Source organism: Actinoplanes sp. NPDC020271 (genome assembly GCF_044388125.1).
Classification (GTDB): Bacteria; Actinomycetota; Actinomycetes; order Mycobacteriales; family Micromonosporaceae; genus Actinoplanes.
Genome location: NZ_JBIRWQ010000004.1, coordinates 461,747 through 518,888 on the forward strand (window position 1 = coordinate 461,747; position 57,142 = coordinate 518,888).

Annotated in this window: 51 protein-coding genes (2 of these 51 cut by a window edge); 28 read left to right on the forward strand and 23 right to left on the reverse strand. The window is 70.5% G+C overall.

Annotation, left to right across the window (positions count from 1 at the left end; all coding sequences use genetic code 11):
- Window positions 1-653, forward strand: the 3' portion of a protein-coding gene (locus tag ACH442_RS12310; RefSeq protein ID WP_396338013.1) for a hypothetical protein. Its footprint begins 274 nt before the window's first position; only the last 653 of its 927 coding nucleotides appear in the window; the start codon falls outside the window, past its left edge; its stop codon occupies window positions 651-653.
- Here the strand turns inward: ACH442_RS12310 and ACH442_RS12315 are convergent.
- The 4 genes from ACH442_RS12315 to ACH442_RS12330 form a co-directional block, all read right to left on the reverse strand.
- Window positions 605-1,123, reverse strand: a complete 519-nt coding sequence (locus ACH442_RS12315) for a sigma-70 family RNA polymerase sigma factor (protein WP_396338014.1) — start codon at window positions 1,121-1,123, stop codon at window positions 605-607. The two genes, ACH442_RS12310 and ACH442_RS12315, sit on opposite strands and share 49 nt — an antisense overlap.
- Before the next feature lie 96 nt (window positions 1,124-1,219).
- Window positions 1,220-4,003, reverse strand: coding sequence for a BTAD domain-containing putative transcriptional regulator (locus ACH442_RS12320; RefSeq protein ID WP_396338015.1), 2,784 nt, complete (start codon window positions 4,001-4,003; stop codon window positions 1,220-1,222).
- 320 nt (window positions 4,004-4,323) lie between these two features.
- A complete protein-coding gene (locus ACH442_RS12325) occupies window positions 4,324-6,153 on the reverse strand; it encodes an arabinofuranosidase catalytic domain-containing protein (RefSeq protein WP_396338016.1) in 1,830 nt (609 codons plus the stop codon).
- Window positions 6,154-6,509: 356 nt separating this feature from the next.
- Window positions 6,510-11,426, reverse strand: coding sequence for an SCO7613 C-terminal domain-containing membrane protein (locus ACH442_RS12330; RefSeq protein WP_396338017.1), 4,917 nt, complete (start codon window positions 11,424-11,426; stop codon window positions 6,510-6,512).
- A 231-nt stretch (window positions 11,427-11,657) separates the two neighbouring features.
- On the opposite strand from ACH442_RS12330, the gene ACH442_RS12335 reads away from it, so the two are divergent.
- A complete protein-coding gene (locus ACH442_RS12335; protein WP_396338018.1) occupies window positions 11,658-12,809 on the forward strand; it encodes an acyl-CoA dehydrogenase family protein in 1,152 nt (383 codons plus the stop codon).
- 500 nt (window positions 12,810-13,309) lie between these two features.
- Here the strand turns inward: ACH442_RS12335 and ACH442_RS12340 are convergent, their stop codons facing one another.
- The 3 genes from ACH442_RS12340 to ACH442_RS12350 are packed head-to-tail and all read right to left on the reverse strand — an operon-like array spanning window position 13,310 to window position 17,114.
- Window positions 13,310-16,006 (reverse strand): hypothetical protein, encoded by a 2,697-nt coding sequence (locus ACH442_RS12340; protein ID WP_396338019.1) that lies wholly within the window; start codon window positions 16,004-16,006, stop codon window positions 13,310-13,312.
- A gap of 41 nt (window positions 16,007-16,047) precedes the next feature.
- Window positions 16,048-16,794: an SDR family NAD(P)-dependent oxidoreductase gene (locus ACH442_RS12345; RefSeq protein WP_396338020.1), complete on the reverse strand. Its 747-nt coding sequence runs from the start codon at window positions 16,792-16,794 to the stop codon at window positions 16,048-16,050.
- The gene (locus tag ACH442_RS12350) at window positions 16,773-17,114 is read right to left on the reverse strand and encodes a hypothetical protein (RefSeq protein ID WP_396338021.1); all 342 of its coding nucleotides are present in this window, start codon (window positions 17,112-17,114) and stop codon (window positions 16,773-16,775) included. The genes ACH442_RS12345 and ACH442_RS12350 overlap by 22 nt, the downstream gene beginning before the upstream one ends.
- 552 nt (window positions 17,115-17,666) lie before the next feature.
- Between ACH442_RS12350 and sigK the strand changes: the two genes are divergently transcribed.
- From sigK to ACH442_RS12375, 5 genes are all read left to right on the forward strand, one after another.
- Window positions 17,667-18,287, forward strand: a complete 621-nt coding sequence (gene sigK / locus ACH442_RS12355; protein WP_396338022.1) for an ECF RNA polymerase sigma factor SigK — start codon at window positions 17,667-17,669, stop codon at window positions 18,285-18,287.
- A complete protein-coding gene (locus ACH442_RS12360; protein WP_396338023.1) occupies window positions 18,284-19,009 on the forward strand; it encodes an anti-sigma factor in 726 nt (241 codons plus the stop codon). Before sigK ends, ACH442_RS12360 begins: the two co-directional genes overlap by 4 nt.
- A gap of 70 nt (window positions 19,010-19,079) precedes the next feature.
- Complete coding sequence (locus ACH442_RS12365) at window positions 19,080-19,730, forward strand: fasciclin domain-containing protein (protein WP_396338024.1); 651 nt, start codon at window positions 19,080-19,082, stop codon at window positions 19,728-19,730.
- Window positions 19,730-21,229, forward strand: coding sequence for a molybdopterin-dependent oxidoreductase (locus tag ACH442_RS12370; RefSeq protein WP_396338025.1), 1,500 nt, complete (start codon window positions 19,730-19,732; stop codon window positions 21,227-21,229). Before ACH442_RS12365 ends, ACH442_RS12370 begins: the two co-directional genes overlap by 1 nt.
- A 389-nt stretch (window positions 21,230-21,618) precedes the next feature.
- Complete coding sequence (locus ACH442_RS12375; protein ID WP_396338026.1) at window positions 21,619-23,421, forward strand: GAF domain-containing SpoIIE family protein phosphatase; 1,803 nt, start codon at window positions 21,619-21,621, stop codon at window positions 23,419-23,421.
- A gap of 228 nt (window positions 23,422-23,649) precedes the next feature.
- Here the strand turns inward: ACH442_RS12375 and purE are convergent, their stop codons facing one another.
- Both purE and ACH442_RS12385 read right to left on the reverse strand, forming a co-directional pair.
- Window positions 23,650-24,147, reverse strand: a complete 498-nt coding sequence (purE, locus tag ACH442_RS12380) for a 5-(carboxyamino)imidazole ribonucleotide mutase (RefSeq protein ID WP_396338134.1) — start codon at window positions 24,145-24,147, stop codon at window positions 23,650-23,652.
- On the reverse strand, window positions 24,147-25,289 hold the full coding sequence (locus ACH442_RS12385) for a 5-(carboxyamino)imidazole ribonucleotide synthase (RefSeq protein ID WP_396338027.1): 1,143 nt from the start codon (window positions 25,287-25,289) through the stop codon (window positions 24,147-24,149). The genes purE and ACH442_RS12385 overlap by 1 nt, the downstream gene beginning before the upstream one ends.
- Window positions 25,290-25,420: 131 nt before the next feature.
- Between ACH442_RS12385 and ACH442_RS12390 the strand changes: the two genes are divergently transcribed.
- A complete protein-coding gene (locus ACH442_RS12390) occupies window positions 25,421-25,981 on the forward strand; it encodes a Uma2 family endonuclease (protein ID WP_396338028.1) in 561 nt (186 codons plus the stop codon).
- A 6-nt stretch (window positions 25,982-25,987) separates the two neighbouring features.
- Here the strand turns inward: ACH442_RS12390 and ACH442_RS12395 are convergent, their stop codons facing one another.
- From ACH442_RS12395 to mca, 4 genes are all read right to left on the reverse strand, one after another.
- Window positions 25,988-27,979: a thioredoxin domain-containing protein gene (locus ACH442_RS12395; RefSeq protein WP_396338029.1), complete on the reverse strand. Its 1,992-nt coding sequence runs from the start codon at window positions 27,977-27,979 to the stop codon at window positions 25,988-25,990.
- Window positions 27,980-28,013: 34 nt separating this feature from the next.
- Complete coding sequence (locus ACH442_RS12400) at window positions 28,014-30,503, reverse strand: putative bifunctional diguanylate cyclase/phosphodiesterase (protein ID WP_396338030.1); 2,490 nt, start codon at window positions 30,501-30,503, stop codon at window positions 28,014-28,016.
- Between the two features lie 243 nt (window positions 30,504-30,746).
- A complete protein-coding gene (locus ACH442_RS12405; protein ID WP_396338031.1) occupies window positions 30,747-31,097 on the reverse strand; it encodes a hypothetical protein in 351 nt (116 codons plus the stop codon).
- 16 nt (window positions 31,098-31,113) lie between these two features.
- Window positions 31,114-31,998, reverse strand: a complete 885-nt coding sequence (gene mca, locus ACH442_RS12410) for a mycothiol conjugate amidase Mca (RefSeq protein ID WP_396338032.1) — start codon at window positions 31,996-31,998, stop codon at window positions 31,114-31,116.
- 55 nt (window positions 31,999-32,053) lie between these two features.
- On the opposite strand from mca, the gene ACH442_RS12415 reads away from it, so the two are divergent.
- Together ACH442_RS12415 and greA are read left to right on the forward strand one after the other, a co-directional pair.
- The gene (locus ACH442_RS12415) at window positions 32,054-32,530 is read left to right on the forward strand and encodes a DUF4307 domain-containing protein (RefSeq protein WP_396338033.1); all 477 of its coding nucleotides are present in this window, start codon (window positions 32,054-32,056) and stop codon (window positions 32,528-32,530) included.
- Window positions 32,531-32,670: 140 nt separating this feature from the next.
- Window positions 32,671-33,165 carry a transcription elongation factor GreA gene (greA, locus tag ACH442_RS12420; RefSeq protein WP_396338034.1) on the forward strand — a complete coding sequence of 165 codons (495 nt, stop codon included), beginning with the start codon at window positions 32,671-32,673 and terminating at the stop codon, window positions 33,163-33,165.
- A gap of 96 nt (window positions 33,166-33,261) precedes the next feature.
- Here the strand turns inward: greA and ACH442_RS12425 are convergent, their stop codons facing one another.
- From ACH442_RS12425 to ACH442_RS12440, 4 genes are read right to left on the reverse strand one after another with little or no spacing between them, the layout of a single operon-like run.
- A complete protein-coding gene (locus tag ACH442_RS12425; protein WP_396338035.1) occupies window positions 33,262-34,533 on the reverse strand; it encodes a M48 family metallopeptidase in 1,272 nt (423 codons plus the stop codon).
- Window positions 34,534-34,577: 44 nt separating this feature from the next.
- Window positions 34,578-35,813, reverse strand: a complete 1,236-nt coding sequence (ilvA, locus tag ACH442_RS12430; protein ID WP_396338135.1) for a threonine ammonia-lyase — start codon at window positions 35,811-35,813, stop codon at window positions 34,578-34,580.
- A gap of 37 nt (window positions 35,814-35,850) precedes the next feature.
- Entirely contained in the window at window positions 35,851-37,209 is a 1,359-nt protein-coding gene (locus ACH442_RS12435; protein WP_396338036.1) for an amidase, read from the reverse strand.
- Between the two features lie 28 nt (window positions 37,210-37,237).
- Window positions 37,238-38,389, reverse strand: coding sequence for a cystathionine gamma-synthase (locus ACH442_RS12440; protein ID WP_396338037.1), 1,152 nt, complete (start codon window positions 38,387-38,389; stop codon window positions 37,238-37,240).
- 24 nt (window positions 38,390-38,413) lie between these two features.
- On the opposite strand from ACH442_RS12440, the gene ACH442_RS12445 reads away from it, so the two are divergent.
- Window positions 38,414-38,860, forward strand: a complete 447-nt coding sequence (locus ACH442_RS12445) for an HIT family protein (protein WP_396338038.1) — start codon at window positions 38,414-38,416, stop codon at window positions 38,858-38,860.
- Window positions 38,861-38,862: 2 nt separating this feature from the next.
- Window positions 38,863-39,525: a peptide-methionine (S)-S-oxide reductase MsrA gene (gene msrA, locus ACH442_RS12450; protein ID WP_396338039.1), complete on the forward strand. Its 663-nt coding sequence runs from the start codon at window positions 38,863-38,865 to the stop codon at window positions 39,523-39,525.
- An 8-nt stretch (window positions 39,526-39,533) separates the two neighbouring features.
- Here msrA and ACH442_RS12455 read toward each other — a convergent pair whose 3' ends face one another.
- Window positions 39,534-39,734 carry a hypothetical protein gene (locus ACH442_RS12455; protein ID WP_396338040.1) on the reverse strand — a complete coding sequence of 67 codons (201 nt, stop codon included), beginning with the start codon at window positions 39,732-39,734 and terminating at the stop codon, window positions 39,534-39,536.
- Between the two features lie 51 nt (window positions 39,735-39,785).
- Here ACH442_RS12455 and ACH442_RS12460 point away from each other — a divergent pair, with 51 nt between their 5' ends.
- The 6 genes from ACH442_RS12460 (at window position 39,786) to ACH442_RS12485 (ending at window position 43,809) form a co-directional block, all read left to right on the forward strand.
- Window positions 39,786-40,127, forward strand: coding sequence for a hypothetical protein (locus tag ACH442_RS12460; RefSeq protein WP_396338041.1), 342 nt, complete (start codon window positions 39,786-39,788; stop codon window positions 40,125-40,127).
- 759 nt (window positions 40,128-40,886) lie between these two features.
- The gene (locus ACH442_RS12465; protein ID WP_396338042.1) at window positions 40,887-41,144 is read left to right on the forward strand and encodes a hypothetical protein; all 258 of its coding nucleotides are present in this window, start codon (window positions 40,887-40,889) and stop codon (window positions 41,142-41,144) included.
- Between the two features lie 149 nt (window positions 41,145-41,293).
- Window positions 41,294-41,626 (forward strand): MazG nucleotide pyrophosphohydrolase domain-containing protein, encoded by a 333-nt coding sequence (locus tag ACH442_RS12470; RefSeq protein WP_396338043.1) that lies wholly within the window; start codon window positions 41,294-41,296, stop codon window positions 41,624-41,626.
- Between the two features lie 24 nt (window positions 41,627-41,650).
- Window positions 41,651-42,289: a dTMP kinase gene (locus tag ACH442_RS12475; protein WP_396338044.1), complete on the forward strand. Its 639-nt coding sequence runs from the start codon at window positions 41,651-41,653 to the stop codon at window positions 42,287-42,289.
- Window positions 42,286-42,792, forward strand: coding sequence for a hypothetical protein (locus ACH442_RS12480; protein ID WP_396338045.1), 507 nt, complete (start codon window positions 42,286-42,288; stop codon window positions 42,790-42,792). The genes ACH442_RS12475 and ACH442_RS12480 overlap by 4 nt, the downstream gene beginning before the upstream one ends.
- A gap of 36 nt (window positions 42,793-42,828) precedes the next feature.
- Entirely contained in the window at window positions 42,829-43,809 is a 981-nt protein-coding gene (locus ACH442_RS12485) for a radical SAM protein (protein ID WP_396338046.1), read from the forward strand.
- Window positions 43,810-44,276: 467 nt separating this feature from the next.
- Here the strand turns inward: ACH442_RS12485 and ACH442_RS12490 are convergent, their stop codons facing one another.
- The gene (locus ACH442_RS12490; protein WP_396338047.1) at window positions 44,277-44,885 is read right to left on the reverse strand and encodes a hypothetical protein; all 609 of its coding nucleotides are present in this window, start codon (window positions 44,883-44,885) and stop codon (window positions 44,277-44,279) included.
- A gap of 135 nt (window positions 44,886-45,020) precedes the next feature.
- Here ACH442_RS12490 and ACH442_RS12495 point away from each other — a divergent pair, with 135 nt between their 5' ends.
- The gene (locus ACH442_RS12495; RefSeq protein ID WP_396338048.1) at window positions 45,021-45,392 is read left to right on the forward strand and encodes a hypothetical protein; all 372 of its coding nucleotides are present in this window, start codon (window positions 45,021-45,023) and stop codon (window positions 45,390-45,392) included.
- Window positions 45,393-45,519: 127 nt separating this feature from the next.
- On the opposite strand, the gene ACH442_RS12500 is transcribed toward ACH442_RS12495, so the two are convergent.
- Window positions 45,520-45,690, reverse strand: coding sequence for a hypothetical protein (locus ACH442_RS12500; RefSeq protein WP_396338049.1), 171 nt, complete (start codon window positions 45,688-45,690; stop codon window positions 45,520-45,522).
- Window positions 45,691-45,784: 94 nt separating this feature from the next.
- On the opposite strand from ACH442_RS12500, the gene ACH442_RS12505 reads away from it, so the two are divergent.
- From ACH442_RS12505 to ACH442_RS12520, 4 genes are all read left to right on the forward strand, one after another.
- Window positions 45,785-47,212 (forward strand): CHAD domain-containing protein, encoded by a 1,428-nt coding sequence (locus tag ACH442_RS12505; protein WP_396338050.1) that lies wholly within the window; start codon window positions 45,785-45,787, stop codon window positions 47,210-47,212.
- Between the two features lie 3 nt (window positions 47,213-47,215).
- Window positions 47,216-48,166, forward strand: a complete 951-nt coding sequence (ppk2, locus tag ACH442_RS12510; RefSeq protein ID WP_396338051.1) for a polyphosphate kinase 2 — start codon at window positions 47,216-47,218, stop codon at window positions 48,164-48,166.
- Between the two features lie 279 nt (window positions 48,167-48,445).
- The gene (locus ACH442_RS12515; RefSeq protein WP_396338052.1) at window positions 48,446-49,339 is read left to right on the forward strand and encodes a ribonuclease Z; all 894 of its coding nucleotides are present in this window, start codon (window positions 48,446-48,448) and stop codon (window positions 49,337-49,339) included.
- Between the two features lie 36 nt (window positions 49,340-49,375).
- Window positions 49,376-49,879, forward strand: a complete 504-nt coding sequence (locus ACH442_RS12520; RefSeq protein WP_396338053.1) for a GNAT family N-acetyltransferase — start codon at window positions 49,376-49,378, stop codon at window positions 49,877-49,879.
- Window positions 49,880-50,689: 810 nt separating this feature from the next.
- Here the strand turns inward: ACH442_RS12520 and ACH442_RS12525 are convergent.
- Window positions 50,690-50,974 carry a hypothetical protein gene (locus tag ACH442_RS12525; protein ID WP_396338054.1) on the reverse strand — a complete coding sequence of 95 codons (285 nt, stop codon included), beginning with the start codon at window positions 50,972-50,974 and terminating at the stop codon, window positions 50,690-50,692.
- Window positions 50,975-51,252: 278 nt separating this feature from the next.
- Between ACH442_RS12525 and ACH442_RS12530 the strand changes: the two genes are divergently transcribed.
- The gene (locus tag ACH442_RS12530; protein WP_396338055.1) at window positions 51,253-51,708 is read left to right on the forward strand and encodes a S1C family serine protease; all 456 of its coding nucleotides are present in this window, start codon (window positions 51,253-51,255) and stop codon (window positions 51,706-51,708) included.
- Here the strand turns inward: ACH442_RS12530 and ACH442_RS12535 are convergent.
- Window positions 51,701-53,062, reverse strand: coding sequence for a cystathionine beta-synthase (locus tag ACH442_RS12535; RefSeq protein ID WP_396338056.1), 1,362 nt, complete (start codon window positions 53,060-53,062; stop codon window positions 51,701-51,703). The two genes, ACH442_RS12530 and ACH442_RS12535, sit on opposite strands and share 8 nt — an antisense overlap.
- A gap of 3 nt (window positions 53,063-53,065) precedes the next feature.
- The gene (locus ACH442_RS12540) at window positions 53,066-53,410 is read right to left on the reverse strand and encodes a YkvA family protein (RefSeq protein ID WP_396338057.1); all 345 of its coding nucleotides are present in this window, start codon (window positions 53,408-53,410) and stop codon (window positions 53,066-53,068) included.
- Between the two features lie 246 nt (window positions 53,411-53,656).
- On the opposite strand from ACH442_RS12540, the gene ACH442_RS12545 reads away from it, so the two are divergent.
- The 4 genes from ACH442_RS12545 to ACH442_RS12560 form a co-directional block, all read left to right on the forward strand.
- Window positions 53,657-54,706, forward strand: a complete 1,050-nt coding sequence (locus ACH442_RS12545) for an SGNH/GDSL hydrolase family protein (RefSeq protein ID WP_396338058.1) — start codon at window positions 53,657-53,659, stop codon at window positions 54,704-54,706.
- Window positions 54,707-54,817: 111 nt separating this feature from the next.
- Window positions 54,818-55,606: an SGNH/GDSL hydrolase family protein gene (locus ACH442_RS12550; RefSeq protein ID WP_396338059.1), complete on the forward strand. Its 789-nt coding sequence runs from the start codon at window positions 54,818-54,820 to the stop codon at window positions 55,604-55,606.
- Window positions 55,607-55,660: 54 nt separating this feature from the next.
- Window positions 55,661-56,905 carry an acetyl-CoA C-acetyltransferase gene (locus ACH442_RS12555; protein ID WP_396338060.1) on the forward strand — a complete coding sequence of 415 codons (1,245 nt, stop codon included), beginning with the start codon at window positions 55,661-55,663 and terminating at the stop codon, window positions 56,903-56,905.
- Window positions 56,906-56,977: 72 nt separating this feature from the next.
- Window positions 56,978-57,142, forward strand: the 5' portion of a protein-coding gene (locus tag ACH442_RS12560) for a hypothetical protein (protein ID WP_396338061.1). It continues 141 nt past the right edge of the window; 165 of the gene's 306 nt are visible here — the first part of the coding sequence; the start codon lies at window positions 56,978-56,980; its stop codon lies beyond the right edge, outside the window.

A 57,142-nucleotide genomic window follows, 5' to 3' on the forward strand; every position in this document is an offset into this window, starting at 1 on the left:
CCGCGGTGTTCCTCGCCCTGATCACGGTCCTGATCGTGAGTCGTCGCCAGGTGACCGCTCTCGCCCGCCGGGTCGCCCGGGCGATCACCGAGCCGGGCCGGCGACGCCGTCGGCTGGCCGCCCGCCGCGCGCTCGGTGCGCGGTTCGCCGCGGACGGGGAGGCGCTGCTGGTCGATCTGAGCCGGCTCGACGGGGTGCTCAGCGTCACCGGCGATCGGGCGGTCGCGCGGGACGTCGTGCAGCACCTGCTCGGCGAGGTGGCCCGGCTGCGCCCCGGTACGCCGGTGCTGATGCTGCCGGCCACCGACGGGCCGGCGCCGCTGGTGCTTGCGGGTGGGCTCGAACACGTACCGCCGATGGTGACGCCTCCACCGCGGACCGCGAGTGAATCGCCGGGTCCGCTGCGCGGCGCCGCCGTGCGCGGGCCGGTCCGGGGCCTGATCGTGCTCGCCGGTGAGCCGGACGAGCAGCAGCGGGCCGCTCGGCGGGAGCGGCGGCGCCGGATGGACCGGCCTGGTCTGCGGCGACGCCGGGGAGAGCGCGCACTGGCGCCGGCACGCTGCCGCCGACGGTTCGCTGGAGATTCCCGTGCTCGGTGTGGCCCTCACCGTCCCCGCTTGACCCAGGCCTTCCGGAGGACGTTGAGGGCGTAGTGCTGTCGCGATTTGATCGTGCCGACCGGGACGCCGAGGATCGTCGCGGTCTCGGCCGCGGTGCGCCCGGCCATCGTCGTGTGCAGCAGGACCGTGCGGTGCTCGGTGGAGAGCCGGCGCAGCAGCGCGGTGACCTCGGCGGTCGCGACGATCGCGTCGGCGTGGTCCGGCACGGCCGGTTCGGCCGGGCGGTCCTCGACGGTGAGACTCTCCCGCCGGTTGCCGGCGCTGCGCATCCGGTCGATGGCCAGGTGGCGGGCGACGGTGAGCAGCCAGCCGCGGATCGAACCCTCGCCGGTGAACAGCCGCTCGCTGTGCCGCCACGCCCGGATCAGCGTCTCCTGCGTGAGGTCCTCGGCCAGGTAGTGGTCGCTGACCAGGGTCCGGACGTAGCTGAGCAGAGCCGGGCCGTGCTCGATGACGAGCGCGTCGAACTGCGCCTGCTGGTCGGTGACGGTGGTGGTGGCCATGGTGACGGGGTCCCTGTCTCGCGGCGACGGTCGGGCGCGACCGTAGGCAGAGGGAACTTCCGGAACTCTGACCAAGTTCTGACCGGGCGGTCAGAACTACGCGACGGCGCGCACCTCGCGGCGGCGCAGACGGGCCCGGATCTGCGGTGCGTCGGGGTGACCGAGGTCGTCGAGGATCGTCAGCGCCGCACGCCACGACGCCTCGGCCCGCGCCGCGTGACCGGCGGCGTCGTGCGTGTCACCGATGTGGACCAGCGTGTCCGCCTCCAGGTAACGGTCGTGCACCAGCCGATAGATGCGCACCGCGTGACCGAAGGAGATCAGGGCCTGCTCGTACGCCCCCAGGTGGTGCTCGGCGTACCCGACGCTGTCCCAGGCGGCGGCCTCACCGTTGAGGTCCCCGATCGCCCGGTGCTCCTCGACCGCCCGGCGGCACTCGGCCAGCGCCTGCGAGTAGTCCCCGAGCAGGATGTGCGTCCAGCCGGTCTCGTTGTGCACGTGCGCCAGCCCGGACCGCCGGCCGGACGCCCGGTACAACTCGGTCGCGGCCCGGTAGTGCGCGATCGCGTCGTCGTGCCGTTCCCGCTGGTTCAGCAGGAACGCCAGCAGCCGGTGGGCGCGGGCCGCCCCGTTGCCGTCGCCGATCTCGGCGAACAGTTCCAGGGAGTGCTCCAGGTACCGGTCCGCCTCGGCCCAGTGGCGCAGGCGGCCCTCGGCGAAACCGAGCGAGCGTTCGGTGCAGGCCAGCGCGTACCGGTCCACGGTGGCCAGCGCGGACGCCCGGGCCAGCGCCTGGATCTCGCGTTGGACCAGCCACGCCCCGGTGCGGTCCAGATACATGTCCAGCGCGCCGGCCAGCTGCCAGGCATACCCGTCCCGGACGGTGGCGTTCTGCTTGACCGCCGCGATCAGGACCGGCCGCTCGCTGTCGAACCAGGCGGCCGCCTCGCCCGCGTCCCGGAACGCCGTGACCAGGGTGCCCGGCGCCGGCGAACCCAGTGGCAGCCGCTCCCGCGCCGGGAACAGCAGCGCCGTCGCGTCGACCGCGGTGTGCAGGTAGTGGTCGAGCATCCGCTCACGGGCGCCGTCGTCGTCGCCGTCCAGTTCCCGCGCGTACGCCCGGAGCAGGTCGTGCACCCCGAACCGGCCCGGTTCGGTCGCCACGACCAGGTTCGCCCGCAACAGCTCGGCGAGGGCCCGCCGGACCCACCCGAGCGGCTCCCCGGCCAGGCTCGCCGCCGCCGCGGTCGAACACTCCGGGCCCGGGTGCAGCGCGAACAGGCGGAACAGGCGGGACGCGGGCGGGGTCAGCACCCGGTACGACCAGTCGAAGACCGACCGCACGCCGGAGCGTGCCGACTCCCCCTCGAACGCGTCGAGGCTGCCGTCCGACTCGCGCAGCTCCCCGGCGATCGCCGCGAGCGAGAACCGCGGGTTCATCGCGGCCCGGGCGCTGACCATCGCCAGGGTCAGCGGGATCCGGCCGGCCAGCTCGGCGATCTCCGCGGCGGCGGCCGGCTCACGCGCGACCCGCTCCGCCCCGATCCGGCGGGACAGCAGCTCGATCGCGTCGCCCGACGGCAGGTGCTCGCAGGTGATCGCGGTCGCGCCGTGCTGCGAGACCAGGTCGTACAGCTGATGGCGGCTGGTCACCACGGTCAGGCAGCCGGGCGCCCCGGGCAGCAGCGGCCGCACCTGCTCGCTGTCCCGGGCGTTGTCCAGCACGATCAGCACCCGGCGACCGGCCAGCAGACTGCGGAAGAGCGCGGTCTGCGCCTGCAGGCTGGCCGGGACCTCCCGGGCCGGGACGCCGAGCGCCTCCAGGAACGAGTGCAGCGCGTCGGCCGGGCTGATCATCGCCCGGCTCGCGGAGAACCCGTGCAGGTCGAGGTAGAGGTGGCCGTCCGGGAAGTGCTCGGCGATCCGGTGGGCCCAGTGCACGGCCAGGGTCGTCTTCCCGGCGCCGCCCATGCCGCTGACGGTGACCACCACCGCGGCCGGGCCCGGCTCGTCGCCGACCGGCGGGAACAGCTCCAGCTCGGGGCCGCGCCCGGCGAAGACGGCCAGGTCCGGCGGGAGTTGGGCGGGCCGCTTGACCGGCCGGGTCCCGCCCGGGGCGGGGGGCTCGGTCTGCTGCCGGAGCACCCGCTCATGGGCGTCGCGCAGATCCGCGCCGGGATCCAGGCCCAGCTCCTCGGCGAGCCGCTCGCGGGTGGCCCGGAAGACCTCGAGCGCCTCCGCCTGCTTCCCGGTCGCCGCCAGGACCAGCATGAACCGCGCCTGCAGCAGCTCGTCCAGCGGATGCTCGGCGGCGGCCGCACGCACCGCGAGCAGCACCCGCCCGGCCACCTCGGCCCCGGCGGCCGGCGCGTGCTCGGCGGCCGATTTCAGCGCCGCCAGCCGCTCGCCGTCGGCCAGCGTGAACGCCGGCCCGGTGCGCACGTCGGCCGGGATGTCGGCGGCGATCGGCCCGTGCCACAGCTCCAGCGCGTCCAGCAGGATCGCGGCGGCCTCACCGGGCTCACTCCCGTCGGCGTCGCGGCGCGACTGCCGGAACCGCAGCAGGTCCACGGCCTGCGGATCGACGTCGAGCCGGTAACCCCAGGAGCCGCGGACCAGCACGCGCGACGCGCCCCGGCCGGTCAGCCCGGGCTCGAGCAGGCGACGCAGCACCCCCACGTACCGGTGCACGAGGTTGCCCGCGGTCTCCGGCGGCTCGCTGCCCCAGAGAGCGGCGACGATCTCCCGCAATGACAGAGGGTGACCGATATTGATCAGCAGAACGGCGAGGAGCGCCCGCTGCTGCGGTGGCCCCAGATCCAGCTCAGCGCCGTCCCGCCAGGCCCGGACCGGCCCCAGCACCGAAAACGTCAGCGACATCCCGCCTCGATCATCCGTTTGCTGTCCGTCATCAGAGTAGGTCCGCAGCGGGGTCCCGACCAGAACGGTCCGAAGCCCGACACAAACCCCCCACCGGCCGCCGACCCCTGGTGTCCACCTTCGGCGGTGCCCGGCCGGAGACCGGTCTCGCCGGACGACTCACCCGGCCCGGCGACTGCTCCGACGAGCACCGGGAACTTCCGGGAACGCGGGCAGATCGAGCGCGACCAGGGCTTGGCGCCGGAGTTCCCGGCGGGCTGAATGCGTGAGCGCCGGAAGGGCCGGCCCCCGACTTCCCGGAGGCCGGCCCGCGCCGGTCGTCAGCTCAGCGCGAATTTCTGCGCCGCGCTGCCGTTGCAGTCGTAGATCTGCAACCGGGTGCCGTTGCCGGTCGCGCCGTTCGGTGCGTCCAGGCAGCGGCCGGACTGCGGGTTGAGCAGCGACCCGTCGGCCTGCTGCTGCCAGACCTGACCGCCGACCCCGTTGCAGTCCCAGAGTTCGACCTGGGTGCCGTCGGCGGTCCCGTTGCCGTTGATGTCGAGGCAGCGGCCGAGCGTCCGCAAGGCGCCGTTCGACTGGTGGAACCAGTGCTGGTCCACGGCATAGGACTGGCAGTCCCAGATCTGGACGGCCGTGCCGTTGCCTCCGCTGTCGTCGCCGGCCACGTCGGTGCACTTGGCGCCGGGCGTGCCGACGACGCCACCGGCGTTGAGCGCGAACTTCTGCGCGGCCGCGCCGTTGCAGTCCCAGAGCTGCAGCCGGGTGCCGTTCGCGGTCGCGCCGTTCGGTGCGTCGAGGCAGCGACCGGACTGCGGGTTGCGCAGCGAGCCGTCGGCCTGCTGCACCCACTTCTGCCCACCGGCGCCGGTGCAGTCCCAGAGTTCGAGCTGCGCGCCACCGGCGGTGCCGTTACCCACAACATCAAGACACCGATGGAGCGTACGCACGGTGTTGTCCGCGAAATGCGTCCAGCGCTGGTCCTCGGCGTAGCTCTGGCAGTCCCAGAGCTGCACCGCGGCCCCGTTCGCGCCGGTGTCGTCGGCGGCCACGTCCACGCACTTGCCGCCCGGTCCGGTGATCGTCCCGGCCGGCCCGTTCGGCACGTTCGTCTGTCCGGAGTAACCGACGGCGACCACGTTGGCCTGCACCGCGTTCTCGGCCGCGTCGGTCGGATAGCCGGCGACCATCGCCCCCTCGAACCACGTGCCACGGTTGCGGTTGCTGTTGTCCCCACCGATGCCGAGGATGATCCCGCCTTCCTGGTGCATCGGCTTGTAACCCGCCTTGTCGGTCGGCAGGGACCCGTTCCACCACGTCGTCAGCGCGCCCGATTGTGAATTTCCACCCTTGAGCGCGTACGTCGTCTGGCCGTTGTTCTTCAGAACGGCCGTCACGAAGGGGGAGTTGTTGCCCGGGTTCGGGTTCGACCCGTTGCCGCCCTGGAACATGCCGTTCTCCAGGTCGGCCTCGATCCACGGCCCGGAGCCCTGGCACGGCGCGAAGTAGCAGGTGGTGGCGATGCTGACGGCGTCCATGTGACCGTTGCCGGTGTCGTAGGGCGTGGACTCGGCGTTGCCGTAGTCGAAGCAGCAGTCCGAGCCGACGTGCGTCCCGCTGGCCACCATGTAGACGCCCTCCGGCCGGCCGTTCACCGCGACGCCGGACGCCACCCCGGTGTAGCGGTAGCCGACGCCCGGGGAGACCCAGAGGCCGTAGACCTTGTGGCCGCCGGCGGTGACCGCGATCTCGCTCGCGTCGGCGCCACGGTCGCCGCTGCCGGCCCCGCCGTCGGGTGCGATCGAGAGGTCGTTGTGCCGGCTGGTCTGGTCCCAGACCTTGGTGATCCGGCAGGTGGTGCCGTTGCAGAAGGCGTCCTGGCCGGCGGCGTCGGCATAGCCGCCGGCGGTGAGCGTCCCGACGTCGTGGGTCGCGCCGTCGGAGGCCCGGGTGACCTGGTAGAGGCGGCCGCTGTAGGCGCCGAACAGGGCCCGGGTGGTGCTGTGCGCGGCAACGCAGGACGTGCCTGCCGCGGCGTAGATGTCACAGGGCTGGGAACCGGCCGCGACGGCCGGGGCGGGTGCCGCGAGCAGCCCGGCGATCAGGCTGACGGCCGCGGCTGCGAGCAGGGCGAGAGAGCGCTTTCTGGACATGGTCGATCGGCTCCTGTCGGTGGGAACGGAGCGGGAAGGACATCGATGAACGTCAGGTCATCGATGTTTCGAAAATTACGCCGACCTGATCGAACGAGTCAATATGCGGTCACTGATGTTCGATAATGTTTGTTGCCTACACCGGGGCGGCCGGGCGCTCGGGCATACTTGGGCGCAGTCCAACCCGGCCCCGGCGCGGTCCCCGCGACCGGGCACCCCAGCCCCGTTCCGGCGCGACCCCGGCCGCTCCAGGTATGGCCGGAACGGTTCGGGCGGCGCGGCACGGAACGGGCCGGCCTCGGATGCGCGCCGCCGTGAGCCACGGGAGCGGGCTCACGGCGTACCGAAATCGGGGGTTATCGCATTTGGGAGACCCGGTTGCGCAGATCCTGGGTGCGGCGCCGGCTCTCGCTCGTGGCGCCGAGGAAGATCAGGACGATGCCGACCGGGACCAGCATGAGCCAGGGGCCACCGAGGCTGAAGATGAACTTCAACGCGGCCACGATCGTCGCGACCGCGCCGATGACCACCGGCGCCTGCTGTCTCGTGCGGGAGCCGATGATCAGCGTGGCCACGCCGCCGAGCAGGAGCAACACTTCGCGGACGTCCTTGTGGCCGCCGCCGGTGATCACCAGCGCGATCGACGGGACGAACGCGGCCAGCAGCGCCGGCCCGTAGGCCGCCCAGCTGCTCAACTCGGGGCGGTGGTGGGCCTCGACGATGCCGACGGCGAGGGCCAGGGCGGCGAAGGGCAGCGTGTACGCCTCCGGCAGCGCCACCTCGGCGAGCGCGATGAACAGCCACCAGCCGACGATCTCGAAGCCGACCGCCGCCCAGAACAGCATGCGCCGCTGACCGGCCGTCCGGTCCGGCCGGGACGCGGTCAGGCCGAGCACCGCGCCCCAGGCGGCGAGCAGCGCGGCCAGGTGCGCCGGCGAGTCGAAGGCGAGCGCCCCGGCGATCGCGGCCGACGCGTAGCCACTCCACTCGACGGTGACCGCCTCGGCGCGGAACTGGGCCAGGCCCAGCCGCGGCAGCAGCGACTCCAGGGCGAGCAGCCCGGCGCCGACGGCGAGCACGCCGAACGCCGCCCAGTGCCGGTCCAGCCCCAGCGAGATCGCCCCGGCCAGCACGAACATCTGACCCATCAGCGCGGCGAAGAGCCAGCCCAGAAGGCGGGCGGTCGACGTGCGACCGGCGATGGCGGCGACCAGGCCGACGCCGACCGCGGCGCCGAGCGTGAACAGTGTCAGGTCGGAGCGGGCCAGGCTGCCGGACAGTCCGGCGCCCCCGGCGAGCAGGCCGATCACGAACACCACGGTCCGGGTGCCGCGCAGCATCGGCGACCGGCTGGCCACCGGTGGCAGGGTCAAGGCGAGGCCCAGCATCGAGATCGTGAAGACGGCCAGCGCCGCGCCGGTCGCCGCCGGGAAACCGGCGTGCAGCGCGATCGGGGTGATCAGCAGGGTCAGCGCCACACCGGGCAGGATCACCGGCACGGTTTCCGCCGGGCGTCCGCCGAAGCCGAGCGCGGCCAGAGTGGCCGCCCCCGTGAGCAGGACCGCGGCGAGCGCACTGGTCGCGTCGACGTTGCCGGCGTCCGGGGTCAGCAGGGCCGGCACCGGGCCGTCCCAGATCGCACCGAGCTGCTTCAGCGGGTCCAGCAGGGCCGCGCGCAGGGCCGGGGCCAGCGAGAACAGCGCCAGCACGGTCGGCAGCAGGGCGAGCATCACGGCGCCGGTGGCCGGGTCGCTGCGCCAGCGCTGGAACAGGCCGCCCCCACGCAGCCGGCGGGCCCGCTGGTAGCGGATGTCGCCCGCCGGGAACTCGTCGACCACCTCCGGGCTCAGCGGGGCCGGGACCGCGCCGCGCAGCATTTCCGCGAGCACGCCGAGCAGGGCGGCGGCCGCGGCGTAGAGCGCGGTGGGGTACGACGTCGGCACCGAGACCAGCGCGGTCACGGTCGCGCCGAGCACCAGCCCGATCGTCGCCCACGGCAGGTACTGCGGGACGTGCCGGCCGAAGAGCGCGAGCAGCGCCAGCCCGAGGCTCGAACCGGCCAGCGCGGCGGTCAGCACCACCTGGGCGCTGTGCCCCTGGTCGGCGGCGAACGAGGCGAGCGCGCCGGGCAGCGCGAGCAGGACGGCCCCGGTCGCGGCGCCGCCGATCTGCGCCCGGTGCGGGAGCAGCAGCGTTTCCCGGCCGCGGGCGGTGACCGCCACCAGCGCACCGAGCAGCACCACGGCGAGCAGCACCATCCCGGTCGACCACGGGCGGGCCAGGCCGACCACGGCGGCATGCAGCAGAACCATGGCGGCGACCACGGCACGCGCCCGGGCCGCCTGCGGCTCCTGGGTGGCGAGGCTGGCCAGCGCGTACGCCGTGGCGACCGCGGCACCGATCAGCAGCGGCGACCACCAGGGCAGCCCGAGGGCCCACGGCGCGCCCATCGTGGCCAGCGCGGCGCAGGTTCCGGAGGCGTAGTGCGACCACGGTTTCGGCAGCGCGATGGCGGCCGTGATCGCGACCAGGACCAGCGTGAACGGGGCCTGCCAGGCGCCGGGCGGCGGGTTGCTGACGAAGTGGTCGACGTCGGCCGCCCAGAGCGGGCCGGGGGCGGAGAGGATCCGCAGGCTGCCACTGACCGCCTGGACGGCGGCGAGCCCGGCGACCACCAGCGCGGCGATGCCCAGGCCACGGGACGGGCCGCGTTTCCAGTCCTCCATCAGCACGGTGACACCCATGCCGACCAGCAGGATCACCACGCCGGCGACGGCCAGCGGAGCGCTCGGGAAGGCCAGCGCGGCAACCCGGGCCAGGGCGCCGCAGATCGCGACCGTGGCGGCCGCGGCGGCCCAGTCCGGCCCGTCCATCATCCGGTCGGTGCGGCCGCGGTCGTCGATCGTCTTCGCGAAGAACAGCAGCAGCGCGGCGGCCAGCAGCAGCGCGCCGACCGCGACGTCGGCCGGGGCCCGGCCGGGTGCCACGATCGCGGCGGCGGCCAGCGCGAGCGCGCCCAGGCCGGTGCCGGCGGTCAGCGGGAGGCTGATCTCCCGGCGGGCGACCTGGAACACCGCGGCGTAGCTGAGCGTGCCGGCCACCGCGAGGAAGCCCGCGGCCAGCGCGGGAACGGTCGCCGCGGCGGTCGGCGGCGGGCCCTGCCCGGTGTCGGAGATGGCCAGCGCGGCGGTCACCGCGGCCCCCGGGATGGCCAGCGCGGCCGCGCCGGACGCCCAGTCGCCGATCACGAACGCGTAGATCTTGAACGGGATCTGCCGGGCCGCGAACGTCACCATCACCCCGGCCCCGGCCAGCGCGGTCAGCACCGCGGCGGTCAGCCAGGTCGCGGCGAGCGCGGCCCCGGCCCCGAACAGGCCGACCAGCCCGGCCGCGGCGACGTGCGTGATCGCGATGCGCCGGGTCGTCGACCACAGGCCACCCGCGCCGATCGCGATCGCCACCAGCACCAGCGGCCAGGGTGCCTCGGACCAGTTCAGGCCGAGCGAGGCGGGCACCGCGAGGCCGGTCATCGCCACGCCGAGCACCGCGCCCTCGTGCCGGATGCCGGCCGGTAGGGCGAGCGCGGCCGCGATCGTCACCAGCAGCGCGGCGAACACCAGCAGCCAGCCGGACGGGCCGACCGCGTCGGAAAGCGTCCGGGCGTAGTCCGCGGTGTCGGCGTGCCAGATGGGGCGGGCCGCGGCGACCGGGGCGATCGCGGCGCGGATCGCGTCGATCGCCACGAACAGGCCGATCAGGGCCAGGGCGCCGGTCGACGCGTACTGCGGACCGGTTCGCCCCTGCTCGGGCAGCAGGCCGGCCACGGCGCCGGCCAGCGCGACCGTCGCGGCCGCGACCACCAGCGTCCAGCGCGGGTCGACCACGTCGGCGAGCCGGGCCGCGGTGCCGATCACGGCGAGGGTGAGCACGCCACCGGCGACGTGCCGGACCAGTGGCTGGCCCAGCAGCTTGGCCGCGGCGACGCCGGTGAGCGCGGCGGCGATCAGGATCAGGCCGGAACGGAACGCGTCCGCGAAGACCTGGGCCTGCAGCAGGGCCACCGAGGAGTAGAGCAGCGCGCCCGCGCACGCGACGCAGAGCAGCGCGAACGTCAGCTCGCGCAACCAGTCCGCCGAGGGCGGCTCGGCCGGCGGGGCGAGCGGGACGGAACCGGCCGGCGGGGCGCCCTCCGGCCGCGGCCCGGGGAAGATCCGGGTCGGCATCCAGCGGCGGCGCTTCGGCTTGAGACCGGAAATGATCAGATCCGGCTCTTCCGGCTGTGACTCCGGCCGGGGATCGGGCTCGGCCTCCGTCTCGGCCTGCCTCGCCCGGTCGGCGGCGGTCGGCCGGCCCAGCGGCCAGCGCGGCACCAGCCGGCCCTGCCTGATCACCCGGGTGAGCAGGAGCAGGTCGAGCACGGCGACCGCGGTCAGGGCCAGGCCCCAGCCTGCCGGGCTCTCGATCCACCGGTACGCCAACAGGGGCGCGACCGGCTGGGTGGCGATCACCGTCGCGTACCGCGGGATGGCCAGCCGGGTCGCACCGGCATAGAGGAAACTCGCCACCGCCGTGACCGCGAACGTGATGCCCAGGTAGAACGGGACCGCGATCTCCGCACCGCCGCCCAGCGGGCTGCCGTGCAGCGTGTAGAGCGTCATCGGCAGCAGGATCAGGCCGATCGCGGCGATCGTCTCGGCGGTCGAGGTCAGCGTGCGGCGGGCCACACCGGGCGCCACGCTCAACGCGATCGCGGTGAACAGGGCCAGGATGACCGCGCGGGCCATCGGATTGGAGAAGGCCACCCCGGCGAAGACCACCGCGGCGATGCCGATCAGCAGCGCGCCGAGGCCGAGCAGGATGTTCTGCACCGATTGGGTGGACGCCTCCGGCCCGTGCTCCAGCGGAGCCATCGGTTTGCGGGCGGACCGGCGGGCGGCGCCTTCCGGCCCGTCGGCGGTGGGCCGGCGGGGTGCGCTCTTCGCCGGCTGTGGTGGTGGCTCCTCGTCCGGGCCGGCCTGGCGCGTGCCGGGCGGCGGCGGGGGCGGGAACTCCTCGGCAGTGCGGCGCGCACCGGCCGGGACGCGGCGCGACTTGCCGGCCTTCTGCTTCTGCGCGTGCGCCAGGATGTCCTTCTGGAACTGGGCGGCCTGGATCTTGCTGGCGATCTTCGTGCGGGTGGAGGCGGCCTCCATGTCCTGCTGTTTGAGCGCCGCAATCGAGGCGTCGATCCGAGCCAGCTGCTCGCCGTAGTCAGGCTCCTCAGCCTTCGCCACCGGTCCTCCTCGCCAGCGTGCCGCTCCGTAGTTAGAGCATGCCGGTACGCCACACCATTAGAACAGCCTCAACCGGGTGGAGATCTGTTGAAACGACCCCGAACCCGGCAGTGACCTCGCTTGCCCGTCAACCGCGGCGATATTCGGCACAGTCCTGTTCCATTGCTCGGCGTACGCTACGCGCCAGTAACATTGCGGGCGGGTTCGTTGAATAGGGGAAGGGCGAGGGACATGTCTGATTTCGACGTCTACCGGCTGCCGGAGGATCACGAGACCATCCGCGCCGCCGTGCGCGAGGTCTGTGACGCCCGGGTGGCTCCGAACGCGGCCGAGGCCGACGAGACCGGGGAGTTCCCGAAGGCGTCGTACGACGCGCTGCGCTCCTCCGACTTCCACGCCCCGCACATCCCGGTGGAGTACGGGGGCGCCGGCGCCGACGCGCTCGCCACCGCCATCGTGATCGAGGAAGTGGCCCGGGCCTGCGCCGCGTCGTCACTGATCCCGGCGGTGAACAAGCTCGGCTCGCTGCCGCTGATCCTGTCGGCGTCCGAGGAGCTCAAGCAGAAGTACCTGACCAAGGTGGCCGCCGGCGAGGGCATGTTCTCGTACTGCCTGTCCGAGCCCGAGGCCGGCTCCGACGCCGCGTCGATGACCACCCGGGCGGTACGCGACGGGGACTCCTGGGTCCTCAACGGCGTCAAGCGCTGGATCACCAACGCCGGCGTCTCCGAGTTCTACACGGTCTTCGCCGTCACCGACCCGAGTGCCCGCTCCCGCGGCATCTCGGCGTTCGTCGTCGAGAAGTCCGACCCGGGCGTCAGCTTCGGCGCGCCGGAGAAGAAGCTGGGCATCAAGGGGTCGCCGACCCGCGAGGTCTACTTCGACAACGTACGCATCCCGGCCGACCGCATGATCGGCGCCGAGGGCACCGGCTTCGCCACCGCGATGAAGACCCTGGACCACACCCGGGTCACCATCGCGGCGCAGGCCATCGGCATCGCCCAGGGCGCGCTGGACTTCGCCCTCGGGTACGCCAAGGAGCGCAAGCAGTTCGGCAAGTCGATCGCCGAGTTCCAGGGCCTGCAGTTCATGCTCGCCGACATGGGCATGAAGCTGGAGGCGGCGCGGCAGCTCACCTACACCGCGGCCGGCAAGAGCGAGCGCGGCGACGCCGACCTGACCTACTTCGGCGCGGCGGCCAAGTGCTTCGCCTCCGACGTGGCCATGGAGATCACCACGGACGCGGTGCAGATCCTCGGCGGGTACGGCTACACCCGCGACTACCCGGTCGAGCGCATGATGCGCGACGCCAAGATCACCCAGATCTACGAAGGCACCAACCAGGTCCAGCGCATCGTCATGGCCCGCCAGCTCCTCAAGTAGGCCGTCGGCCTGCGTTTTAGCAGGCCAATGGCATGATATTCCCCCCGCTCCGGATGCTGTCGCCGTCCGTCGGGTGCTGGCCCGCCGGCATCCGACGGCACGGCGTGGCACGTCCGGTGTGACGGCTGTGCCACCCTTGAGACACCCTTCGCCGACGCGCCGCGCCGGATAGTTCTTGAACCGGTCGACCAGGCCTGGCCATGTTCTTCTGTCCGACGATCGGTTCCTGCCAGGTGGCGGCGTGGGCATACTCCGATACCGTCCGGCGTGACCAGCCGAGACGGCGGGCGATCTGCCGGAAGCCAGCACCTTGAGTGAGCAGCCCGTGAACCAGGCGTGATGGGTTCGGCGGCGGCCGCCCCAGCAGGCTAAGCGAACCGACGGTGGAGATCCTGACGGTGCCCCACACCGCATCACTCTGTTTCCAAGGGCGAAGCACACCACATCCCATCCAAAATCATTGTTCTTGAGGGCAGGGCATGGGCAAGGCCTGGTGATACCTACCCATACTCATGTCGAGCGATGCGTTCGAGGTGCAGTGTGAGTGCGCGGCCTTGCCGATATCCGGCCGCTTTTGTCACATCCTCATCACACAGACAGCGATAGGCGAAGGCTGAAGACATCGGCCTGACCGCCCCTCCCCTGACACCGTCGCAGAGGCCGAGCCCGCACGCGCAGGGCGCCCGGCCGAAGGCCCGGGCGAGCAGCGGGCTGCTGAGACATCCCGGTACATCGTTTTCCACCAGCGCCTTCACGCGAGCCGTCTGGGCACTGATCCGGTCCCCGCCTCGTCGGATTCGTGCCTCTACGAGATTGAGAACGATCGTTGCGCTCGCAAGGACCTCCAATGCCTCAGGCGCCAGGTTACCGCCGGCACCCGCCAGGGCCTCTGTGTCATCAGGCCAAACAATCCGATGTACCACGTTGTTGAGCCTTAAGTCAGGCTCGTCGAGCGTTCGGAGGACAAGGTCGATGTACCGCAGGATGAGCGGGTGCGCCGACCGTCTGCCGACCGTCCGGCAGCAGGAAACCACGGCGCCGATAAGAACGTTTTCCACGGCGGCCGCGAGAACGAGGGCCTGCAAACCCAGGATCTGCGAGACCCAGGAACGGCTTTCCGAGATGAGGACGAGGAGTTGCCGGACTAGGACGTCAGGTAAGGGCTCGTCCCGGACGAGGGCCAAGTACGCCATGTCCTTCGTGCCCTCGGCCAAAGAGATCTCGATACCGATGTCCGGCTCTGGCGTTGTCTCCGGGCCCCCGCCTGGCACCGCCAGGCCCGTCAGGCGTTCGAGTAGACGGCACGCCTCAGGGCTCCCACTGGTCAGCGCAACCGCTGGTAGCAACCAGCCCAGCGATGCCAACGCCGAGCCGTACGCTTTCCACGTCGAGGTGTGCCGCTGGTGCCAGGCCAGTCCGCCATCTCGCCCGTGCTCGATTAGCTTTCTCCAGTCGGAGCCGAGACAGTCCCAGGCTTGGTCGCCGGCTGCGCCGAGGTGTCGAGCGATCGTACGACGCACTTGGTGAGGTGTTCGTACGAAGAGTGGTGGGACCAACCGGCGCCAGAGGTACCGCACGTGATCGTCATGGATCCTCGCAGGCAGCCGACGAACGAACGTCGCCCGTTCCCGATCGTCAGCGGCATCCCACGCCTTCGCCAGCCAGGCTGCAGGTAGGTCCGGTCTCATCATGGCAGTAAGACGGGAGAGCACGGAGGCTGCCTCGGAGGCGCATGTCAGTAAGCCGTCATTGGCTGTCTGCTCAAGTACGTTCTGCCAGGTGCGATCACGCCGATGGCTGTCCAGCATTCGGCCGACAACCTCACCGACGAGCGCGGGCGAACCGCGACGCGCGGCATGTGCGAATGGAAGCCGGGCACGCACCACACATACGCCGACCACGAATTCTCGTACCAACGGCTCGGCGAACCGGATCAGGACCTCACCGCCCTGGTGTATCCGCTCGACGATGACCAAGTGCTCCAGCTCCGCCAACCCCGTGATCATCTTGCTGACCTCGGCACCGTTTTCGGCAAGCAACACGGCAAGCGCCACCTGTTTGCGCTCATAAGTCAGAAGATGTCGCCCTAACCGCTCCAACGCGGCGGCCGCCGGAGACTGCTTTCGGCGGAGGCTGCGTGATGGTGTTCTGAGGAAACCGATGTCCCAGAGCCGCTGTGTGGCGAACGCCGTCGGCCCGTTGTCACTTAGTTCGGTACCGACCTGGTCGAGGGTGGTGGCGGCGATCGTATCGTTACGTTCCTGCCGCCGGACGCGTACGGCGTCGCCGACGGTCCGGATGTCGAGGCCACGAAGTTGCAGTGATCCGGCTAGACGACGTGCAGCACCCAGCCGGGCCCGGGCTGCAACCCAGTCAGGTGGGAGATGTGGCGGCAGACCCGCAAAGGTGAGCACGGCCTCCGGCCCCGCCATAGGCAGCCTTACTCGAATGTGGTGCCATTTCGACGGAGTCGAGCCCGGCTCCAGCAATGCAACGATCGGTATCCCGGTGAGCGTGAGCGTCTCCAGCCGGTCGGCCATGGACGATCCGGAGAACTGCATGCTGACCGGCTGATCTGGGCCATCAAGTCCCTCGATCAGTGCGACGACCTGCCTTCGACCGGCCAGGTCCTCGACAGTGCGACCCAGCGGAGCGTCCTCAACCCCTGCTGCCTGCACAGTTCTACGCACGGCCCCTGTCACAGCTTCGACGAGACTCTGACCTTGAAGATCGTCTTCTCCCACTATTACGCCAACCATCTGGCGGTCGGCCATCACAGCAGAGAGTCCTTGCAAAAACGCGCCTCGAGAGCCATCCGGTGCGGCCTCTACGAGGACCACCCCTTGCGAGCGCCGGTCGCGGATCTGCGCCGCGATGGCAACAGCTTGTGCGTGTTGGTGGCTTCGTAGATCGGCGTTCCGCTCCCCTGCCGCGGCTAAATCAGCTCGTCGAAGGGCGAGCATGCGGCGCAGCGCACGACGCCGAGTGCTGAGCAGAAATCCGGCGACGGCCGTGCCGGCTACAACAGCCGAGGCTGCGACGTTGACAGCGAGATCAGCACCCAGTGAGAGCCAGCCGCCGGTCATAGCTGCCGATAACGATCCGAGACCTACGAGCAGGCCGACCGCCAACACGATGAGCAGTCGAACGGTAAGTTGCTGTGACAACTCAAAAAGTGACGCCCAAGCATCGGTCAATCTGATCCGTATCGCAGGCCATCGGCGCATGCTCGACGCCGTCAGGGCCGGACGAGGCTTTGCGCGGCGTCTGCGATGGTGATGGTTCCGGTCACCGCTGGGTTGTCCAGCCCGACCGCCACGAGAGCACTCGCTGCCTCATCCGGGCTGAGTACGCGGCCACGGGGAATCTTTGCGCCAATCCGGCTGAAGTTCGCCTCCCTGCCGAGTTCACGGGCAATGCGCCGATAGTTCTCTGTTTCGGTAGTGCCCAGAGCTACGGCGTTGATACGGATTCCATCAGCTCCCAGAGGAGCGGCCAGAGCCTGCACTAATCCATGCAAGGCAGCCTTCGCCGCCGAGTAGCCCGGTGCGCGGTAGCCGCCGTACGCGTTGGTCGACGAAACCAGCGTGTACGACCGGTCCCCGTCCGCTTCGCGAAGCTGGTCAACGGTCGCCTGAATAACGGAGAACGCGGAGAAGAGGTTGAGCCCGACCGATCGACGCAGTGCGCTCAACGGAACCTTAGCCAGGTCCTTCGTGGACAACTCCTCGACGTCGGAGCCTCCAACCACGTGGAAGATCGCTTTGAGTCGGCCCGCTGTCACGAGCCGCTCAGCGGCATCCGTCGGGACTTCGTCGCCAGAGAGGTCGACCACCTGCCAGTCAAGTAGATCAATGTCGTCCGGCGGCGAGGCGATGTCCCAGCCGACAACGGCGAGACCGGCGGACTGCAGCCGCCGACAAAGGGCTTTTCCGATGTCTCCACCGGCGCCTGTCACCAGCGCTATGCGGTCGCCCTCCGGCATTGTGACCTCCTGGTCGTCCTCAAAACGCCGCGCCGCAGCTCATCAGCACTGGCCCGGTCATTCGTCTGATAGTTGCGCACCGCCGCGTTCAGACTGATGCCGAATGCCGCCACCTGGTCGGTCAGCACGCGCAGATCGGCAAGCCACACCGTCTCCGCCGCTTGCGCGGCAGTGACCGCCGCCGAACCCGGCTGGGTTGCAGGGGCGAACCCGAAGCCCGCAGTCTTCACGGCGTCCCGCGGGATGCCTGCGGGACCCGTGACCTCTGTTCCGGTTTCGCGCAGGGCCTCGACATCGACCCTCAGCCGTCCGGGTTGCATCGGCGCGCCCTTCCCTCGTGGGTGCGAAGTCAGCACTCTACCGGGAGTACACGAATGTCGATGCCACAGTTCAATCCCGCGGAGGGTCAGGCGGTCAGCTTCCGCCGAAATGTTCCCTCCGGAGCGTCTTCCTTCCATAATGTGGCGCGGGCGGCCTACGCCAGCTCGTCCAGGGCCACCTCCGTCCGCGACGCGCCTTCCTTGGTCCTCTCCTGGAGGCGTGCACGTAACTCTTCGGCTCGCTCTTCGGCTTTCTCCCGGGTTCCGCAGTGCTCCTGTTTGCGATCTCCTTCGCCGGTTTGCCGCCGGTCCAGTAGCTGACGCGTCCATCGGCGTAGATCCGGACCGGGTCATTGTCCCGGCGGCGGGTCACCTTCCGCTTGGTGGACACGAGCACCCACCCGCTCCCGCGGCTTCGGCTCCGGCTCCGGCTTCGCCGGCCCTGTTTCTCGTCCCGGCGGTGGGAGACCTCTGCTGGCCGGACCCATCCGCGCGGGCCTCGGCTCCGAATCATCGCGTGAGCATCGAGCGCGAGCTAGGGATGGTTCTTTGATGGCTGAGCGCGGCACGATCCGCCGGGTGGAGCATCTGACTCCGGTGCCCGGCCCGGGACCGGCGGGGCCGACCGGCGCGGACGAACTGCTGCGGGCGGTCGGCCGCGGCGACGAGCAGGCGTTCGCCCGGCTGTACGACCTGGTCGCACCCCGGGTGTACGGGCTGATCCGGCGGGTGCTGCGCGATCCGGCGCAGGCCGAGGAGGTCGCCCAGGAGGTGCTGGTCGAGGTGTGGCGCACTGCGGCCCGGTTCGACCGGGCCGCCGGGTCGGCGACCTCGTGGGTGTTCACGATCGCCCATCGCCGGGCGGTCGATCGGGTCCGCGCCGAGCAGGCGGCCGCCGAGCGGACCGTCCGGGCCGGGGCGGCGTCGCTGGACACGCCGTACGACGAGGTGGCCGATGAGGTGTCCGGGCGGCTGGAGCGTCAGCAGGTGCGTCACTGTCTGGACGATCTGACCGAGCTGCAGCGGCAGGTGGTCACGATGGCGTACTACCAGGGGCATTCGTATCCGCAGGTCGCGGAGTTGTTGAAGACGCCGCTGGGCACGGTGAAGACGCGGATGCGCGACGGGCTGATCCGGTTGCGGGACTGCTTGGGTGTGGAGGTGACGGCATGACCGCGGACATTCACTCGCTGGTCGGCGCGTATGTGCTGGATGCGGTGGACGATCTCGAACGGGTCGCGGTCGACCGCCATCTGCGTGAGTGCGACGCGTGCCGGATCGAGGCGGCCGAGTTGCGGGAGGCCGCGGCCCGGCTGGCCGACGGCGCCTGGTCGGTGCCGCCGCCGCGGCTGCGTGACAGCGTCCTGGCCGCGGTCGCGACGACGCGCCAGGTTCCGGTGGAGGTTTCGCGCCGGCCCCGGCGCGCTTACCGCTCGCGGTGGATCGCCGCGGCCGCCGCGGTGGTCGCCGCCATCGGCGCGGGCACCGGTGTCTTCGCTGTTCAGGAGCAGCGCGTACGCGATGAACGCACCGTCGCCGAGGCGGCTCGCGTCCGCGAGGCCCAGGTGCAGAGCATCCTCAACGCCCCGGATGTGGTGCTTCACGACCAGGCGTTGAGCAGCGGCGGCAAGGTCACGCTGGCGTACTCCCGGCTGCGTGACTCGGGGGTGATCCTGATGTCCGCGGACGCCGCGCCCTCGGACGGGCGGGTGTTCCAGCTGTGGACGGTGCGGGCCGGCGGGCCGGTGTCGGAGGGGGTGCTCGCGGTCGGCCAGACGTCGGTGGTGAAGGTGGTCGCCGGGATGTCGTCGGCTTCCGCGGTTGGTGTGTCGGTGGAGCGGCCCGGCGGATCGCCCACGCCGACGCTGATGGTGGCCGGCGTGAAAACAATCTGAGATTCGACCAATCCGCGGCCGGACCGGCTCCGAATCATCGGTGTAAGTGCCGATAAAGAGGAGCAAAACGATGCGTGCAACGAAGCTGACTGCCCTGGCCGCCGCGACCGTCTTCGCGATTTCCCTGTCCGCCTGTGGCAGTGACTCCGACGACAGCAGCAGTGGCGGGACGACGGCTGCGGCGCCGACGATGACCTCGGCGGCGCCCAGCATGGCCCCGAGCATGGGGGCCACCGACATGGTGAACTTCGGCCCGGGGTGTGCGGCGGTGCCGACCGACCCGGCCGACGCCGGCAGTTTCGAGGCGATGGGCAAGGTGCCGGTGGCCACTGCCGCGTCCGGCAACCCGCTGCTGTCCACGCTGGTCACCGCGGTGAAGAAGGCCGGCCTGGTCGACTCGCTGAACTCGGCCGACGGGGTGACCGTGTTCGCGCCGACCAACGACGCGTTCGCGAAGATCCCGAAGGCGGACCTGGACAAGGTCCTGGCTGACAAGAAGACGCTGACCAGCATCCTCACCTACCACGTGGTGCCCGGGAAGCTGACCCCGGCGGACCTGGCCGGCACCCACAAGACGCTGCAGGGCGACGACCTGACGGTGACCGGCAGCGGCGAGGACTTCAAGGTCGGCGCGGACAGCGCGTCGGTGATCTGCGGCAACGTGCAGACGGCCAATGCGAACGTGTACATCATCGACTCCGTCCTGATGCCGAAGAGCTGATGAGCCGGCTGCGCGGGGCGATCAGCGGGATCGTCGCGGCGGGCGCCGGGATCGCGGCCGCGGAACTGCTCGCGGCCGCCGTCCGGCCCGGTTCGGGTCCCCTGGTGGCGGTGGGCGGCGCGGTGATCGATGCCACCCCTACCCCGATCAAAGAATTTGCCGTACGGGAGTTGGGCACCCACGACAAGCCGGTGCTGCTCAGCGTGATCGGCGCCGTGCTGGTCCTGCTCGCCGCGGCCACCGGTATCGCGGCGGCGAGGTGGCGGGCCGCGATACCGGTCGGCGCGGGAGTGCTCGGTGCGGTGGGGGCGGCCGCCGCACTGGCCCGGCCGGCCGGGACCGTGCTGGACGCGGTCCCGGCCGTGTTCGGGGCGGCGCTGGCCGGGCTGGCGCTGTGGTGGCTGCTGCGCGAACCGCGGAACGCTGCTGACGACGTACGGGAAAATGGGGTTGATCGTCGGCTGGTTCTTCGCCTGTCGCTGCTGGCGGCCGGCGCCGGGGTGGCAGAGGTCGCGGGTCTGGCCGTTTCCGGTCAGCGCGAAACTGCGGCCGGCAAGTCCCGGGAGGCGATCCGGCTTCCCGCGGCGGCCGATCCGGCGACGCCGCTGCCGAACGGGATCGCAGCGGACTTCACCACACCGAACGCGAACTTCTACCGCGTCGACACCGCCCTGACCGTGCCCCGCGTCGATCCGTCGAGCTGGCGGCTGAGGATCCACGGGATGGTCGACCGGGAGATCGAGTTGTCGTTCGCGGATCTGCTGCGCCGGCCGATGATCGAACGCGACATCACCCTCAACTGCGTGTCCAACGAGGTGGGCGGCCCCTACATCGGCACCGCGCGGTGGCTCGGCGTGCCGCTCGCGGCGCTGTTGAAGGAGGCCGGTGTGCAGTCCGGCGCCGACCAGATCGTGGCCCGTTCGGTCGAGGGAATGACCATCGGGACACCGGTCGCCACCGCGCTCGACGGCCGGGACACGATGCTCGCGGTCGGGATGAACGGGGAACCGTTGCCGCTGGAGCACGGTTTTCCGGTGCGCATGCTGACCCCCGGGCTGTACGGCTACGCAGGCGCCTGCAAGTGGGTGACGGAACTGGAGCTGACCACTTTTGATCGCTTCGACGCCTACTGGGTCGAGCGCGGCTGGGGGCAGCAGGGCACGGTCAAGACCGCGTCGCGCATCGACAAGCCGAAACCGTTCGCCCGCCTCGAGGCGGGAACGGTGACCGTGGCCGGCGTCGCGTGGGCCCAGCGGCGCGGCATCGCCGCCGTCGAGATCAGCGTCGACGGCGGGCCATGGGTGAAGGCGGAGCTGCTGCCCACGGCATCGATCGACACGTGGACGCAGTGGCGGTTCAGCTGGAAGGCGACCGCCGGGCCGCACTCGCTCGCCGTGCGCGCCACCGACCGCAGCGGTGCCGTGCAGCCGGGAACCCGCGCGACCCCGTTCCCGGACGGCGCGACCGGCTGGCACACGATCAGCGTCACCGTGAGCTGAGCGAAGGTGATGGCGCCGAGGCGTCGTGACCGATCCGGGCCCCGGCCGGCTCCGAATATGTCCTGGCGCCGGCCGCCCCGCCGGCTGAGCTGACCATGACGGACACCGGCACCGCGCGGCCGGCCGGGAAGCCGCTGGGGGCCGGCCCACCCTGCCTGAACCGGCGTCGTCGCCGCGTGACACCCGGCGACCGGCGGCCGGATCGGGCCGGTACTGTCGCCGTGGGGGCCCGGGACTTGCCGTGCGGCCGCAGGCCAGGAACGCTAGTGGTGATCCCCCGGGAGAGGACCCTCGGTGCCGGCAGCTGCGCAGCACGTTCCTGTCTGTCGGCGTGCGCCGCGCCGGCTTCGCGTCTCGTTCCTCTCCGGGTCCGACGGCACGGCCGCCCGGTGAGCGACGAGGACGCACCGCACGATCCGGCCCGGCTGAACGCGCTCGCCCGCACCGGCTTGACCGCCGCCCCCGACCCGATGTTCGACCGGTTCGCCGAGATGGTGCGCAAGGTGCTCGACGTCCCGGTCGCGCTGGTGTCGCTGGTCAAGGAGTCCCGGCAGGTGTTCCCCGGCGCCCGTGGGCTGGCCGAGCCATGGATGGGTGAGCGTCAGACGCCGCTGTCCCACTCGTTCTGCCGGCACGTCGTGACCGGTGGCCGGCCGCTCGTCGTCACCGACGCTCGCCTCGACCCGCGAGTCTCCGGCAATCCGGCCATCACCGATCTGTCAGTGGTCGGTTACGCCGGGATGCCGTTGACCGACGCCGACGGCAACATCCTCGGGTCGCTGTGCGCGATCGATACCCGGCCGCGGCAGTGGACCGAGAACGAACTCGGTCTGCTGTCCGACCTGGCCGCCGCCTGTTCGGACAGCCTTCGTCTGCGCATCGCCACTCACGCCGCCGGCCGCCGGGAGAGCGCGGCCCGTGATCGGGAACTCGCCGCCGCCGCAACGGCCGTTCGCAGCGGGCTCCTGCTGCGGGCCAGCGTGACCCTGGCCCGGACCACCACGGTCAGCGACGTCCTGAACGCCGTCCAGGAGCTGCTGACCGGAACCCTGGATCCTGACTACGTCGGTGTCTCGCTGATCGACGTGGCCGGGCGGATCAACCTCATGTCCGGTTCGCTGCTGCCCGCGCCGATCGCCGAGCGCTGGGCCGATTATTCGCAGAGCGCCCGATCGCCGTCGGCGCTGGCGATCCGGTCCGGGCGGCCGGTCGTCCTGCCCGACCTGACCGCGGTCGACGATCTGGCGTCCGACGCGGCGCCGGCCTTCGCCGAGATGGGCTGGCAGGCCGCCGCGAGCGTGCCACTGCCCGGCACGGACGGCCCGATCGGGGCGCTGACCCTCGCGTGGAGGCTGCCGCACACCGCCGACGACGGCGAACAGACAGTCCTCGCGGCGCTGGCCGGCTACGTCGCTCAGGCATTGCAGCGCGCCGAGTACCTGTACTCCCGCGAACAGGTGGCCACCCTGCTGCAGCAGGCGATGCTCAGCGACCTGCCCGAGGTCGCGCCGTTCGAGCTGGCCGCCCGTTACGCCCCGGCGGCCCGGGGCGAGGACGTCGGCGGTGACTGGTACGACGCCGTACGCCTGGACGCCGACCACCTGGCTCTGGTCGTCGGCGACGTGGCCGGGCACGACATGCGCGCCGCCGCCCGGATGGGTCAGCTGCGCAGCATGCTGCGCGCCTACCTGGCCGACCGGCACGAACCCCCGTCGGCTCTGCTGCGCCGGCTGGACAACGCGATGGAGATCCTCCACGACCGGACGATGACCACCGCCGTGCTCGCCTACGTGCTCCGGGACACGGCCGGATACCGGCTGCAATGGGCCAACGCCGGTCACCCGGCGCCGCTGCTGATCGAGACCGACGGCACGGTCAGCACGCTCGCCGGGCGGGACATCATGCTCGGCGTACGGCGGCACAGCCCGCGCACCGATCACAGCCGGATCCTGCCGCCGGGCGCGACCGTGCTGATGTACACCGACGGGCTGGTCGAGACCCGCACCGATGTGATCGACGACCGCAAGCAGCAGCTGCGCGAGATGCTGAGCGGCCTGGCGCAAGCGACGCTGCCGGATCTGCTCACCGCGACCCTGGCCCGGTTCGCCGGCCAGGACCACGAGGACGACATCGCCCTGCTCGCCCTGCGGATCCCCGACGCCGGGGACGGTCGTGTTCCAGCGGGCGCATGAGGTTCCGGCCACCGCTCATCGCCCGTGGTGACCAGCGAAGGCTCACGCGATGCCCGGCGGCGGGCCGGTCGCCGAGGCACCAGCGCTCGGTGAGCCCACGCGATGCGGGAGTCGCATCTCGCATGCCGGAGTGGGGCCGGGCCTCGCGTGGCCGTGCCACGGGACCCGGCTCACGACGTACCGGAAAGCAGTCGAAGCCCGGCCGGAGCGGAGCCGGCGGCGACCGGATCAGCCCAGGAGTTTGGCGCGCAGCGCCGCGTCCTTCTCCCCGACCAGCTTCTCCAGGCCGGTCTGGAAGTCCGACATCTTCCGCCGGATCGCCGGGTCGGACGCGCCGAGGATGCGCACGGCGAGCAGGCCGGCGTTGCGCGCGCCGCCGATCGAGACGGTGGCGACCGGGACACCGGCCGGCATCTGCACGATGGAGAGCAGCGAGTCCATGCCGTCGAGGTGCTTGAGCGGCACCGGGACGCCGATCACCGGCAGCGGGGTGAGCGCCGCGACCATGCCCGGCAGGTGGGCCGCGCCGCCGGCGCCCGCGATGATCGCCTGGATGCCGCGGCCGGCCGCGGACTCGGCGTAGTCCACCATTTTGCGGACGGTCCGGTGGGCGGAGACGACACCGACCTCGAACGGCACCTCGAACTCGGCGAGTGCCTCAGCGGCCGCCTCCATCGTCGGCCAGTCCGAGTCGCTGCCCATGATGATGCCGACGACGGGTGCCATCATTCACCTTCCTGAAGCCACTTGGCGGCCCGGCCGGCCCGGGCGCGCACCTCTTCCAGCGAGTCACCGAGCACGGTCACGTGTCCGATCTTGCGGCCGGGGCGGACCTGCTTGCCGTAGAGGTGCACGCGCGCGTCCGGGATCTCGGCGAACAGGTGGTGCAGACGCTCGTCGATGGAGATGCCGCCCGGCTCGCCACCCAGCACGTTCGCCATCACGACGACCGGCGCGGCCAGCGCGGTGGAACCCATCGGGTAGTCCAGGACAGCGCGCAGGTGCTGCTCGAACTGCGACGTCCGCGCGCCCTCGATGGTCCAGTGGCCGGAGTTGTGCGGGCGCATCGCCAGCTCGTTCACAACGATGCCGGCGTCGGTCTCGAACAGCTCGACCGCGAGCAGGCCGACCACGCCCAGCTCGGTGGCGAGGTCGATGGCGAGCTGCTGGGCGCGGAGCGCGACGTCGTCGGCCAGGCCGGGAGCCGGCGCGATCACCTCGACGCAGATGCCGTCCCTCTGCACGGTCTCGACCACCGGGTACGCCGCGACCTGCCCGAACGGCGACCGCGCGACCAGCGCCGCCAGCTCGCGGCGCAGCGGCACCTTCTCCTCGACGATCAGCGGGATGCCGGTCGAGACCAGATCCTCGGCGGCCTCGCGGGAGCCGACCATCCAGACGCCGCGCCCGTCGTAGCCGCCGCGGGTCGCTTTCGCCACGACCGGCCAGGAGCCGCCCGCGAAAGCTTCGATCTCGTCGGCCGTGCTGACCCGCGCCCACCGCGGCACCGGGGCGCCGAGCTCGGCCAGACGCTCCCGCATCCTGCCCTTGTCCTGCGCGAAGACCAGCGCTTTCGACCCCGGGAAGATCTTCACGCCCTCGGCTTCGAGGGCGTTGATGTGCTCGGTCGGCACGTGCTCGTGGTCGAACGTGACGGCATCGCACCCCTTCGCGAACTCGCGCAGTGCGGCGAGGTCGGTGTGCGACCCGATCGGGACGTCGGCCGCGACCAGCGCGGCGGAGTCGTCAGGCTTCTCACTGAGCACGCGCAGTGACTGGCCGAGGGAGATCGCGGCCTGGTGGGTCATCCGGGCCAGCTGGCCTCCGCCCACCATGCCGACTACGGGCAGACCGGTTCTGGTATCCATCGCCCGCCCAGCCTAGCGACGCCTTTTCCCCGACCGGAAATCAACCCCGTTTCCCGCGTACGGCCGTAGGCCGCCATCAATCGCACAAGTCGGCTGACGTGGTCGACCAGGGTGACCACTACGATGGGCGCATGAGCGCAGAGGCATTCGCAAGGTCCGTGCCACCTGTCGTCACGCTCAATCACCTCACCGACATGATCGAAGCTGACGAATACGGTCATCGATTCGAGCTGAGTCCCGAAGGAGCGATCACCATCACCCCGCCACCGGACACCGAGCATGCCGGAATCGCCAGCGACTTGTTCGCATGGCTTCTTGCCGCCGGATGGCCGGCGCGGCAAATCCTGCAAGCGGTCGGAGTGCGGATTTCGCTGTCGGACGGCGACGGCGGGCGCATCCCGGATCTGACCCTCTGGGCGCAACGGCCGCAAGGAATCTGGCCGCCGGTCACTGATCTGCTGCTGGCAGTCGAGATCGTCTCGCCCAGTTCCCGATCCATGGACCGGGATCTCAAGGTCAAGGAATACGCCGAGGCGGGCATCCCTCGCTACTGGGTGGTGGATCGCGATACGGCCAACACCGTGACGCTCTACCATCTCGCCGACACCGGCGCCTACGACTTGGTGACCAAGCTTCCGCTGGCCTGGCTGCTGCAGTCGTCGCCCGAGGATCACCTGCCTCCGGCAAACTGATCCTGATCAGCGCTGCAAGCGGGCGATCAGCTCCTTCGGGGTGGTGACCGGGCGGTCGCAGACGAACCCCCGGCAGACGTACGCCGTGGCCCGCCCGTCGATCATCGGGCGGTCGGCCAGCAACGGAACGCCCGGCTGATCCGGCGCCCCCACGACGATCACCGTCCCGCCGGGTGCCTCCCGGTACGCCTCCATGACCAGCGGATCCGTCCGGTCGTCGGTGGCGACGGCGATCTCGTACGGCCCGGTCAGTGCCGCCTCCGCCACCATCGCCGAGTAACCCGCGAAGCGCGGATGCCCGCCGATCAGCGGCCCGGCCGTGGCCAGTGCCGCCTCGGCCGCCTCCCGGTACGAGGTCTCCCCGGTCAGCGCCGCGTAGGTCACCAGCGCCGCGCACACCGACGCCAAACCTGACGGCGTGGCGTTGTCGGTCGGGTCGGCCGGGCGGGTGAGCAGCTTCTCGGCGTCGTCGGCGGTGTCGTAGAAACCGCCCGAACCGGTGCCGAAGCGGGCCAGCGCGACGTCGAGCAGCGAGCCGGCCGACCGCAGCCAGCGCGGATCCGCGGTGATCTGGTGCACGGCCAGGAACGCCTCGGCCACGCAGCCGTAGTCCTCGAGGACCCCGGCGGGCTCGCCGGCCTGCCCGTCCCGCGAGACCCGGCGCAGCCGCCCGTCGACGACGTGCCGCTCGGCCAGCACCTGCGCCAACGTGATCGCGGCGTCGCGGGAAGAATCAGAACCGGCCAGTACGCCGTGTTCGGCGAGCGCCGTGACGGCCAGCCCGTTCCAGGAAGCGACCACCTTGTCGTCCCGTGCCGGCTGCGGGCGCTCGGCGCGGGCGGTGCGCAGGCGGACGCGCACGTCCTGCCAGCGCGCCACCAGGGCCGGGTCGGCGGAGTCGATGTCACGGCCGAGGACCAGCACGCTCTTGCCGTGTTCGAACGTGCCGTCCGGGGTGACGCGGAACAGGTCGGCGGCCCACGCGCCGTCCTGCTCGTCGAGCGCCTCGGTGAGCTGGGCGGGCGTCCACGCGTACGTCAGGCCTTCCACCCCGTCGGTGTCCGCGTCCAGCGCCGACGCCAGCCCGCCGGCCGGGGTGCCCAGGTCACGCAGCAGGAACGCGGCCGTCTCGTCGGCGATCCGGCGGGCGAACAGGTCACCGGTCACGCGCCACAGCTGGGTGTAGACGCGCAGCAGCAGCGCGTTGTCGTAGAGCATCTTCTCGAAGTGCGGAACGGTCCAGTGCGCGTCCACCGAGTAGCGCGCGAAACCGCCGGCGAGCTGGTCGTAGATGCCGCCCCGGGCCATCTGCTCGGCGGTGTGCCGGACCACCTCCAGCGCCTCGGCGGAACCGGTCCGCTCGTGGTGGCGGAGCAGGAACAGCAGATCCATGTGCGGGGGGAACTTCGGGGCGCCGCCGAACCCGCCGTACGTCTGATCCTGCTCTTCGACGAGACCCTGTGCCGCGGCCGCCAGCATCTCCGCCGAGATCGCCGCGGTCGGACCACCCACGAGCTGGGCCCCACCCACCGCCTCGACCACTGCGGCGCCCTGCTTGAGGACGTCGTCGCGCTGGTCCCGCCACGCGGTGGTGACCGAGGTGAGCAGGCGGGTGAACTGCGGTTTCGGGAAGTAGGTCCCGCAGAAGAACGGGTCACCGCCGGGCGTGGCGAACACGGTCATCGGCCAGCCGCCCTGCCCGGTCATCGCCTGCGTCGCGGTCATGTAGACGGCGTCGACGTCGGGGCGCTCCTCACGGTCCACCTTGATCGCCACGAAGTCCGCGTTGAGCTGCGCCGCGACCGCATCGTCCTCGAACGACTCGTGCGCCATGACGTGACACCAGTGGCAGGCGGCGTAGCCCACCGAGATCAGCACCGGCACGTCCCGCCGGCGCGCCTCCTCGAACGCCTCCGCCGACCACTCCCACCAGTCCACCGGGTTGTCACGGTGCTGCTGAAGATAGGGCGACGTGGCTTCGGCGAGACGGTTGGCCATACCCCCAGCCTCTCACGGCCGGGAGGAGCGGCGATCAGGAAGCGCCGTCGGCGCGGAGCGGCGTCACCGTCGCGGACGAGGATTTGCGCAGCTGGGAGAGGGCCTGGACGATCTTGTCAGCCGGCATCGGCTTGCAGAAGTGATAGCCCTGGGCCGACGGGCAGCCCAGCGCGATCAGCGCCGCCCGCTGCTCGATCGTCTCGATGCCCTCGGCCACCACCCGCACGCCGAGCCGGGCACCGAGTTCGACCGCACCGCGCACGACCGCACCCGCGGCCGGCTTGTCGATCATCTCGTCGACGAACGAACGGTCGATCTTGATCTCGTCGACGGGCATCCGGGTGACCGAGGAGAGCGACGAGAACCCGGTGCCGAAGTCGTCCAGGGACATCTGCACCCCGGTGGCCCGCAGCCGCGCCAGCACCTCGTCGACGATGTCCTGCTCGCTGACCGCCACCGACTCGGTGATCTCCAGGACGAGGCGGGACGCGGGGGTGCGGTGCCGCCGCAGCGCCTCGGTGACCTGGGCCGGGAAGGTCGGGTCGGTCAGGCTGCGGGCGGAGACGTTCACCGACACCGGTACGTCGATACCGGCCGCCGACCAGTCCGCGGCGGCCGCGAGGGCCAGGTCGAGGACCCGCCGCGTGAACGGGATGAGCAGCTCGCTGCGTTCGACCGCGGGCAGGAACTCGCCCGGGGAGAGCTGCCCGCGCCGCGGGTGCCGCCAGCGGACGAGGGCCTCGCAGCCGGTCGGCTCAGCGGTGATCAGGTCGACCGCGGGCTGCAGGTGCAGCACGATCTGGTCGTCGGCGGCGAACGCGTCCTGCAGCTCGGCGAGGAGCGCGAGCTGGTCGGTGCTGCTGGCGTCCTGGCTGCTGTCGTAGGTCCCGACGGTCAGCCCCTGTTCCTTGGCCCGTCCCGCGGCGAGCGAGGCGCGCCGGACCAGCTCGGTCACCTCGACCTGCCCGGCCGGGGCGACGACCGCGCCGACGGTCACCTCGACGGCCAGCCGCACCCCGGCGACCTGCATCGGCAGCCGCAGCTGCTCGACGAGTTCCCGGGCGCGGCGCAGGGCCTGGGCCAGGCTGTGCGGGGCGCCGTGGGCCCAGCCGGCCGGGTCGGCGAGCGCGGTCAGGGCCGGCATCAGCAGCGCGAACTCGTCGTCGCCGACGCGTGCGACCAGCTCGCCGGGCCGGGCCTGGTCGGTGAGCCGCTCGGCGATCACGCGCAGCACGTCGTCGCCGCCGCGGTGCCCGAGCGTGCTGTTCACGCCACGGAAGTCGACCACGTCGAGGAGCAGCAGGGCGGTGGGCCGGCCGCGCTCACCGGAGCGCAGCAGGGTGTCCCCCTCGGCGACCAGCGCGGCACGGTTGATCAGCCCGGTCAGCGAGTCGTGCACACGCATCTGCGCGACCCGGGCGTCCAGTTCGGCGATCCGCTGGTGGGCGGCCGCGTCGTGCAGGGCACCGGCCAGCGCTTCCCCGTACGCCGTGATCGCCGCCTCGTCGTGTGGCACCGGCAGGACCGGCTCGCCGAGCCAGACGGTCAGCTCGCCGACCGGCCGCCCGGCCACCGCCATGCTGCGGGTGACGGCCGGGCCGGAGCGGGCGACGTCCGGGTTCTGCCCCGGGCCCTCCTGGGTGTATCGCCGGCTGCCCTGCTCGGTGCGCAGTTCCAGCTCGGCCCGGCGGGCGCCGAAGACGTCCAGTGCGCCGCGCAGCCCGGCCCGGGCGACGTCGGCCTCGGTGGCGCCGGGGAATCGCGCCGTGGCGGCCGCGAACGCCTCCCACATCCGGCGCTGCTCGGCGGCGCGCAGGTGGAACCGGTACGCCCGGTGCAGCAGCCACAGCACCGGTCCGAAGGCGATCAGCCAGAGCGGCTCGCGGACCAGGGCGAACACCGCGCAGAGGCCGACGATGAGGTTGCCTGCCGACATCGGCGCCTTGGCGTAGAGCACCTTCGCGGCGACCTGCCCGGGCGGGGCGTCACGCTGCAGGATGAGGGTGAGCACCACCAGGCCGAACGTGATCAGCAGGTAGGTGGCCGCACCGGCCGCCAGCGACAGCGCGAGGCGCCCGCTGTGCACCCCGGCCCCGCCGGCCAGCAGCGAGGTGACCAGGGTGGCGGCGGAGGCGCCCAGGGTCATGGAGGCGACCAGGTGGACGATCTCGGCGACGTTGCGCAGCCCGGTCAGCCAGGCCAGCAGCAGCCAGGCCGCGCCGATGCCGGCCAGGGTGGCGGCCGGCAGCCACCCGGCCGGGCAGATGACCAGGCCGACGACCACGGCGGCCTCGGCCCAGCTCACCGAGACCGCGTCCGGCCCGAGCCGGAACCGCAGGCCGGCCAGCTGGGCGATGGCGGCGAGCACGGCCGCGACGCAGCCGCCGTAGACCGGGGACAGCGGGCTGCCGGGCGGCAGGTGCACCGGCTGCAGCGCGCCGAGCAGGGCGGCGGCGAGCGCGGCGACGACCACGGCGACGGTGAGGACGCGGGACGGCCGGTGGGCCCAGCGTGGGACGGTCATGGCCGCGCCCACCGTCGGGCGGCGGGCGGCACGCGACGATGCACGTGCAGATGGGACTGCGAGACTCGGCGCCGGAATGCACTCATCTCGGCGCCCCCTTCCGCGCAGGGTCCAGAAACCGTGTGGTCCCCGGCGGAAGGCTAAATCAATCCTGATGAACGCAACAGGGCTTGACGGTGGGCGACTGACCACACTCGCCACTCGCCGCGGCCCGCGACCCGGGCGCGACGAGCGACGTCATGATCACTGTGCGGGGCGGCCGGAGTCCGATGCGGACTCATGTTTCGGCTCCGGCACCGCCGTCACCTCGTCTTCCACGGCGGGAGTGGTCTTGGCCGATCGATCCGCTTCGACACGGTCAGCAACATCGCCGCCGGATCGCTCGAGATCGGCATCGAGCCGCGCGATTTCCGCCACACGAGCACGCTCGGCTTCTTCGTCAAAACTGTCGGGAAGCCGACGAATGCGCTTGTTCATGTTGCGGATCAACGCGACCGTCGCAATACACATCAGCACGATCAGGAACAGACCCGCCGGGCCGGCCAGGCCGCCGTCACGGGTGTCCCCGAAGTTGTTGACCGCGATAATGTCCACGCCCTCAGCCTACTGCTCAGGCGGCTTCGACCTTCTCCCGGATGCCCGCGAACAGGTCGGACTCCGGGACCGGGCTGTCGACCAGCGAGCGCGCGAGCTCGAAGTCCTCGGTCGGCCACACCTTCTGCTGCATCTCCAGCGGGATGTGGAACCAGAATCCGTCCGGGTCGACCTGGGTCGCGTGGGCACGCAGCGCGTCGTCTCGCACGGCGAAGTACTCCCCGCACTCGACCCTGGTCGTGATCTTGTCACCCCGGTCGGCGCGGTCCGACCATTTCTCCAGCCATTCCGCGTACGGCGACTCCCGCCCCGCCGCGAGCATCCCCTCGTGCAGCGCGAGCATCCGGGCGCGGGTCCAGCCGGAGTTGTAGTACAGCTTCAGCGGCTGCCACGGCTCCCCCAGCTCGGGGTAGAGCTCCGGATCGCCGGCCTGCTCGAACGCGACCACCGAGATCTTGTGGCACATGATGTGGTCGGGGTGCGGGTAGCCGCCGTTCTCGTCATAGGTGGTCATGACGTGCGGACGGAACTCGCGGATCAGCTTGATCAGCGGTTTCGCCGCCTCGTTCGGATCCTGCAGGCCGAAGCAGCCCTCGGGCAGCGGGGGCAGCGGGTCGCCCTCGGGCAGCCCGGAGTCGACGAAGCCGAGCCAGGCCTGGTCCACCCCGAGGATCTCGCGCGCCCGGTCCATCTCCTTGCGGCGGATCTCGGTGATGTTCTCCAGAACGTCCGGGTCGTCCTTCAGCTTCGGATTGAGCACGCTGCCGCGCTCACCCCCGGTACACGTCGCGACGAGCACCTGGACGCCCTCGGCGACATATTTCGCCATCGTGGCGGCACCCTTGCTGGACTCGTCGTCCGGGTGCGCGTGCACGGTCATGAGACGCAGTTGCTCTGCCACGTTGATTACCCTCTCGACCAGGCCTGCCGTCGGCGGTCCGGGATCGGCTGCGAAGATGGACTCTGCCATTCTGGCCGATCCCACCGACAACAAACGCACGAGAGGCCCCCAGGTGAGCGAGACGCGCGCCACAACTCCGGTCTACCCGCCCGGCCGGTACGGCCGACGCCGGGAGCCGGGCCGGCGCAGGTCGCTGCCGCTGGTGCTGGCGGCCGTCGTGTGCGGGGTCGTCGCCCTCGGCGTGAGCTGGGCCTACTACCAGAAGTTCGGTCAGACCGACTACAGCCCGGAGATCGTCGGGTGGAACGAGCCGACCGACGCCCAGATGGTGATCAAGTTCCGGGTCCGGGTGCCGGACGGCGAGGTCGCCTCGTGCATGCTGCGCGCCCGCGACTACCAGGGCTACGAGGTCGGGACCCGGACCGTCCAGGTGCCGGCCGAGTCGGGTGGCGGTGAGGTCGTGGTGACCGAGTCGGTGCCGACCACCGCGCGCGGCTCGGTGGGCGACGTGATGAGCTGCCGCCCGGCCTGAGCGCTGCCGCCGGGGATCGACCGATCCGGCCGGATGCGTACCGCTGGTAAGGTTAGTGATTCGCTGCGTTGACGACGCACTCCATTCCCGCACTGCCAGTTCCTGCTTTCGCAGTTCCCGTTCCAGCGAGGAGATCGACCGTGTCCAGTTCCGAGGCGCCGAAGACCTGGCTCTCCCAGGACGCTTACGACCGGCTGCAGGCCGAGCTCGACGAGCTGATCGCTGGCCGTCCGGCGATAGCCGCGGAGATCAACGCTCGGCGCGAGGAGGGCGACCTCCGGGAGAACGGTGGCTATCACGCGGCTCGTGAGGAGCAGAGCCGCGCGGAAGGCCGGATCCTCTACTTGAAGGAGTTCCTGCGCAACTCCGAGGTCGGCGAGGTCCAGGCCGCCGACTCGGTGGCGCCCGGCTCGGTCGTGACCATCTACTTCGACGACGACCAGGCCGACACCGAGACGTTCCTGCTCGGCTCGCGCGAGATCTCGTCGACCACCGACCTGACGGTCTACTCGCCGGAGTCGGCGCTCGGCAAGGCGATCCTCGGCTCCCGCCCGGGCCAGACCGTGACCTACACGGCCCCCAGCGGCGCCGACATCAAGGTCACGGTCGTCAAGTTCGGCGCCTTCGAGGGCTGACCAGCACGTTCGTGAGACAGCCTCCGCCGGTTCGCCGGCGGAGGCTGTCCCCGTTACGCCTCACCCACGCGAGCACGGCCACACAAGAGCCCGGGCTCACCAGTGCGCGGTGGCCAGTTCCCGGCGCACACGCTCGTAGTGCGCACCCAGTTCCTCGTCCATCCGCGCCTGCTCCGCCTCGGTCACGATCACCGCGGCCGGCTGGGCCGCACGGGCGGCGAGGAGTCCGGCACGCAATCCCGCCGGCGGGTGAGAAGCAAAAAGCGATGCCTCAGTACGGCGGCTGAGCTGCCTCAGCGCCGGAATGTCCCCGGCCAGCCCGGTCTGCGCCTGCCGTCCCGCCGCCGACCAGGCCGCCGCGCCGTTGCCCGCCCGCGCCTCGCGCCGCACGACCGTGTCGATCGCGTCGTACAGCAGGGACGTGTCGGACAGCCGGATCGCCGCCGCACTCCCGGCCACCTTCGCCGCCAGTTCGTCGGCCAGGTACTCGGCGCGCTGCGAGTCACGCCGACTGATCCAGAGCAGCAGCAGGTGCAGCAGCCCGACGAGCCGCGCGAGAGTTCCGGCCAGCAGGTCCAGCAACGCCTCGGCGATCATTCCCAGCAGGCCGCCGGTGCGGGTCCGCCGCCCGTCCGGCCGCAGCAGGTAGGCGACCGCGCCCAGAGTGCTCCCCGCGGCCTGGGTGACCAGACCCCGGCGGATGTCCCCGTTCACGAAGTGGCCGAGCTCGTGACCGAGCAGGGCGACGCGTTCCTGCGGGTCGAGCACACTCCACAGCTGGGCGCCGAGGGTCAGCACCCGGCGCCGGCGCACCCCGACCGTGGTGGTGGACGCGTTGAAGTCGGCGGAGAGCAGCACCACGTCGGGCACCGGCGTCCCGGCCGCCGCGGCCACCCGGTCGATCACCGCGAACAGGGCCGGCGCCCTGCCCCGGTCGAGCTCCTCGGCGTCGCGGGTCAGCGCCGAGAGCCGGCCCAGCCGGGGCCGCAACACCACGGCGATCAGGACGAGCAGCGCCCCGATCAGGTTGATCGGCGTGAAGAAGTCGTGGACGAGCAACACGACGCCGGCCACGAAGAGCGCGGCGACCAGCGCCAGCAGCACGACGGAGACGGCAGTCGTGGCGATCCGGGCCGCCGTCGCCGCGCGGGCGAGCGACGGCGCGTCCCGCAACTCGGCGAACTGGCGCTCGGTCAGCCAGTACGCGGTCCGGAACAACCGCCGGTCGACCCAGCGCCAGCCGATCTCCGGCCGCCGTTCCTTCTCGAAGTGGTCCAGGTTCCATTCACAGGCCGGGCACCACGGCTCGGCCGAACGCTTGCTGATCGTTGCCGCCGCACACTTCGGGCAGCTCTCCCCCGTCGACACGGCTGGTGATCATGCCGGGCGCATCGATCACCGGCAACCCCCTTTCAGGGGGTGGCGTCGGCCAGCAGCGAGACCCGGTAACCGGCCTCGCGCAGCGCGCCGATCAGCGCCGACGAGTGCGCCGGCCCGCGCGTCTCCACGGAGAGCGCCACCTCCGCCTCGCCGAAGCTGAGCCGCGGGCTCTGCCGGGTGTGCTCGACGTCGACCACGTTGGCCCGCTGCTCGGCGATCTGGCCGAGCAGCCGCGCGAGCTGACCGGGCCGGTCCGGGCAGCGCACCGCGAGGCGCAGGAACCGGCCGGCCGACGCGAGCCCGTGCTCGATCACCCGCAGCAGCAGCATCGGGTCGATGTTGCCGCCGGACAGGACCGCGACCACCGGCCGGCCGTCCCGCGGCGGCACGTAGGCGCCGGTGAGCAGGGCGGCCACCCCGGCGGCGCCGGCCGGTTCGACCACCATCTTGTGCCGTTCCAGCAGCACCAGCAGGGCGGCCGAGAGGTCCTCGTCGGTGACCGTGACGATGTCGTCGACCAGCTTGGAGACGTGCGCGAACGTCAGGTCGCCGGGTCGCAGCACGGCGATGCCGTCCGCGATCGTGGCGAGCGCGTCCAGCTTGCGCGGGGCGCCGGCCGCCAGCGAAGGCGGGAACGCCGCCGCCCCGGCCGCCTGCACGCCGACGATCCGCAGGTCGGGGCGCAGGGCTTTAGCGGCAACGGCGAGACCGGAGATCAGGCCGCCACCACCGACCGCGGTGACGATCGTGCCGGCTTCCGGGCACTGCTCGAGGATCTCCAGGGCGAGGGTGCCCTGGCCGGCGATCACGTCCGGGTGGTCGAACGGGTGGATCAGCACCGCGCCGGTGCGCCGGGCGAATTCGTGCGCCGCTTCCAGCGCGTCGTCGACGCTCGTCCCGGCGTACTCCACGGCCGCGCCGTACCCCTTGGTCGCAGTGACCTTGGGAAGCGGTGCGCCTTCGGGCATGAAGACGGTCGCCTGGATGCCGAGCAGCCCGGCGGCGAGCGCGACACCCTGCGCGTGGTTGCCGGCACTGGCCGCGACCACCCCGCGAGCGCGATCGGTCTCGGACAGGCGGGAGATCCGGGTGTACGCCCCGCGCACCTTGTACGACCCGGCGCGCTGCTGGTTCTCGCACTTGAGCCAGACCGGCACCCCGGTGATCTCGCTGAGCGGCCGGGAGGTCACCAGCGGCGTGGTCTTCACGACCCCGCCGAGATTTTCCCGCGCCGCTTCGACGTCGGCCAGGGAGAGCAGGTCCGTCATGGCGCTCATCGTGCCACCGAGCCCGATGAGCGCGGCATCACACCAGGGCGTGGCGCTGCCAGGGGTTCTGAAGCTCGAACTGACCGGCCAGCGAGAGCAGCAGCAGCTCCGAGTCGGGCGGCCCGACCAGCTGCACCGCGAGCGGCAGGCCGTCGGGCCGGAAGCCGACCGGAACCACGATCGCGGGCAGCCCGGCGAAGTTCCACGGCGCCTGGTACGGCGCGTACTTCGCGTTGGCCTGCATGTTATTCACCCAGGACAGCGACGAGAACGACAGCGCCGGCGGCGGCGCGGTCGCCAGCGCCGGGGTGAGCAGCACGTCGACGCCCCGGTCGGCGAAGAACCGGATCGACCGCTCGCGCCAGGCCGCCCGCTGCGACTCGCGCACCAGCCCGGCTCTGGTCACGGCCTTGCCGAGCCGGATGTGCCGCTGCGTCCTCGGCTGCAGGGACCGAAGATCAAGACCTTCCGAATTACGGTACGCCCCGGCAAACCACGTCGCGAGCACCCCGAGCGCGACCGACGTCGGGTACTTCGGGTCCGCCTTCAGCGTGTCGTGCCCCGCGTCGACGAGCAGCTTGGACGCCTTCGCGACGGCCGAGACGTTCGCCTCGTCGGGCTTGACGCCGGCCACCGGCGAGCGCAGCGACACCCCGACCCGCAGCTTCGACGGCTCGACCAGTTTCGCCGGCGCCTGACCGGCGAGCACGCTGAAGCCGAGCACGGCGTCCGCCACCGTGGTGGTCAGCACCCCGTTCTCCACCAGGCCGAACCAGTCCATGTCGCCGAAGTCGACCGGCACCACGCCCTTGCCCGGCTTGAGCCCGACCAGGCCGCAGCAGGCCGCCGGGATCCGGATCGAGCCCAGCCCGTCGTTGCCCTGCGCGATCGGGACCAGCCCGGCCGCCACCGCGGCGGCCGAGCCGCCGGAGGAGCCACCGGGCGTACGTTCCAGGTCCCAGGGGTTGCGGGCCGGCCCGTCGGCGTCGTCGGTGGTCGCCCAGAGGCCCATCTCCGGCATCTTCGTCACGCCGACGACCACCGCGCCCGCCCCGCGCAGCCGGCGGACCACCTCGTGATCGGTCTCGGCCACCTCGCGGGTGCGGGCCGCCGCCGAGCCGTGCCAGGTGGGCAGGCCGGCGACCGCGGTGTTCTCCTTGACCGCGACCGGCACCCCGGCGAGCGGCAAGTTCGCCAGGTCCTCCTGGTCGTCGACCTTCTCCGCCTCGGTGATCGCCTCACCGCCGCGGACCACCCGGAACGCGCCCAGCGCCGGGTCGGAGATCGCGATCTGCTCCAGGTGGTCGGCGACGACCTGGGTGGCATTGGTGTCCCCGCGCCGCACCGCACGGGCGATCTGCTTCGCGGTGGCGCCCACCCAGGTCGTGCTCTCCATGCCCGAAGTCTCCCGCGTCCCGAGGTCCCTAGCCGAGCGCCTGCTCCAGGTCAGCGAGCAGATCGTCAACGGTTTCGATGCCGACAGACAGTCGCACGAGATCGGCGGGAACTTCAAGCGCTGAGCCCGCAGCCGACAGATGTGTCATCTGGCCCGGGTGCTCGATCAGGGACTCGACGCCACCGAGCGACTCGGCCAGCACGAACAGCTTCGCCCGGTTGCAGATCTCGATCGCCTGGTCGCGCCCGCCGGCCGCCCGGAACGACACCATCCCGCCGAACCGGCTCATCTGCTTCGCGGCGGTCTCGTGGCCGGGGTGGGTGTCCAGCCCCGGGTAGAGGACGCTCGTGACCTTCTTGTGCTCGCTCAGGTATCCGACGATGCGCTCGGCGTTGTCACAGTGCCGGTCCATCCGTACGCCCAAGGTCTTGATCCCCCGCAGGGTCAGCCACGCGTCGAAGGGGCCGTTGACCGCACCCATCGCGTTCTGGTGGAACGCCAGCTCGTCGCCGAACCCGGCGTCCGCCACCACCAGCGCACCGCCGACCACGTCGGAGTGCCCGCCCAGGTACTTCGTCGTCGAATGGATCACCACGTCCGCGCCCAGGGCCAACGGCTGCTGCAGGTACGGCGAGGCGAACGTGTTGTCGACGGCCAGAAGAGCGTCGTACTCGTGGGCGAGCCCACCCAGCGCCGTGATGTCGGCGATGTTCAGCAGCGGGTTCGTCGGGGTCTCGGCCCAGATCAGCCGGGTGTGCCCGGGACGGAACGCGGCCCGCACCGCGTCCAGGTCGTCCAGCGGGGCGGCGGTCCAGTCCAGGCCCCAGCGCTCGGCGACCTTCGAGAAGAGGCGGTACGTGCCGCCGTACGCGTCGTTGGGGATGACCACGTGGTCGCCCGGCCGGCAGACCGTACGCAGCAGCGTGTCCTCGGCGGCGAGACCGCTGGCGAAGGCCAGGCCGCGACGGCCGCCCTCGATCGCCGCGAGGCACTCCTGCAGCGCGTCACGCGTCGGGTTCCCGGACCGGCTGTACTCGTAGCCGAGCCGGGGAGCGCCGACCGCGTCCTGCGCGTACGTGCTCGTCTGGTAGATGGGCGGGACCACCGCGCCGGTGCGGGGGTCCGGGTCCTGGCCCGCGTGGATCGCGAGGGTGTCGAACCCATAGTCATCGGTACTCATGTAACGCAAGGCTAGTCTCACCCTGTGGCCGACTGCGTGTTCTGTGGGATCGTGGCGGGATCGGTGCCGGCGTTCGTCGTCGCCGACGGGCCGGACGGGATGGCGTTCCTCGACACCCGCCCGGTCTTCAAAGGGCACGTCCTGGTCGTCCCGCGCCCGCACATCGTCCAGCTGACCGAATTGGATCCTGCGCTATTGCCCGGATATTTCGGGCTTGTTCAACAGATCGCGCGCGTCGTCCCGGCCGCACTCGGATCGACCGGCACATTCGTCGCGATGAACAACCTGGTCTCCCAATCCGTCCCGCACCTGCACACCCACGTCGTTCCCCGCACCAAGGGCGACGGCCTGCGCGGATTCTTCTGGCCCCGGCACAAGTACGCGAGCGACGACGAGGCCGCGGAGTACGCCGAGCGCATTGGTAAGGAATACCTCCGTCCCGGTGTTACCGACACTGGACGAAGGGAGTGACCGTGTTCCTGCGGCACAAGAAGCTTGACCTGCCCACCGCCGAGACCGCTCTGCCGGGCCGGCTGATGTCCACGCCGGTCGCCGACCGCCACGAGGTCCTCGGCAACCCGCTCGAGGGCCCCTGGCCGGCGGGCTACGAGGTCGCCGTCTTCGGGATGGGCTGTTTCTGGGGCGCCGAGCGCATCTTCTGGCGGCTGCCGGGCGTCTGGTCCACGTCGGCGGGTTACGCGGGTGGTTTCACCACGAACCCGACGTACGAGGAGGTGTGCTCCGGCACCACCGGCCACACCGAGGTCGTGCAGGTGGTCTACGACCCCAGCAAGATCAGCTATGCGCAGCTGCTGAAGGCCTTCTGGGAGAACCACGACCCGACCCAGGGCATGCGCCAGGGCAACGACGTGGGCACCCAGTACCGCTCGGCGATCTACACCACCACCGACGCCCAGACGGCGACGGCGAAGGCCACACTGGCCGCGTTCCAGCCGGTGGTCACCAAGGCCCGCCTCGGCGAGATCACCACGGAGATCAAGCCGCTCGGCAAGTACTACTTCGCCGAGGACTACCACCAGCAGTACCTGGCCCCGACCAAGAACCCCAACGGCTACTGCAACCACGGCCCCAACGGCCTGTCGTGCCCGATCGGCGTCGCCAAGGTTGCCGAGTAGCCGTCTGATCAGCGCAGATACAACGAAAGCCCCTCCCCGAGGTCATTCCGGGGTGGGGCTTTCGCTGTCGCGGGTCGGTACGTCAGCTCGGCGAGCTCGGGGCCGCGCACCTCCTCATCGCGCGGGAGGACCGTCTCGTCGTGCGTCGGCGCGTTGCGGCGGCGGCGCTGCTCATCGGGCTTCGGCGCGTGCACGGTGCCGCGTGCCATCAGTTCTCCTCTGCTTCTGATCAATGGCGCAGGTCTGCACAATCGCTTGGTATGAGTCATGAGCAGCTACGCCAGGACGGCTCCACAGCGGAGCTTGAAGTCGTCTTCGAGAGAACGCGCTACAAGATCCGCGATGGGCAGGTCTACGCGTGGCGTCAAATCATGGGGGCGAACCAGGCGGGCAACGGCTCCGGTTTGTTCGATTGGGTCGCAGTTGCCGCACCGGTCGCGGCAGCGGTTACCGCCGTTGCACGAGAAGCTCTTCGGCAGCATGGCGAAACGAAGCGTGAGGAGTTGCGCCAGAACGGCGAGACAACGCGAACGGCTCTGACGGGCAAGTTGCCTGACGCAAGGGCGATCGAACCGGTAACCGATGATGACTCAGAGCAATAGCAGACAGTAATTGGGCTTTGGTGTTCGGCGACCTCGACGCCCGTACGCGGCCGGGGATCGCAGCTCGATTTCTCAGCTCGCGTGCCTGCCGGGTAATGTCGCCGGTTCTCTCTGCGTCGATGCGCGCGGTCTCCTCCAGCGTGAGGTCGAAGCGCCGGGCCGTGGAGTTCACGAAGTCCTCGCGGGTCGGTGCTGGCGGACGGCGCGCAGTCGCGGTGGCGACGATTTCGCTCAGACGGTCATCGGATACCAACAAAGGACGCTCCCCGGGCTTGATCTCCGGTGGCCGCTCGCCTGTCCGGACACCACCGAATGCGCGTCATTGGTCCCCGCAATCGACGCGCGCCTTTCCGCAGTTCGGATGGGCAGGCTTGCTGACTCCGGCGCAGATGCGACGCGCGGGAGGCGGACGGTAATGCTGGTCCCTCGCACCGAGCACGTCGGCGAGCGCCCCTCGTGGGACTGCAAGGTCTGTGGCCAGCCGTGGCCCTGCGCCACCGCCAAGGCCGAACTCACCGAGCAGTACCGCAACTTCCCGCGTGGCTTGGCGGTCAGCCTCGGTTCCTTCCTGCTGGAGGCGATTGATGACTGCTCGGTGGGCCAGGGCGGGCCGTCGGCCGATTTGTATGACCGCTTCCTCGGCTGGGTAGAGCCCGGCCCGTCGAAAAAGTCGGAGGATCGAAATGTGCGTAATGATCCGATCACCGCCCTCAGCAGGCACGACAACGACCCTGTTGGGTCCGCAGCGGCACCGAGACCGTGTCCGTCGATGGCTCAGAAGTCGTCAGGGACAAGATCGCATTGAAGCTGAACAGGGTGGAGAAGGGCACAGCCCTGGAGCACGCGGTCCTGGATGTGCTCGATGAGCGGGGGAGCAGAACCGATGAGGATGCCGACGACGATGGCAGCCGCGGCCGGTCGATGGTCCTCGCCGCGCACGAGCAGCGAGCCAGAGGCCGGTTGCTAGCTGGCGTGCCGCTGGCGGCTTGCTCGATTTACCTCACGGTACGTGGCTGACCACTAGCACCGAGCGCGGAAAGGGTCGATAGTTGAGACTCGTTCGCATAAATTCCGTGCGGAACCTCGCCCAGGGCTCCACCTGAATTCCCCAGCCACTAACATTCCCCGGAAGGAAGTGACGCCCAAGATCAATAAAGGAGCATCGGGTGCCGGATCTAAAAGATCATCCGACCCTTGCGGACATTCAGGAATACGTCAGCAAACTCGAAGCCGAACGAGGCTTCGAGGGAAACACCTTGCAACAATCAGCCCTTCTACTGGGTGAGGAAGTCGGCGAGCTTTTCAAGGCTCTCCGCAAGGCGCAAAAAATGCCACTGGACAAGAATTCGATTGTCGGTAGCGTCGATGAGGAGCTTGCCGACGTGCTGATCTACATCTGCTCGATCGCCAACCGCTCCGGAATTGATCTAGAGCAGGCGTTCCGTGACAAGGAAGAAGTTAACAAGAAGCGCATCTGGGAGACGATCCAGGGGGGCTAGAAGCTCCCTGCCGAAGGGGGAGCAATGGGCGTGGCCACGGGGGTCTTCGTTGCGGCGGATGGCCCTAAGCGCAGCGGGAAAACGTCTGTCCTCGATATCGTTACGCCAATGCTAACAGTGGCCGGGCTCCAGGTATGCCACACTAAGGAGCCCACCGCCGCCTTCGATCTGACTCAAGAAGAATCTCATTCTGGGATAAATCTGGCCCGCCGCCTCGCAGACGACAGGGCGCAGCACATCGAGAGCACCATTCGACCGGCTCGGGAAGAGAACGATGTCGTCATTACCGATCGCTACATCGCTTCTTCGCTGGTCTTTCAGGTGCTTGACGGAGTGCCTTTCGATCAGGCGTGGGAACTGAACCGTGAGTTCCTTCTACCTGACCTCAACATCTTTGTCACCGCGAATGCGAAGTCCAGTCTTCGGCGGCGCCAAGAGCGCAACGCGAAGAACAGGACAACAAGACTGGAACGCGCCACTCAGACCGACAAAGAGGCCAGTCTCTACAAGACCGCGAAGACTTTCCTGGCCGCAAAAGGCGTTCACGTCGCCGACATCCCGAACGACGACGGCGAGCATCGCGGCAAGGACGGCGAGCGGCGGGCCGAGACCGCTACGGCGATAGCCGACCTCATCAAGAAAGCGTGCAACCAGTTCTCATGACCGACTCCCGCCTGCCCATCGAGCCGATCACGGACTCAGGCTCCGCCTTCGCCTTCCTGCTTGGTGTCCTGTTCAACCAGCAGATGCGAGCCGACCAGGCCTGGCGGGCACCACACCGTCTCGCCGAACGGATCGGAGACATCACGCCGGCTCACGTCCTAACGCTCGCGCCCGACGCCTTTGCCGCCAGGTTCGGCGAGGCGCCGGCCATCCACCCGTTCCGGAGCACCATGGCCGCAAGGGCATATGCGGCAGCCGAGCTGGTGGCCGCGCGGTACGACGGTGACGCACGGCGCATCTGGGCGGGCGCGACTGCCGACGAGTTCGTACGCCGCCTGCACGAATTCGAGGGTGTCGGTGAACGGAAGGCGCGCGTCGCTCTTTTCGTTGCCACTCGCCAGCTCGGCATCCACCTAGCCGGCGCAGCCGAGGGTTACTCGATCCGCGGCTGCGGCAGGCTCGCTGAGCTTTTCCACCCTCATCACGAACCTCTGCTCACCTGAGTTCCACGGACCTGCCCCGCCGCAAGGAGGAAACCGGTGACCAGCGCAACCATGCTCCCCGAAGTCCGGTTCGACGAGCGTGATCAGTGCTACAAAGCCGACGATGCCCTCGATGTCGGCGAGCTGGTGTCGTCGATGCACGTGCCGCTGTCGGCGACGTACCAACTCACTCGCGAATGCAACCTAGCGTGCGCCTACTGCTCGGAACCCCCGGGCATCAAGACGAGCACGCTGGAAATGCACAAGATGAAGATCGACAAGCTCGCCGGGATGCGCCGGATCATCCTCTCCGGCGGAGAGCCGATGGATTACCCGCACTTCTGGGAGGTCCTGGAGTACGTCCAGGGCAAGTTCGAGCTGATCGTCCTCTCCACCAACGCCACTCGGATCGAGGCGGACGAGGCGGCCCGACTCCGGGAGCTGGTGCACTACGTAGACGTGACCGTGGACGGCCCGCGCTACCAGCATCAACGCATCCGCGGCAGCTACGACGCGGTGATTGAGGGCCTGATGTGGCTCAAGCTCAACAAGATCCCGCTCTCGGTTATCTGCGTCTACATGCCGGCCGAGGAGATGGACCCGACGAATCTCCTCAAGCGTCCCCGCCCGACGAACCGCGACGTCATGCACTACATCGCCCAGCAAGGCGACATGCTCGGCGCAGTAAAGGTCAAGATCCTCACCCCCATCCCGAAAGGCCGCAGCGCGGGCTTCTTCGACGAGTTCGCGACCGGGCCGGAGATCGAGAACCTGGCCGAGTTCCTGGCGGCCGAGAAGAAGAAAAACGGCTGGAAGTCGCGAATTGTCATCTCCGACTGGATGAAGATCGGGCAGGGCCACGCCTGGCTCATCGAGCCGGACGGCCGGGTAATCGCAAGCCCGGTGTGGGACGAGCCGGAGTGCTACAAGCCGTTCGGCAACCTCACCACGCAAACCGCGGCCGAACTGTGGGACGCGTACCCATACAAGACCGAGCACCTGGCCAAGTACCTCGAACGGACGTTGATCGTCCGTTGATGTAGAGACCAACGAAGCGCCCGGACCACCCGGTTCGGAGGGCTCTTCCCCCTTGGCGCCTGTCGAGCCGGGTCAGCTTCAGCCCGTCGCCGCTCGCTGTCTGCGGCAACCCAGTGGGCGGGCTGAGGGCGACCGTCCCCCGGTCGCAAAGAAGGCCCGGACTGGGCAGCATCGTGGCGCTGCCAGGTCCCGTTCTCCCTGTATATCGAGGTGGTCAGTTCGACGGCGGGGGACGAGATCGTGGTCGTGTTCACGGCCTCGAAGATCCGCCAGATGGGCTACCCGGACCCGACCTTCATCGAGTGAGCCGGCCCGGCACCACACCGTTCGCCAGGATCGAAGAACCCCCCAACGGCCTGTCCGGCCCAATCGGGGTACCCGAGATCGCCGAGTGACATCGACCACTATCCATCGATATAGCCCGCGGCGACCAGCACACCACCGGCCGCCGGCAGTGCCGGCGGTCGTTACCGGAGGAGGTCGGCTCGCTGGAGCAGGCGTAGCCAGGCGTCGGTGAGTTCGCCCTTGTCGCGGCCCTTGCGGAAGCGCTGTTCCAGCAGACTCGGGCTCAGCACGAGAGCGACCAGCTCCGGATAGCGCGGCCCGAAGACCCACTCGGCGAAGAAGGTCGCCGCGTCCGGGGCGATCGGGTGGTGGACGTCCTCGACCTCCTCCCACTCGATGTTCCGCTGGAACCAGGCCCAGTCGTCGACGTAGTAGACATCGCCCTCGACCGGATCGAGGGAAATGCCTTCGCCTCCGCGGATGCCGAGGCGGCCTTCGGTCACCGACTGCCACGACCACATCTCCCAGCCGAGAGTGATCGGCATGGGCCGCAGCATCTCGATGCCGGGCAGCGCCTGCCAGCCCTCGATCGAGCGCAGTTCGTCGGGGCAGTCGAACCGGAAGAGCGGACCGGCGACCAGCTCGAACAGCCGGAACGCCGCCACCGCGGCCGCCGGCGCGGCCGCCGGGGCCTCCGGCAACTCCAGTGGTGGCCCGATCTCGACGGCCAGGTCCGCGCCGGCCGCCGCCGCGCGGCACCGCTCGACCCGGCTTCGCAACTCCTCCAGCACCCGGCCATTGTCGTCGACGGCTCCGGCGGGAGGGCGCAAGTGCTGGCGACGGCATTCACGCCCTTGGGGGTAAAAAATCGACATGTCCCGAAATCCCGCCCACACTCGAAAGTGAGACGACGCGGGAGGTGGATCATGTCACCGAGTTCTACCAACGAGGCGCGGTATTCCGGTTATCGCGACGGTTCCGAGCGCTTCCGCAACACCGATGAGCGCGACGCCTGGGCGGCGGCCGAGGCCATGATGGAACAGGCTCGGGCCATGATGCGCGAGGCCGAGAACGCACTGGAGACCTGGAAGACCGGCAAGGAGATGAACCGGTTGCGCTGCGAGCGCCGGGGCATCAGCCCGACCGACGCGGAGATCCGGTGGTCGGCGACGACGACCGCGAAGAACGCGATCACGAACAACAACTTCTACGTTTCGCTGGCGAGCATGTATTACGGGGCGGCCGCGGCCAACTACTCACGCGCGCTGTATCTGCGCAGTCGGGGCGCGCACATGTGAGAGCGGCCATCGACCGGGGACGGAAACCCGTGGAGCGGCTCGGCCGGCGCGGTCAGGCCGAACCCCACCCTCCGGGGCGGTCGACACGACGTACCGAATAGAAATGGGCCCGGCGAAGAACCGAAGATCAGCGCTCGGGGTTGGGAACGTCGTGCTCGGCGACGGGTGTCGTGTCCGGCCGCTGCGGCGCAGCCTGGGCGGGACTCACCGGGGTCGCGAGCGCGAGCCCGAGGACCGCGCCGGCCCCGATCAGCTTGAGGCCCGCGAGGGCAACCTGGCGACGATCCGACTTCTCCATGAACAGCTCCTCCACCTGCGGCGGGTCCCCACGATGCCACGGCAACCTGAGGGATCCCTGTGTCAAAGCGCTCCGGACGGGCACCATTGATCGGGTGGAGACCGCGACCGAGACCGAACGCAAATATGACGTATCCGAGTCCTTCGAGCTTCCGGACCTGACCGGTGCGGCGGGCATCGTGAAGGCCGGCGGCGCCGAGACCCACGACCTCGACGCCACCTACTTCGACACCGATGACCTGCGGTTGATGAAAAACCGGCGAACTCTGCGGCGGCGTGAGGGTGGCCACGACGCCGGCTGGCACCTGAAGACGCCCGCGGACGGCGACGGCCGCAAGGAGCACCGGCTGCCCGGCGACGGCGACCAGGTGCCCGACGAGCTGCGCGCCCTGGTCCGCAGCATCGTGCGGACCAGGCCTCTGGAGCCGATCGCCCGGCTGCGGACCCATCGCGTCGAGACCCCGCTGCGCGACAAGAAGGGCCGCACACTGGCGCTGATCGCGCAGGACCAGGTCCGCGCCGAGTCCGGAAACGATCACAGTTCCTGGCAGGAGGTCGAGGTCGAGCTCGTCGACGGTGACGAGCGGGTCCTCGACGCGGTCGAGAAGCTGCTGCTCCAGGCCGGCGCGACCCCGGCCGCGGGGCCCTCCAAGGTGGCGCGGGCGCTCGCCGGCCGCCTCCACGCGAAACCCCGCAAAGAGAAGATCAACCCCGTTGCCCGGTACGCCCGCGAGCAGCGCGACGCCATCGCCGAGCACGATCCCGCCGCACGCCGCGGTGAGGAGGAGGCGGTGCACAAGATGCGCGTCGCCACGCGGCGGCTGCGCAGCACCCTGAAGAGCTTCCCCCGCTGGTTCCCGGGCGAGGAGACCGCCGCCCTGGGTGACGAGTTGCGCTGGCTGGCCGGGGTGCTCGGCGCGGTCCGCGACCCGCAGGTGCTGGAGGTGAAGCTGCTCGCCGGCGTCGAGGAGTCCGGCCCCGAGTTCATCCCGGCCGCGCAGCGCATCCGGGCGGCCCTGGAACACCGGGTGGCGAAGGGCCGCGAGGAGCTGAACGTCGCCCTGGAGTCGGACCGCTACCTCGCCCTGCTCGACGCGATCGACACGCTCGTCGACCAGCCGCTGCCGGACGCCGGCGACCCGGCCGAGCGCGCCCGCAAGGTGCTCGCCAAGGCCGACGACCGGCTCGACACCGCGGTGGCCGGCGGCGTCGACGAGGAACTGCACGAGGCCCGCAAGAAGTACAAGCAGGCGCGGTACGCGGTCGAGGTGCTCGCGACCGATTCCGGCAAGCCGGCCAAGCGGCTCGTGAAGGCGCTGACCGATCTGCAGGACGGGCTCGGCGCCCACCAGGACTCCAGCATCGCCAGGGAAACGCTGCATGAAATCGGGCCGGACAGTTTCCATTTCGGCGTTCTCTACGGTCGACAGGAAGCAGTGGGTAAGGAGACTCTCATCGCAGTTCCCGCGCTGGTGCGGGCGTCGCGGCGTAAGAAGGTCCGTCGTTGGCTGGTGAAGGCGTGAGAGATGAGCACTGAGACCGAGCAGTTCGAAGAGGCGGTCACCCACCCCTATCAGGGTCCGATCGCCGAGCTCACCGGATATCGGGTGGTGGACGACGAGGACGACGATCCGCGGCTGCTGAAAGCCGACGGCACCCCGGTGGACACGTGGCGGGAGGATTATCCGTTCGACGAGCGCCTCTCCCGCGCGCAGTACGACCACCACAAGCGTCTGCTCCAGATCGAGCTGTTGAAGCTGCAGAACTGGTGCAAGGACACCGGCGAGCGGCTCGTGATCCTCTTCGAGGGCCGGGACGCGGCCGGCAAGGGCGGCACGATCAAGCGCTTCATGGAGCACCTCAATCCGCGAGGTGCGTCCGTGGTCGCGCTGGAGAAGCCGAACCAGCGCGAGAGCACCCAGTGGTACTACCAGCGCTACATCAAGCACCTGCCCTCGGCCGGGGAGATCGTGCTCTTCGACCGCTCCTGGTACAACCGGGCCGGCGTCGAGCGGGTCATGGGCTTCTGCACCCGCCAGGAGTACCTGGAGTTCCTCCGCCAGACCCCGGAGCTGGAGCGGATGCTCGTCAACTCCGGCATCAACCTGGTCAAGTTCTGGTTCTCGGTGACCCAGAAGGAGCAGCACACCCGCTTCGCGATCCGGCAGGTCGACCCGGTCCGGCAGTGGAAGCTCTCGCCGATGGACCTGGAGTCCCTGGACAAGTGGGACGACTACACCGAGGCCAAAGAGGCGATGTTCTTCTACACCGACACCGCCGACGCCCCGTGGACCGTGGTGAAGAGCAACGACAAGAAGCGCGCCCGCCTCGAGGCCATGCGCCACGTGCTGTCCCGCTTCGACTACGAGGGCAAGGACGCGGAGGTGGTCGGCTGCCCCGATCCGCTGGTCGTCGGCCCGGCCTCCCTCGCGGTGGAATCCACCGATACGTCCCCGCACGTATTCCCGAAGCTTTAGTGATTCAAAACCGTTGGCGCGTTCGGCGGCGGGTGGATAACGTGGCCGTACACGTGAAGGGAGGTGGTCCGAAGTTGTATAGCAACGGGACTCGTGAGGTGGCTGTCCGCTAGCCGCTGTCCTTGACAGCTTCGTTTGAGCGTCGAGACCGTGTGGCAGCGGCCCGGCGAGTACCAGACAGCCACCCGACCCCCGGGGATCCGGCCTTGTCCGACCGGACCTTCCACACATCAGTGCGGGAGGAAGTCCCCGGGGGTCGCTTTATCCACGGGGTCTTCCATGCGCGAGCTCGTCGTCCTGGGCACGGCCAGTCAAGTGCCGACCCGGCACCGGAACCACAACGGTTACCTGCTGCGCTTCGACGACGAGGTGATCCTCTTCGACCCGGGCGAAGGCACTCAGCGCCAGCTGCTCCTGGCCGGCCTGCCGGTCACCCCGATCAAACGGATCTGCATCACGCACTTCCACGGCGACCACAGCCTCGGCCTGCCCGGCATCCTGCAGCGCATCTCGCTCGACCGGGTGCCACACCCCGTCGCGGTCCACTACCCGGCCGGTGGCCAGGAATTCTACGACCGGCTCCGGCACGCCACCAGCTACTGGGACAACGCCGACATCCTGCCGTCACCGGTCGGCGCGGGCTTCCTCACCGAGACCTCCGCCGGGCACCTCACGGCCCTGCCCCTGAAACATTCGATCGAGGCGTACGGGTATCGCCTCACCGAACCCGACACCCGCCGAATGCTGCCGGAGCTGCTGACCGCGCACGGCATCAGCGGGCCCGCCATCGGCGAACTGCAGCGGACCGGCCACCTCGGCCCGGTCACGCTCGACCAGGTCAGCGCGGCCCGCCCCGGCCAGAGCATGGCCTTCATCATGGACACCGGCCTGTGCGACAACGTGTACACGCTGGCCCAAGGCGTGGACCTGCTGGTGATCGAATCAACGTTCCTCGCCGAGGATGCCGCGATGGCCGCCCAGGTCGGCCACCTGACCGCCGGCCAGGCCGCCGCGGTCGCGCGCGAGTCACAGGCGCGGCACCTCGTTCTGACGCACTTCTCGCAGCGCTATCCGGATCCGTCACGGTTCCTGGAAGAAGCGCGCAAGGAGTTCGACGGTCCGATCACGGTCGCCGAGGACCTGATGCGGGTGCCGTTCCCGGCCCGTCGCTGACCGGGACGGCCCTCCGGCGGGGCTAGCCTCGTGCTCATGGCCGTCCTCCTGCGCTCCGCGACCGAGTCCGATCCGATCCGCGTCGGTGCCCTGCACCAGCGCTCGCGGCTGGCCGCATACTCGGGCTTCATCCCGGCCGACGTGCTGGCGGCGCGGACAGCCGAGTCGTTCGGTGAGTGGTGGGCCGAACGGTTCCGCTGGGAGCAGGACACCCACCGGCTGACCATCGCTGAGGACGACGGCGAGGTGGTCGGCTTCACGTACATCGGGCCGAGCGAAACTCCCGGCGCCGCCGAGCTCTACGCGATCCACGTCGAGCCGTCCCGGGTCGGCACCGGCGTCGGGCGCGAACTCATGATCCGAGCCCTGGCCGACCTTCCCGCGATCGGCGGCGACCGGGCCGTTCTCTGGGTCCTGAGCGAGAATCACGGCGCTCGGACGTTCTACGAGAACGGCGGCTGGAAGCCCGACGGCGAGACCCGGACCGAGCCGATCAACGGCGTCCCCGTGCCCCAGCTCCGCTACACCCGGCCGCTGTGACCCGGCTACTGCTCCATCACGGGATACAGCACTCAGCGCCGGCTCGCGACTCCTGGCTGGCGCTGAGGGACGGTTTTGAAGAGCGGAAACAGCCCGCAGCGTCAGCTCACGGCCCTCGACTGGCGCTCACAGCTGGATCCGAAGCGTAGAAACGGCCCTGCGGAACGGCCAACCGGTCGCGGGCGCACGAGGCTTGGAGCGCGTCGGGCGGCGCGGCGGCGTCGTGGGTTTTGCGGTCTCGAGGCGGGCGTCGCGGTGACGCAACAGGCGTCGCGGCGTCGGGACGGGCGGCGCGGTGTGTCGGCACGGCATGTCGGCGCCGTGTGTCGGCGCGGTGTCGACGTGGGCTTTGCGGTCTCGGGGGTTCGGGTTGACCGCGACCACCCACGGACGTCGCCCTGGAGGGCTGAGCGTTTTGGCCGGCCACGGCCTGCTCAGCCCGTAAGGGCCCCCGCGGGAGCGACGGCCCGGACCACAGCGAAGCCAGGACCTCAAGAATTTGATCTTGAGAAGTAGCGATGCCAGAAACCGCTGGTTGGGCGGGAGCGCGCGACCGAGTGAATGCGGGGGAACCTGTGGTCACGCACTCCCGCCAACCGCCCCGCCGGAGAACCGGTGCGCCTGGCCGGAGGCGCGGATCAGCGGAGGCGTGCCGATCCGTGGGCCGGTTCTTCGAGCGGGCTTGGGCGCGGGAATACCGGAGCGCTGGCGGGGCGCCCCGGCGTCACCGCCGGGAGACGTTCGCCGGGCCGGGAAGCCAAGTCTTGCCGGGGGACGGTCAAGCTCGTCGGCGACGTCTGGGTCCGTGTTTCAGTCGGCGTACCTCCGATGATTGTGGTATCGGCCGCGGTCGGTCATGGCGGCCGGCAGGCTGTTCAGGTCGTGGCGCAGGGTCCAGGCCTCGCGCCACGGCCGGCGGGAAACCGCGTCGGCGCGTTCCGCGAGGCGGCGCGCCGAGCAGGGCCAGTGCCATCCACACCAGACGCAGTTGCCTCTGCGGTCGGCAGTGTTGTGCCGCCCGAGCATTGTCTGCGCGTCCCGCCACAGCAGGCGGTCCACGATGTCGGCAGGCGCCGCCTCGTCGACGTCGACCATCCCCTACCCCTTCGTCCGGGAGTGGCTCATAGCTCCGTCACGACACATACAACCGCACCCACCGCTCCCCTGGTCGGACTGAGTGTGCGATTGTGGCGACTATCCGTAATCGCAGATGTCCATTGTGTTCCGCCGCGGTTTGCGCCGACGGCAGACGATCCACCGGCATCAACCTCACGCGACCCGTTGTCGACCTGGGCATGAACACCGGCGAATCAGAGGCACTCGATGCCTACAGCCGCATCGTGACCGGTGTAGCCGCCCGTCTCCTGCCTTCGGTGGCGGCTCTTTCGATGTGCGGCAGCGCCGGCTCCGCGGTCACTTTCACCGACAACGGTTTCCTGTTGACGAACGCGCACGTCATGGCCGGCGCCACGACCGGTTCGGCGGCGTTCGCGGACGGGGTCGACACCCCGTTCGACGTGGTGGGCGCGGACGCGCTCGCCGTGGTCCGGGTGCATCATCCGGGTGCTCCGGCCGCACCGCTCGGCGATGCCGACGACCTGCTCATCGGCCAGCTGGTGGTGGCGGTCGGGAATCCGATGGGGCTGGCCGGTTCGGTGACCGCGGGCGTGGTGCCCGGGCTGGGCCGTTCGCTTCCGGCCCGGGACTGCTGCGACGTGACGCGCTGGTCGACGTGGTGGCCCTTCCCGCCGAACTGCGCTGACCCGCACCTTGCCGGGGCGTTCGGGAAAAACGCCCCGGCGGGATGTCACCTGCGGCGCCCTAGCTGAGGTGGGTCAGCAGGTCCTGGCGGGTGAGGACGCCGGCCGGCTTCCCGTCGACCAGGACCATCGCGGCGTCGGCCTTCTCCAGCAGCGCGACCGCCTCGCTGACCGGCTCGCCACCACCGATCATCGGCAGGGAGTCGCCCATGTGCCGCTCGATCGTGTCGTGCAGGTGGGCCTGGCCGGTGAAGAGCGCGTCCATCAGCGCCTTCTCCGAGATCGAGCCGGCCACCTCGCCGGTGACGACCGGCGGCTCGGCTTTGAGGACGGGGAGCTGGCTGACCCCGTACTCCCGCATGTAGTCGATGGCGTCGCGCACGGTCTCGGTGGGGTGGACGTGGACCAGGGGCGGGATCTCGGGGCCCTTGGCGGCGAGCGCGTCGGCGACGGTCGGGGCGTCGCCGGCGGCACGGAGGAACCCGTACCGCGCCATCCACTTGTCGTTGAAGATCTTGGAGAGGTAACCGCGGCCGCCGTCGGGCAGGAGCACCACGACCACGTCGTCCGGGCCGGCTTTGCGGGCGACCTCGAGCGCGGCCACGACGGCCATCCCGCACGAGCCGCCGACCAGCAGACCTTCCTCGCGGGCGAGGCGACGGGTCATCTCGAACGAGTCCGAGTCGCTGACCTCGATCACCTCGTCGGTCACCGAACGGTCGTAGGCGGTCGGCCAGAAATCCTCGCCGACGCCCTCGACCAGGTACGGCCGGCCGGTGCCACCGGAGTAGACGGAGCCTTCCGGGTCCGCGCCGATGACCCGTACGCCCGGGCTCTGCTCTTTGAGGTAACGCCCGACACCGCTGATCGTGCCGCCGGTGCCGACACCGGCCACGAAGTGGGTGATCTTGCCGTCGGTCTGTTCCCAGAGCTCCGGACCGGTCTGCTCGTAGTGCGAGCGCGGGTTCGCCGGGTTGCTGTACTGATCCGGCTTCCACGCGCCGGGAATGTCCCGGGTCAGTTTGTCGGAGACGTTGTAGTAGGAACGCGGGTCCTCGGGGGCCACCGCGGTCGGGCAGACGACGACCTCGGCCCCGTAGGCCCGAAGCACGTTCTGCTTGTCCTCGCTGACCTTGTCGGGGCAGACGAAGACGCACTTGTAGCCCCGCTGCTGCGCCACCAGGGCCAGGCCGACCCCGGTGTTGCCGCTGGTCGGCTCGACGATCGTGCCACCGGGCTTGAGCAGCCCCGCGGCCTCGGCGTCCTCGACCATCCGCAGGGCGATCCGGTCTTTCACCGAACCGCCGGGATTCATGTATTCGACCTTGGCCAGCACGGTGGCGCTGATGCCTTCGGTCACGCTGTTCAATCGGACCAGCGGGGTGTTGCCGATGATCTCGACCACGTTGTCGTAATAGCGCACGCTTCAGCGTACGACGACGGGCTTCACCGTTCTCTCCCACTCCAGGAACCGCTCCGTCTCACTGAGCACCGTCCCGGCCAGCCAGGTCACCATCACGGCGTCGTCGATCAGACCGAAAACCCAGAGAAAGGCCTCAGGTACGGCGTCGATCGGCGAGACGACATACGCCGTGGCGGCCGCCATGAGGGCGACGCGCATCCCGCCGTCGTACTCCCCCTTGGCCGTCGCCTTCAGCATCCGCGGCAGCGCCGAGAGACGCTTGCTCAGCGACGGCCCGCCTCGGGCGCCCGACATCAGTGCCTTGCCGAGTGCGGTGAACGCCGCCGCACGTTTCAGAGTTTTGGCCATGTCTGTTCCCCTTTCCGCAACTCAAGCATGACCTGGGTACGCCATGATTGCCTCCCACGGCCACGAGTCAAACTCTCGTCGCGGTGACCTGGCCTTTCGTTCTGGTGATGCAGGCCACTCGCCGGGGCGCGTTAGCCTCGAATCCCGACGCCAGGTGCCGATCTTGGCCGTGCCGGACCGCTCCCGCCACCCCGGGACGCGTACGCCGGGCCGGATGGTTCCCTTCGGATGACAGCGAGGGAGACTGTGAACAGCACTGTTGTCCACTTCCGTGGACTGAGCTCAGAGGATCGGCAACGGATCCGCACGGCCGGCCTCATCGCCGGTTCGGTCACCGGTGCGCTCGCCGGCGTGACCGCTGTCTCCGCCGGCCTGCTGCTGCGGCAGGCCGCCGACGCCCGCCGGATCATCCCGATGGCCGAGGCACCCCCGCCCCGTGGCGACGGCGTCTACGGCGCGAAATTCCCCGGCAAGCCGCTCAGCCTGGTCATCCTCGGTGACTCGTCGGCGGCGGGATACGGCGTGCACCGCCCCCGGGAGACGCCCGGCGCGCTCTTCGCCACCGGGATCTCCCGCCGCCTGCACCGCCCGGTCAGCCTGCGCCGGTTCGCCGTGGTCGGCTGCGTCTCGTCGGGCCTGCCCTGGCAGGTCGACGCCGCCCTGGAACACGCGCCCGAACTGGCGATCATCCTCATCGGCGGCAACGACGTCACACACGTCTCGGCGCGGGAGGAAGCGGTCCGGCACCTCGGCGACGCGGTGCGCCGGCTGCGCGAGGCCGGGTGCAAGGTCGTCGTCGGCACCTGCCCGGACATCGGGGCGATCCAGCCGATCAAACCGCCGCTGCGCTGGCTGGCCCGCCGCTGGAGCCGGCAGCTCGCCGCCGCGCAGACGGTCGCGGTGGTCGGCGCGGGCGGGCGCACCGTCTCGCTCGGCAACCTGCTCGGCCCGATGTTCGAGGCCGATCCGGTGCGGATGTTCGGCTCCGACCACTTCCACCCGTCGGCCGAAGGGTATGCCCGGGCCGCGGCCGTGATGATGCCGACCGTGATGGCCGCGCTGGGGGAGGACACCCGGCCCGCCGTCCCGGTCGCCGAAGGGGTCCGCACGCTGCCGGAAGCCGCGGACGAGGCGGTTCGCGCGCCGGGCACCGAGGTCAGCCCGATCAAGGCCGGTGGCCGGTGGGCGCAGTTGCGCCGGCACCCGTGGTTCGGGGAGTCGCGGCACTGGTTCGGACACCACGGGCATCACGGGTCGCAGCCCGGCGCCCCGGACGCGGTTCCGGCCCCGGGCTGAGCCGGCGTCCGGGCAGCCGGTCGCGTCCGGGCGGAGCGCCGCATGCGTTGCGGGCCGTAGGGTAGAAGACAGAAGGATCATCGAAGTCGGCGGTACGCAGGGAGGCGGGACATGGCTGGGCTGCCGGAACGACTGACCAAGGCCGCGGCCACGAGCCTGCTCGCCGGTGCGCTGGGCGGTGCCGCCCTGCTCGCCGGTGAGGTGCTGGCTGCCAAGGCCCGCCGCTATGCGAAGCCCACGATGGGCCTGGCTCTGCGTACCTCGATGGGCCCGCTCACCGCTCCGCCGCTGCGGCTGGTGCTGCTCGGCGACTCGGCCGCGGTCGGCGTCGGGGTGGAGTGGCTCTCCGACACGGTCGGCGGCCAGCTCGCCCGCCTGCTGGCGGACGGCACTCCGGAGGCCGGCCGGCGGCACGTGCTGCTCTCCAGCGTCGGTGTCGCCGGGTCCCGGTCGTCCGACCTGGCCACCCAGGTCGCCCGGGCCCTGCTCGGCGCGAAACCGGACGTGGCGGTGGTGCTGATCGGCGCGCACGACGCCACCTCGGCCCGCGCGCCGGAGGAGGCGGCCGGTCACCTCGGCCAGGCCGTCCGGCGGCTGCGGGCAGCCGGCGTCCAGGTGGTCGTCGGCACCTGCCCCGACCTGGGCGCGATGCGGTCGATGGCCCCGCCGCTGCGGCAGATCGCCGGGGTGCTCGGCCGCCGGATCGCGCGGGCGCAGACCGCCGCGGTCACCGAGGCCGGCGGCGTCGTGGTCGACCTGGGGGCGGAGACGGGCGCGGTGTTCCGGGCCGATGCCGGGACGCTGTGTTACGACGGCTTCCACCCCTCCGCGGACGGCAACCGCGTCTGGGCGCATGCGCTCTACCCCGCCGTGGCGAAAGCCGCGTTGAGCGGAGTCTGAGGAGTGTGACCAATCCACACTTCCGACCATGTTACCGATGAGTAAACTGGCGGGATGCCGGAAGCTGTCATCGTTGCCACTGCCCGCTCCCCGATCGGCCGCGCCCACAAGGGCTCGCTGAAGGATCTGCGCCCCGACGACCTCACCGCCACCATCGTCGACGCCGCGCTGAACAAGGTGCCCGAGCTCGACCGCACCCTCATCGAGGACCTCTACCTCGGTTGTGGCCTGCCCGGTGGTGAGCAGGGCTTCAACATGGCCCGCGTGGTCGCCACCAAGCTCGGGCTGGACGGGCTGCCCGGCGCCACCATCACGCGGTACTGTTCGTCCTCGCTCCAGACCACCCGGATGGCGTTCCACGCGATCAAGGCGGGCGAGGGCGACATCTTCGTCTCGGCCGGTGTCGAGACCGTGTCCCGCTTCGCCCGCGGCAGCTCCGACGGCCTGCCCTCGGCCGCGCAGGAACTCGTCGGCGGCGGCTGGCAGAACCCGATCTTCGACGAGGCGCAGGCCCGCACCGTGGCCACCGCGTCGAACGGTGGGACCTGGCACGACCCCCGCGAGGACGGCTCGCTCCCCGACATCTACATCGGGATGGGCTACACGGCGGAGAACCTGGCGCAGATCAAGAACGTCTCCCGCGAGGAGATGGACGAATTCGGCGTACGGTCGCAGAACCTCGCCGAGAAGGCCATCGCCAACGGGTTCTGGGAGCGCGAGATCACGCCCGTGACGCTGCCCGACGGCACCGTGGTGTCGAAGGACGACGGCCCCCGCCCGGGTGTCAGCCTCGACGCGGTGTCGCAGCTCAAGCCGGTGTTCCGCCCCGACGGCCGGGTCACCGCCGGCAACTGCTGCCCGCTCAACGACGGCGCCGCCGCGGTCGTGATCATGAGCGACACGAAGGCACGCGAGCTGGGTCTCACGCCGCTCGCCCGGATCGTCTCCACCGGTGTCACCGCCCTCTCGCCCGAGATCATGGGGCTCGGCCCGGTCGAGGCGTCCAAGCAGGCCCTCAAGCGCGCCGGCATGACCATCGACGACGTCGACCTGGTCGAGATCAACGAGGCGTTCGCGGCGCAGGTCATCCCGTCGTACAAGGACCTGGGCATCCCGCTGGAGAAGCTGAACGTCAACGGCGGAGCGATCGCGGTCGGCCACCCGTTCGGCATGACCGGCGCCCGCATCACCGGGACCCTGATCAACTCGCTGAACTGGCACGACAAGTCGATCGGCCTGGAAACCATGTGCGTCGGCGGGGGCCAGGGCATGGCCCTCGTCATCGAACGCCTCAGCTGAGGCGTTCCGGCCGCCCGGGCCCGGTGCTCCGCCGAGCGCCGGGCCCGTCCCGTGCCGGGGTACGCTCGCCGGATGTCCGACTTCGCGGCGTCGATCGACCGGCTGCTCAACCAGGTCCGGCACTGGGAAGAGTCCCGATGGGCGGCCTCGAAAGGCCACAATTCAAAGGCCGATTTGACGTACGGGTTGGTCCAGCACCTCGCCGACCTGGCAGCAGCGGCCGAGGGCCGGGCGCCG

Excerpts from the sequence above, each read along its gene's own strand:
- ACH442_RS12315 (WP_396338014.1), bottom strand. The coding sequence starts at position 1,123 with ATGGCCACCACCACCGTCACCGACCAGCAGGCGCAGTTCGACGCGCTC.
- ACH442_RS12320 (WP_396338015.1), bottom strand. The coding sequence starts at position 4,003 with ATGTCGCTGACGTTTTCGGTGCTGGGGCCGGTCCGGGCCTGGCGGGAC.
- ACH442_RS12325 (WP_396338016.1), bottom strand. The coding sequence starts at position 6,153 with ATGTCCAGAAAGCGCTCTCTCGCCCTGCTCGCAGCCGCGGCCGTCAGC.
- ACH442_RS12335 (WP_396338018.1), top strand. The coding sequence starts at position 11,658 with ATGTCTGATTTCGACGTCTACCGGCTGCCGGAGGATCACGAGACCATC.
- ACH442_RS12345 (WP_396338020.1), bottom strand. The coding sequence starts at position 16,794 with ATGCCGGAGGGCGACCGCATAGCGCTGGTGACAGGCGCCGGTGGAGAC.
- ACH442_RS12350 (WP_396338021.1), bottom strand. The coding sequence starts at position 17,114 with ATGCAACCCGGACGGCTGAGGGTCGATGTCGAGGCCCTGCGCGAAACC.
- sigK (WP_396338022.1), top strand. The coding sequence starts at position 17,667 with ATGGCTGAGCGCGGCACGATCCGCCGGGTGGAGCATCTGACTCCGGTG.
- ACH442_RS12360 (WP_396338023.1), top strand. The coding sequence starts at position 18,284 with ATGACCGCGGACATTCACTCGCTGGTCGGCGCGTATGTGCTGGATGCG.
- ACH442_RS12365 (WP_396338024.1), top strand. The coding sequence starts at position 19,080 with ATGCGTGCAACGAAGCTGACTGCCCTGGCCGCCGCGACCGTCTTCGCG.
- ACH442_RS12370 (WP_396338025.1), top strand. The coding sequence starts at position 19,730 with ATGAGCCGGCTGCGCGGGGCGATCAGCGGGATCGTCGCGGCGGGCGCC.
- purE (WP_396338134.1), bottom strand. The coding sequence starts at position 24,147 with ATGGCACCCGTCGTCGGCATCATCATGGGCAGCGACTCGGACTGGCCG.
- ACH442_RS12385 (WP_396338027.1), bottom strand. The coding sequence starts at position 25,289 with ATGGATACCAGAACCGGTCTGCCCGTAGTCGGCATGGTGGGCGGAGGC.
- ACH442_RS12390 (WP_396338028.1), top strand. The coding sequence starts at position 25,421 with ATGAGCGCAGAGGCATTCGCAAGGTCCGTGCCACCTGTCGTCACGCTC.
- ACH442_RS12395 (WP_396338029.1), bottom strand. The coding sequence starts at position 27,979 with ATGGCCAACCGTCTCGCCGAAGCCACGTCGCCCTATCTTCAGCAGCAC.
- ACH442_RS12400 (WP_396338030.1), bottom strand. The coding sequence starts at position 30,503 with ATGACCGTCCCACGCTGGGCCCACCGGCCGTCCCGCGTCCTCACCGTC.
- ACH442_RS12415 (WP_396338033.1), top strand. The coding sequence starts at position 32,054 with ATGGACTCTGCCATTCTGGCCGATCCCACCGACAACAAACGCACGAGA.
- ilvA (WP_396338135.1), bottom strand. The coding sequence starts at position 35,813 with ATGACGGACCTGCTCTCCCTGGCCGACGTCGAAGCGGCGCGGGAAAAT.
- ACH442_RS12435 (WP_396338036.1), bottom strand. The coding sequence starts at position 37,209 with ATGGAGAGCACGACCTGGGTGGGCGCCACCGCGAAGCAGATCGCCCGT.
- ACH442_RS12440 (WP_396338037.1), bottom strand. The coding sequence starts at position 38,389 with ATGAGTACCGATGACTATGGGTTCGACACCCTCGCGATCCACGCGGGC.
- ACH442_RS12455 (WP_396338040.1), bottom strand. The coding sequence starts at position 39,734 with ATGGCACGCGGCACCGTGCACGCGCCGAAGCCCGATGAGCAGCGCCGC.
- ACH442_RS12460 (WP_396338041.1), top strand. The coding sequence starts at position 39,786 with ATGAGTCATGAGCAGCTACGCCAGGACGGCTCCACAGCGGAGCTTGAA.
- ACH442_RS12475 (WP_396338044.1), top strand. The coding sequence starts at position 41,651 with ATGGGCGTGGCCACGGGGGTCTTCGTTGCGGCGGATGGCCCTAAGCGC.
- ACH442_RS12480 (WP_396338045.1), top strand. The coding sequence starts at position 42,286 with ATGACCGACTCCCGCCTGCCCATCGAGCCGATCACGGACTCAGGCTCC.
- ACH442_RS12495 (WP_396338048.1), top strand. The coding sequence starts at position 45,021 with ATGTCACCGAGTTCTACCAACGAGGCGCGGTATTCCGGTTATCGCGAC.
- ACH442_RS12500 (WP_396338049.1), bottom strand. The coding sequence starts at position 45,690 with ATGGAGAAGTCGGATCGTCGCCAGGTTGCCCTCGCGGGCCTCAAGCTG.
- ppk2 (WP_396338051.1), top strand. The coding sequence starts at position 47,216 with ATGAGCACTGAGACCGAGCAGTTCGAAGAGGCGGTCACCCACCCCTAT.
- ACH442_RS12515 (WP_396338052.1), top strand. The coding sequence starts at position 48,446 with ATGCGCGAGCTCGTCGTCCTGGGCACGGCCAGTCAAGTGCCGACCCGG.
- ACH442_RS12520 (WP_396338053.1), top strand. The coding sequence starts at position 49,376 with ATGGCCGTCCTCCTGCGCTCCGCGACCGAGTCCGATCCGATCCGCGTC.
- ACH442_RS12525 (WP_396338054.1), bottom strand. The coding sequence starts at position 50,974 with ATGGTCGACGTCGACGAGGCGGCGCCTGCCGACATCGTGGACCGCCTG.
- ACH442_RS12540 (WP_396338057.1), bottom strand. The coding sequence starts at position 53,410 with ATGGCCAAAACTCTGAAACGTGCGGCGGCGTTCACCGCACTCGGCAAG.
- ACH442_RS12550 (WP_396338059.1), top strand. The coding sequence starts at position 54,818 with ATGGCTGGGCTGCCGGAACGACTGACCAAGGCCGCGGCCACGAGCCTG.
- ACH442_RS12555 (WP_396338060.1), top strand. The coding sequence starts at position 55,661 with ATGCCGGAAGCTGTCATCGTTGCCACTGCCCGCTCCCCGATCGGCCGC.